The sequence below is a fragment of the Kineothrix sp. MB12-C1 genome (genome assembly GCF_030863805.1).
GTDB lineage: Bacteria > Bacillota > Clostridia > Lachnospirales > Lachnospiraceae > Kineothrix.
The window spans coordinates 980,415-1,038,085 of sequence record NZ_CP132957.1; the positions used below are offsets into that span (position 1 = coordinate 980,415).

Below are 57,671 nucleotides of genomic sequence, written 5' to 3' on the forward strand. Positions count from 1 at the left end.
GAGTGCTTTTGATATTTTGCAGCAAGTAAAATGTTGCCAGAGGAGTAAGCAAGTGTTTATGTACACCGACGAATGCAACTGCGCACGTTTTCAAACAGCTCCAGCCCTATCTCTACGCTGGGGGCAAGCCAGTGCGCGGCATGATCGGCAAAACTGCCAACCCAGCTAAGATGCTGTGGCGGCTGAAAGTAAAAGCCGGGGGTAAGGGTCATCTCAAAGGCATAGGGGCCATCCAGAGCGATCAACTGCTTTTGATCCGCCTGTGTAATGGCCTGAATTACACCCTCTTTTATCAGCGGGAAGGTTTCCTGCGGGCTGGGCTGCCAGCCTGTACGCTTATCCTTCACTGGGATGCAGTGTACGGTGGGGCATATTTCCGTTGCCTCTTTCATGGATGCTTGGCAGCCGATGTTGGCTAAATACGGGGTGCCGCAAAACTGGTAGGCGGCACTGCCGATTTCCGCAATGGAGCGGCCGTTGACCAGCAGCGATGCCATCGGCGGGGACTGGATGGTGTGGGGAAAGTAGGCATCCGGCTCGCCGTTGCGCGCGTGCTGGCCTACGGTAATCAGCCCGAAGGGATGCTGCTGCGCCTGGCCGCGAATCCTGCGCCAAAAGGTGCAGCGATCCAGCACATCAAAAACGCGCACGGTTTTGGGCAGCTGGGCCAAAATAACATTGTATTCGGCATTGCCTGCGTAATGGGCATCATACAGCAGAATATCGTCTATTCCACAGGCCTGCGCCGCCTCGGAAACGGCCAGTATATCGCTTGTCAGGCAGTGGCGGCCGTAATCCCTCCACTGCTCGCCGCCGTTATACAGTGCGGCCTTGTTATGCTCGAAAATACCGCTGGCGCCTTCCATATCGCTTATGATGATCAACTGTTTTGCGGATGGATACATAAATATTCCTCCTGTGAATAAAGCCGCCTTGGAGGCGGCACAGCGTGTTGACAAAGTGGGACGCATGGAGGCTCTGCCTCCAAACCGTAGGCTTTGGGCAACTTCCTCCGTCACGGCTAACGCCGTGCCACCTCCCTCAGGAGGGAGGCAATGCCCTTAACAATCCCAAACTCTTCAAACGCCTGCTTTGCAGGTGTTTGAAGCAATAAAGTCTTTTGCCCTCTTTTCTGAAGAAAAGAGGTGGGTGCTCGAGGGCAAAGCCCTCGAAAGGTTTGTCTTCAGTCTCACATTGAAAAACAACGGTAGGTTTTCAAACTCTTTGTCGTTGACAGTGCATGAAGCTTGCCTAGTATTTTGCCGCAGTTGTAGAAATACTCGGTCAATGGAGCTCCCTTCCGATACCGATATCCGTGATCTGCAAGCTGCTCTCCCTTGGCTTTTTCAAATACACTTACAAAAAAACGATCACCCTTATATGTAATTTCTCTTTCAATAATGGACTAATGTCCCTATATATCTCCTTGATACAATCAATGATTTTATCATTCCATATATTTATTGTTGCTTCGCCAAGAATTTCTCATCAGCATAAACTAAAACTTAGATTTTTCATAATTATATGGAATACTTGTCCCAACGACAACATCATCAATCTTTTCAATCATTAACCAATCATCCATGTTTCCCTGATGGTCAAAGTCAAGCGCAGGAGTAATTGCTGTAACATTTTGAAACTCTATCAGACATAAACATTTCTTGTGCCAACGTATTTTTTGTTTTTCTGTTAAATTGAGTTTATCCTGATTATCTGCAAGTACTTTTACAATCTCATCATCGGTTAGCTTTACGTAATTTTGGACAGATTTCACGATAGCTTTAGTGGATATCTTTGCTGTTCCTTTTTCCATAAAATATAACATTTCACCTTCAAAAACTCTACTATGTGGTATCTTGCGTCCAGCCGCCCCCCTTACAACCATAGTTTTTATTCCACTATTAATCTTATCTAATACTCTCTTACCTGCCACACCAATATTTTCACAATATACTAAATGTACCATTGTAAGCTCCTCAATTCTTTTTAACTACAGGAATCCAAACTTCATATATTGCATTTTCCGGGTTTGGATTAATATAAACCTCAATATCCGGTGCATTCCCATATTCATATCCTGACGTTGGAAGCCAATCCGTTACAATTTGTCTCTCTAGTTCCTGAATGGATATATTTGTCCCGTTCCCTCTAAAAATTGCCCAAGTCGCTTCCGGCACCATGGATTCTTCTAAGTCTGTTTCTGCTGCCTGATTACTTGCCACTGCTATATAATATTTCCAGTCGGATTCCTCATTACATGAGCTGACACCTAATAGTCCCTTTACCTCTCCGTCCATCATGTTCGCCAACTTTTCTATCATACCATTTTGGGCAGCCTGTCCCCACATGGCCGGAACCACTTCAAAGTTTTTCTCAATTTCTTTTTCTAATGGAATTGAGAATCCAACAATTCTAAATGCCTCTTTCTTCTCAATGCGATAATCCATCACACAATCTCCTTTTATTGATATTTTGAAGCTAATGGGAGGATATGCTTTCAAACTATGCAGACCTCCTCTCGCTTCTGAAGGGGCGATACCATGTATTCGCTGAAAAGCTCTGTTAAAGGCCGTAGGAGAATCATAGCCATATTTTAAAGAAACATCTATCACTTTATTACTAGCATCTTGTAGGTCTGCCGCAGCTCTTGACATTTTTCTTCGCCTGATATATTCCGATAACGGGACATCTGCCATATATGCAAACATTCTTTGAAAGTGATAGGATGAACAAAGCGTGATCTTGGATATTTCATCAAAATCAATTTCATCCGTAAGATGTTCCTCTATATGGTTAATTGCACTGTTTAATCTCTCTATCCATTCCATATCTTAACTCCTTATGTCATTATATTTGTTATAAAGCTGAATATCCTCTCTTTATCATATCGGAATAAGAGAGGTACAGATTGTTCATTTTCAAGTGTTTCTTTTTAAAAGGCATTCCATAAAAAAACAAAGATAAATACACAGCCCCACGCATTTCCAGTGTATTCCTTTGCCATCAGCATACCATACACGATGATAAATATGGTCAGCATTTCAATAACACCTTCGGCAGTCACGCCAATTGCACCATGAATAAGGATACACAGCACAGCGCAGGAAATAGCTCCCCAATTGAGCCATTTATTCTTACTTGGATATCGCCCGTTAATTTTATCACTGATTACCACATAATTGAAGCCCTCAAAGAAGCCCCAAACAAGAGCGGTTACCAGCATTCCAACGACATTTACTGGGAACCCGCTTGATAGTACATCCTGTGTTGTCCAAACAGATTGAAAGGGCAAATAGCTCATGATTTGATTGGTGAACAGCATGAAAGCAATGTAGGGAATAAAACACAGGGAACATAGAAGAATGGATAAAACAGCTCTTTTTTTGTTTAGACCATAAGCAAATAGATTTTCCTTTCTAAAAATCGATACAGCAACAATTCCTAATCCCGCCACACCAAATTGAAATGCTGCTCCTAAAAATACGCGCAGAAGGAGATTGATATCGCTATCCTTTATAAACGCAGCAAATTGACTTTGAAAGGTCATGTAAATTCCAAGTACTGCAAAAGAAATAAGAGCAATAGCCCATAGATCCACGTCTAGCTTCCGTTGTTCCATTGTCAATTCTTTTTTGCCATATTATCCTCCCAGTTTCTTGCATGTTGACGTATCGTGATGCGGATATTTCGTCATAGTTAGTATCAGTTTTATAATTGAAAGCTTTCTGTTTTCAAATCACAATAATGCCGTCCTTTTGTTGCTGCAAATTTTAATACGCAGTAATCTGGATCAGTTACACCCTTTTTATAAAGCATTGTGTCTCCGGTTCGCCAAATATCTTGTTTTATCTTGGCATCTTCCAATACCTCCATTGTTCCAATGAGCATAACGCCTTCATAACAAAAACGCCCTCTGTTAAAAATATATGCTTGCTTTCTCATTTCTTCTATACTGGCTTACACGCAGAGATGATGTATTGGTCGTGAAATAAAAACAATTGCATTCAATTTTTCGGGCTGTCAGCATTGCTTTCATGTTTGGAAAGCCTTCACTGTCAATAGAAGCAATAAATGCTACTTTCTGCTTTTGTATAAACTCAAGTACCTGCTCTTTCATTTTCAAATTTGATTCCTCCTGCTAATTTCCTACCACGATAGGACATTGATTTCAATTACTAATATGCACTTTATAAAAATTTGAATTAAACACGGTCTATAATTGGTATGTGTGGACCTTTTGATAATCCTTAGAAAAGGTTATTCTTACGCGCCTTTTTGTCAAGTTATATACTGCCGACCATTGTTCATCACCCTGTATCACATTTTGTTTTAGCAATTTTAATGCATTGCTTTGCTCTGAACTATTTGAATGGCTTTTAGCAAGGGGAGGAGGAGAATACCGCAACCATCACCGAGCCGGTAAATGCCCGTAAGCTGCCACCGCTATTGGCACTATTCTACTATATTAAATGTATAAGAGCAGGGACTTTCTTTGCTTACTCCAAGCTGGGGTATGTCTATTGAATGAATTTTTAGTTTTATTCCCAACGCTTTCTCTAAAGCATACATGCGCCCTCCCGCACATCTTTCATTATATAACATAAACGGTGCTGTAAGTTTTCCTTTCAGTGTATGTCTATAACACTCATCACAAGCAAATATTACCGTTATGGTATTCTTTTCTTCGTTTAAAGTGATGCTTTGTGTCTTTCCGGTATAATCCTTTATGAAAGTGTTTACGTAGAGTTCCAATCTTACGGAAAGAGGTTTATCAGCGTGTTCCAGGGCAAACGCTTTGCGTACTTTATTCTGTCCGGTACCCTGGCAACCCCCGTGTTTTTCCCAGAGCGTAAAGCGCTGCTTCTCGGCGAGATGTTCCCCCATTGCTTCCATAAACCTGTTATCGCACTCGTTTTCGCTGTATGTTTGCACAATGCTTTCAAATACAGCCAATACATCCTTGGGAATACCATTTTTTTGATTTTTCATAGTTCTTAACATCGTTTTCAATTGATTAAGCCTCCAAACCTATCTCTTCTTCCTTTAGCTTTATAGGTACATATCTTTGTAGCTGTTCATAGCCGAGACCTTTTTTTATTTCATCGTCATTATAGGTCATGTTCCCCATGATGTCCCGTTCTTCATCCAGCACAAAATTCGTTTTTTTCAACCATTGTAAGATTTTACTTTCAACTTTCATAATGCTGTCATCATCGCCGTCAATGCATACGGCGGAAGCATACAAGCCGCCTTTAAACACAGTGACTTCATACGGAGCAGTATCAAGTTCGTTGACACACTCATGCACACTATATATCCATCTGAATTTTCCGTCGTTTCTTCTGCACAAAAAATCAGCGCAATCAAGAACAGCATTTTTTTTCAAATAATTATACTTATTCATCCAAAACATTAGACAGTTTTCATTGAACAATTCACCAAAGTCTTGATACTGTGATGTCAGTGACAAAAATTCCGGGATCCTCACAATCATTACATCCGGGATCTTCTTATCAAGCTTTTCGGTTATCTCCAGCAGACGATTCACATCTGCCGGCTTGCCGTTATAATCAACATTTACAAGATGCCCCTCAATCTCTTGCGCCTTTTCGTAAAGCAGCTTGACATCTGTATCTTTTGCGAAATCAGCATTATTGATTTGCTTGATAAATTCCAACACAATCGACTTTAACTCGTGTAGAAGAGCTACCTCTTCGTCAATGACGTCGACTTTGTTTCCTAATACCTCCAGTACTACATCTGAATCAGGTGCGTCAAATATACGCTGTATATCTTTTATGCTTATATTCAGCTTACGCAAAATCAATATCTGCTCCAACCGTTTTACGGCAGCCTCGTCATACATCCTGTAGGCATAATCTTCACTTCGGGTGCTGGATATCAGCCCCATATCTTCGTAATACTTCAATGCACGCGCAGAAATATCATATTTTATTGACATTTCACGTATTTTAATAAGTTCGCTCATATGTTTTACCTCCGTAATCATTTTCTACAACCATTATAAAGTACGACGCAACGATCGAGTCAATAGAAAAATGCAAGCTATATAACTCTTTTTGCTGATAGGTATTTTCACCAGCTTTTTAAATCCGTCTTTTGGCCGCACTTATGGCTGGTGGAATCTGATAATGATTTTACGTGATACAGCTGGCGCAAAAAACGAATGAAGCACGGTCTATAATTGGTATGTGTGACCCTTTTGATAATCCTTAGAAAACGGCTTCTATAAAGATTTGATACCTTCTGTAACATGACGCTAACATCTAGCAAGAAGACGCTTCTTGCAGCTCCGCATATTTCTCGCGCAATAGCGCCGTTGCCCAGTGATAGGAATCCGCAGTCTCATACCCTCGATAAACCGGTTCCTGTGCAACAATCATAAGCAAATAGAGATCGTACCAAAGAATTCTTCGTTTTTCTTCTTCCGTAAATTCTTCAATTCCGTACCCTCTCAAAAAGTCAGCCGATTGGGCGTAGGACCGGAATCCCACTTCCATGAGCGGATCACCCCACAGGCAGCGCTCCCAATCGATTATACCCGTAAGTTTTTCGTCCTCAACGAAGATATTGCCGTCCCATATGTCCCAGTGAACCAGACAGGGCGTTACGATGCTTTGGAATATCCCCTTATCTTGATCCAGTAATTCGAACAGCTCACTGGAGGAGATAGCTAGGTCAATGCTTTCTTTCCCGGCATCCAGTATGACGGCTCTCAGCATTTCAGCAAAAACATCAAACCAGATTTTCCCTTGAAGAGCCGTTTGCCCGGGATACCCAAAGCTGCCGTTTGTTATCCGGTTAATCTCTTTATTCAGGGAACCTACCAGAAAATGAATATGGCTTACTTGCTCGTAAGTCAACAACGGCTTCTGAGAGGACAGGCTTTTCCCATTCAATTTCTGCATAAAAAAATAGGGGAAACTGCAAAGCGTGCAGGATGGATCGTAAAACTCGACTTCCGGCAATGGGATATTGGTTTTTTTAGCTGCCAACCGCATCGAGCATACTTCCGCTTCCATGATATTTTGTTCATAGGTCATGACCGTTACCTTGGGGTCAGGTGCTATCTTCAGGACGCTTTTCGTCCCATCTTCAAAAGAAACTTCATAAGCGATATTAAAATAACCTTCTGTCAGCTCATGCAGATCTTTAAGAATTCTTTCAGGAAATGCGTGCCCAATCAGCATCATGAGTGTGGATTCGCTTTGGATATTTTTTGTTAAGTATGCCATTTTATCTCCCTTAGTCGTTCGTCATTACATTTTTATAGCGGTTATTTGAATGCTTGTAAAACTTGTCCATAAATCCCAGCATTTCTATCAACTGTTCAGCCAGTTCGTTGTTGATACTGTGCCAACGATAACCATACCCCGGAAAATAAGGGCATAAGTCATACTCTTCGCCTTCATGAACAACCTTGATTACGGCAAGTGAGCGTGTGCCTGTTTGATCGGTCTGCACACAATATCTACATCCGTCACATTTTTTCGTGTGCTTTATGATAAAGTTTTTTATATTGGTATTTGCTGAATCAAAAGCCTTCAAGTATGTTTTCAAGCCATTTGGAATGCACAAACCAAAAACAACAGGATTTTCAAAACAGGAGTCATATCGTGCCGATATGCCTGATTTTATATTCAAATCCGCCAGTTGGACGATTTTTGCTCCACATAGGGTTTGCGTAAGTCAACCCATTCTCCGTTGAAGGGAAGAGAATATTCAACGGATCCGATATAAGTGTCTTTGTTCGTGAACTTGTCACTATATCGGACTGCCGCATAGATAAGGCCTGCAATCTGCTGGGTTTGCTGCCACAAAAAACGCAGTTTCATTTAATACCCCCTTTTTATGTGGACGGGCATATAATCTTGGCTTCAAACAAGGCTTCAAACGTATTTGCTGCGCCGCCATGCTCCACAATCTTTCCATCTATGACCTTATCAATATCCACGCCGGTAATTCTTAACTTCTTACCGGATGGCTTCATACCTAGCCATTCACCTTTATGGGTTCCCTCCATAATAAATTCAGAAATAACATAGTCGCCATCGCAGTATTGGTGTGTGATTATCATTTTTAAATCAGGGTAGGTTTTTCTTACATCAATCATGTGCTGCTGCATCCCCGCTATCCCAACGGGGATGGTTTTGTCACCTAATCGAATGGAACAATCATCGGATATATAGTCAGGGACTTCATTAATCAAATGATTGGAAGTGACGTATTCATAGAAGTGTTTTACTGTTTCTAAGTTACCCATAGTGTATCTCCTTTCATTTCCCGAATAATCTGCATAGCAATTTTATAAAGATAAATCCCTTTGATTGTCGCTCAAAGACATTAGATATTTCTTGACCCCCAGCCAGAAGAACCCTACCTTTAAATCTTTCACAGGCACTTGCGGATTCTGCGGAGGTTGTTGTGCGATGTCTTGTAAACAATACCCCTCTGGAATGACAACAAATTTACAGGTTCCCGGCTGCAAAGCCTTGCTTGGGCAGCCATAAATGCATTTTAGGCAGAAATGACACCCATCCCCAAAGGTTGGCTTTACGTTTGCCATTGTGATATTACCAGCAGGGCAGTGATTTGCACACCAACCGCACCCGGTGCAATGCTCCATCACCTGAATTCGCTTACCCCAATAATGACCGCCTGCTGTTTCCAGCTTTCCGATTGCAGAGAAAATTCTGTCAATCCATAAGGGCTTTGCTTTCCTACAGACCCCGGACAGCAGATCACTTGTGATTTGATCAATTACGATAGGCAATGCTTGCATTAAAAGATAGGGTAACGGACTTGGGGCAGGGGCTACCCAATTAGAAGGCATAACAATCATTCTTTCATATAGAACATGGTAGCCTTTCTTAGTTAAACGCTTGATACTTCCGACCCGGCAGGCTGTGTTGGGGCAAACATCTCCGGCTCCTGAAACAGAGATGACCGCTGCGGAGGTTTGGTTTACCATATCCAAAGCATCAATCCACTTGTAAACTGCATCCGGTGCGTTAAAAGCATGTACCGGGAACAGCAAGATAAGCGGGTCGCAGTTACTTTGGTTTTTGCTTATTCCGTCAGTAATTGTTTCAATCGTGCAGGTACAGCCTGCCGTTTCCAGATGCCTTTGAAAGCTCTTTGCCGCTAATTCTGTACCGCCGGTGCCAGAATAATAGGCGATTTTTATGTTGGAATATGTATTCATCATACTATGTACCTCGCTACTCTGAAGCGACTGCCTGAATTAGTCGGTTTACATGCTCAAACAACAGCCAATCTTGGTTTTTGGGCGATGTAAAAGGCGGAATACCTCCAAAAGATTCTATGCATACAGCGCTATCAATCAGTTCTTGAGGTATATTTTTTTCAATTACTTTTTTAAATGTATCGGGATAAGAATTGCATAAGAAAACTGCGGTTTTCTTAGAGGGGAGTACTTCTATGTTTTTTTTAATAAAATCTTTCATCGGCTTATAAATCTTCCCCATTCTCACACCCGAACCTAAAATCACCAGATCAAATCGTTCTATTCCCGGCACTTGCTTGGTCAAATCACAAAGAGAACAATCTTTTATGCTAGAAGCCAACAATTCTGCACAATCCCGGCTTGCGCCGGATTTTGTGGAATATACAATCAATGTTTTCATCGCACTATCCCTTCTTCATTCGGGAGAAGGTGGCTATCGCCAAGCACAACGTCATGACAGAAAATACGACAGCGGCTATCCCGCAGTTTACATGAAAATCAAAGGAACCGGGATCACTGATATTATTTGCTCTTAACCATAGCCCGCATATCATGGTTGACAGTAAGAGTACCACAGTGAAAATGGCGCAGATAATCGTTGCTTTTTTCATAATTCAAACCTCCTATCATAATGTTTTCGTAGTATGCTATACATATAAATCCAATCTCTTAAGCCTTTAAAATAAAAAACAGATACAGATAATACGGTTGCACCGATGGAAGATATAAGAGTTGCTGCCAAAGTATCCGCTACCGGCCAATACATTGACAATGTATTTATAAATGCGTGGTACATTATACAGAACCACACATTTTTACTTGCCTGATAGATAGAAGCCAGTGAAAAAGACTGACCAAGTACGAACAGCGCAAATATCAAGAAGGACATCTCACTTTATCCGGATCCTGGGATGAAAAACATTGGTAGATGCCATGCCCACCATATGAACGCAGTAATAACTGTTGCAATAAAATACGAAAATTGTTTTTCCAGAGTCGGCTGCAACAAATACCTCCACCCAATTTCCTCCATTCCACCATCCATAATCATTAGAGGAAAGACCGGAATCCAGAGATACCATACTATGCCTAAATTTGTCTTACATAAGAGAATTGATGGAATAAATAGTACGGCTAAAAACACAAAAGCTAACAGATATTGCTTCCATTTTGCTTTTACAGAAAATGCAATTTTTAAAAAGTCCTTTATTGTATTAATTGCTATATTTTTCTTTTAAAAAATATAGGAAAAAATGGTAGGAGCCCATGTGCCCCCAATATACAGAATTGTACCAGGTAGCGAGTCAACTCCAAATAACCCGACTCTGCCTGCTGCTATTATTATGCCCCATGATAAATAAGTAAGAAAAAAGGTATACACTAAAAACTTAATTATCGTTCGGTTATCCAATATCATTCTCATCTTCTCCCAGTCTTCTTTATTACTATCTAATGCTTTCGCTTATTTTTGCAAATTAATTTTCCGATTGTTTATCGGGCTTAGCTACGGTCACTTTCGCTGCCTTTCATTAATTCGCTACTCTGTCTCCTGAACATATCCGCAATCCACTCACCTTTAGGGCATGGTGCGTCCGGCAACACTGCCATTTGCTCACAGATACCTTGAATAGCACTCCAATAGGCAATACTTAATGCGTAAGGATCACCATCACGAATCACACCTTGCCGCTGACCGCGACTCATTAAATCTATAGTGGAAGTGTAAATATCCAGTGCCATAACATCGTCTTTAAGCGATTGAGGCGCAGATCCGGTGTAATATACCTGACCCATCAAAACAAACATTTTGGCCGCAAAAGGGTGTTCTTTCAAACCACTAAATATGGATTCTGCGGTGTTTCGCAAATAGGATAACGGCTCGTCATCTTCTGTCGGCAGAGCATTAGTCGGGCCAGAAATTCCGATTTTAATCAGTTCCTCATAAAGTGCTTCCTTAGACCTAAAATAATGAAACAAAAGCCCCGTACTCATGCCAACCGACTTGGCAATGTCCGTGACTTTTGTTGCCGCATAGCCTTTTTTTATGAACAAATCAAGCGCTACTGAAAGAATCTCCCAATACCTTTTTTCTCTTTGATCATCTCGAATGCCCATATACTGAACCTCTTTTCACTGAATATATATTCAGTATAGTAAGTATGGTATATGTTGTCAAGAGAAACATAGCGTACAATTAAAATCGATGAGGGCAAATACTTTACGAAGTTTAGTCCGTAGCTCAGCGTTTTTCGGGTCTAAAACCCATCCCAATTTTCGCCAATTCCATTTCCAGCCCCCTTGAAATGAATCGAACATGCTACCTCTTTATTTTGCGCTATCTGCTGCATTTTAGTTGAATTTGCCGTAGTTGTGACTAAAAAACACCATACTCATTTTAATGGCTATCTTTGTTTAAAGAATGAACCGCCATAATAAAGCTGATTGCACCTAAGACAAGGAGAAGTCCTCCTGTAGAAAGTAACTGATACCAATCAATTGTTGTGCTTTGTGATAACATTCTAAGGCTATTGATAACATGGGTAAATGGATTAATCATTGCTGCAATTTGGAATCCGCCCTGAAGTTGTTCAAAAGGTATTAACGCTGAACTGACAAAGAACAATGGTAAAGTAAAAGTGTTTATAAGGGCTATAAAGGAATTTTCATCTGGCAGTGTAAGACTGATGCTATAAGACATTGCTGCCACAAATGCTACCGTCAGGAACAATAATATAGCCATAATCAGCACCCCGCTTATCCCCGATGCAATTCGCACAGACATAAGAAAAGCGATACCCATCAAAATTGTAATCTGGATAAATGACAGGACAGCAGCATCTAATATATGAGCCAGTATAATTGAGCTTCTTTTCACCGGTGAAATCATAATTCGGTAAAAGCTTCCCTCTGTTTTTAATGAATAGTTGGCAATTCCACTTACACCGGAGCTAGACAGGACTCCCATAACTAAGATGCCGGGCAAGATAAATGCTGTGTAATTTTCTTCGGACTTACTGCCACTAAATATGGTGCTGAATAGCAGAAGCCATATAAGCGGCTGCACTAATGTCATAATAATTGTTACCGGATTTTGAAAGCGCCACTTCACACTTCTCCAAAAAAGGTTATAAGTTTGCATTGCGAACGCCCTCCTCATTTCGTTGTGTAAGAGACAGGAAAATGTCATCAAGACTGGGCGTTACAACTCCAATTGATGAGTAAGGGATTTGTTTGTCTGATAAGAATTGATATTGTCAATATTGGTTTACACTTTTTTCTCAAGAATGTTCGACCTTATGCTGCCTCCTGCAATGAATCATAGTACTGCTGTCGCTTAACCATCGGAGGTAAGCCACCGTTAGCTGAACAGATTCGCCGGTTATTCCAATAGCCGATGAAGTATCTCCAAATAAGAGTTTTTAACTGTTCTACTGTCATTGAGCTGGTATCGTAACGTCCATAAAGTAATTCCTCTTTGAATCTTGCCCACATACTTTCACATCTGGCATTGTCATGGCATCTGCCACCGGCACTGTTCATGCTTTGAAGAATGCCATATTTGTTGATTGCCTTACGATATAACCCGCTGGTATACTGCGTACCTCTGTCACTGTGAAGAATAGCTCCCCTAAGCATAGGATAGGCTCTATAAGCGTTATCTAAGGTTTGTTCACAAAGGGGAGCTTTCATATTTGTATCCATGGCAAGACCCAATACCGCTAAATCGTAGCAGTCAAAGATGGCTGAAACATACAGTTTTCCATCAGAAGCTTTTATTTCAGTCATATCAGTAATACATTTTTTTAGAGGTTTTTCAGCAGTGAAGTCACGTTTTATTAAATCATCTGATTTCCGGGCTTCTTTGTCAGCTTTAGTAATACCATTAGGCTTGCGTTTTGGTTTGTGATTAAGACCAATTTCGTCCATGACACGATAAACAGTTCTCTCGCCGGGAATGTGTATACCCTCCGGCTGTTTGAGTTGTAATGCCTGATACATACGGATTCTTCCATAAGTGTCATTACATTCATCCTCACTACAAATATCAAGCATTGCATCTGCCAATTCCTGATATTTCCATGGAGCATCCTTTGCTTTTAGGTATTTATTGAATGCTTGTCTGGAAACATGAAGCACTCTGCAATAAAAAGAAATTTTGCCCTTAATCTCGCCGTCATCAGTTTTGGTTGCAATAAACATCAGTCTCTGTTTTTTGCTGACTTCCGACGGCTGGCTGCGAAAAAGCACTGGCTTCTTCGAGAAATTCATTTTCTTCTTTTAAACGACGGATTTCCTTATCCTGCTCTTTAATGCGCTTTTTGAGTTCGATAAGCTCATCGTTAAGAGATAAGGCATTCTTAGGCGTATGAACCGCGTCATTTGCGCTGAGACGACCTTCTTTGAAGGCTTTTATCCAGGTGTACATAGTACCCTTGGGAATCCCTAATTCGTTAGCTGCTTTATGCCCACCAATTTCCTGAGCAAGTTTTACAGCTTGTGCTTTAAATTCATTGTCATAAGATTTTTGATTTTGTGCCATAGGTTGTTTCTCCTGTTCTCGTATTGATTATGATTATATATCAAAGTCCTTGAGAATAGGGTGTCAACTTTTATGATACAACATCACGCTTTCCTGCGGTGCGGTAAAGGCAAGCGTACAGTATGGTGAAACCGCTTCACCGGAAAGTGAATCCTTATGGACAACGATGCTTGACCCGGCAGGGCATCCCTTTTGCTTTGTTATTTGGCCTTGAGATTTGAACCTCACTTCATGGTGATTGATTTATCTGTCAAATTCGTTTTCCTCCTCATCTTCCGATGCGTATACCGAAACCTTTTCCGGCTCAAAGCCCTGACCCGCAATGTTGGTGAACCACTGCGACATAAACTCCTTTAAGTCCTGTACCATAGACGGCTTTGCCTGTGCCGTTTCATAAAAAAGCCCTACATTGTCCTGTAAGAACGATGTAGGGTGAATGGACATATTCCGTTTGTCAATGGTAAAGGTGATTTCCGGGTCGCGCATGGCGTCACCGTTTTGCGTGTAATAATGTGCAATGCTGTACTCACCGTTACCGATGGCCTCCAGCACCAAATCCTCAAAACCGTCGCTTTTCAGCTTCATATAGTAAGCGTCCCCGTCAAGGATAGGGCCTGCGAATACCGCCAGCTTCTGATACAGCTTTTGCTCTAAGGTGAGCCGTGCGGATGGTGGCTGCGTCCTGACGGCCGTGCTTTCCTCGCCGTTTGGTTCCTCCTCCGGCGCCTCCGTACTATCCTCATCCGGCTCTAAAATCTCGTCGGCACTGTCCTTAAACTCCAAGGCAAGGTCAAGCTCCACCTTTTTCCTCTGGAGCTGCGCCAGCTTTTCCTCGTTAGGGAACAACTTCTGGCTTTCCAGCTTCGCCGCCTCAAGCTGCCGGTGCAAATCCGCAAGCTCACCGTGGGAAACCTCCAAATCTCCGGCAATATGCTCCGCCAGATTTTCAATACGGGTGATGTTGCCAAGGGCGGATTCACCCATATCGGTGGCATAGCCGCGCTGTCCGTCCAGGACAATCCGCACACTGCTCATCATGCCGCGCTGCAGGGAAACTGAAAAGCCCGCATAGCTGCCCATATCCAGTGTATCGCCCACTTCACGCCCCAGCTTGCGGGAGCGCACCATAAAATGCTCGGCAGCTTTGGTTCGCTCCTCATGGGTTCTTCCGTCAATTACCATCTGAAACTCAGCCGGTTTATTCTGCCGGTAGGCTTCAAGGTCGGCGGTCATTTTTACAATCTTCTTTTCCGTACTTGTGATTTCATGGGGATAACGCTTGGAAATATCGTATTGCAGGCTGTTACGCTGGCTCTGCCATGAGGATTTCAACACCGTCAGACGGCTGATTTCGTTGTCCGTTTCCATCTTTTCCTTAATCCTTGGATCAGAAACGGCAAGGGCCTTAAACTCGGCGTATTGGAGCATGGTGCTGTCCACATCCTCACAGCTTCGGAGGGTGGAACGGCCGGTCATAATCTGGCTGATATACCGCTGTTTCTGTTCTAAAATCTGCCATAGGTACGCATCAAAGGTCTGTTCCGTGATGTAATTAAAAATAGAGATTTCCGGGTTATCGTTGCCCTGACGGAGAATGCGCCCGTTGCGCTGGATCAGGTCGGAGGGACGCCACGGCACATCTAAATGATGGAGTGCGATTAACTTGTTTTGGACGTTCATGCCTGTTCCCATTTTGCCGGTGCTGCCCATGAGGATGCGTATTTCGCCGGTGCGGACCTTTTCAAATAGCTGTTCCCGCTGTACATCTGTCCGGGCGTCATGGATAAAGGTGATTTCCTCCGGCTTCACGCCCTGCGCGACCAGAACATCCTTGGTGGCTTCATAGAAATTAAAGCTGCCATCGCCCTTTGGCGTACTCATATCACAGAAGATAAGCTGGGTCAGCCGGTTTTCAGCGGTTTCATGGTAAATCTCCGCCGCTTTCCGGGCGCAGACATTGAGCTTGGTATTGGGATCGTCCGGCAATTCCGGGTCAATGGCTCTTGGGTCGGTAGACAGCAGGCGGGCTTCTAATGTGAGCTTTAGGAAATTGTCTTCAGAGCTGTCCACCTCACCGTTTCGGATTTTCTCCGCCCGTTCCGCAAGCTCCATCACGATACGCTTTTGCTCCGGTGTGATTTCCGCCTTGATGACCTGCACCGCACCGGTTTCCAGCTTCGGAGTAGGCAAATCCAGCATATCGGCGGTTTTGATGTCGGCAATCATCAGGAACATATTCATTAACTCAGGCAAATTGTGGAACTTTGCAAACCGGTTTTTCATCTGATAGCCGCTGCCCTCCGGCTTGATTTCCAGAGAGGATTCAATCACGCCGTAGGTGCTTGCCCAGCTATCAAACATCAGCAGTCCGCGTTCCTCCAGCGCTTTCGGCTGCAAGGTTTTTTGCAGAACATACAGCTCCGCCATGGTGTTGGAGATGGGCGTACCGGTAAGATACACCACACCCCGGCCGTCATTCAGCTCATTGATGTACTGGCATTTCTGGTGCATATCCATGGCGCGCTGGCTGCTGACCCCGGTGATCCCCGCCACGTTTCGCATTTTAGTGTAAGAAAAGTTGTTTTTGTAGGCATGAGCTTCATCCACAAACAGAGCATCTACGCCCAATTCCTCAAAACTGACAACATCATCTTTCTTCTCCGCCTTAAATAACCGGTCGTAGCGGAACTGGAGATTGGATTTGAAAATCTCCATCTGCTTGAGCGTCCAGTCCTTGCCTGCACGGAATTTCTGTTCTGCGATAGCATCGGTAATGGCCTCAATCTCCGCTTCCATAGCGGCAAGCTGCCGTTCTCTGGATAAACCGATCAGTTCAAAGCTGCTATGCCCCATAATAACGGCATCGTATTCCCCGGTGGCAATCCGGCTGACAAAACGGCGGCGGTTCTTTTTCTCGAAATCCTTTTTCTCCGCCACCAGAATATTGGCGTTGGGGTACATCTTCATGTAATGGGTCGCCCATTCGCCAACGAGATGATTCGGCACTGCATACAGGGGCTTATGAATCGCCCCCAGCCGTTTCATTTCATAACCCAACCCGATGGCGGCATAGGTTTTCCCGGCTCCTACCTCGTGCGCCATCAGCAGATTGCCGTCCCCGTAAAGGCCGTGGGCAATGACATCCCGCTGGTGCTTGCGCAGGGTAATCCCCTCGGCCATATCCGGCAGAAGCAAATCATCGCCATTGTATTCACGGGGCCTGATGTTATTAAAACGGTCATTATAGAGCTTGGTCAGACTTGCGCCGCGCTCCGGGTCGGCAAACAGCCAGCTTTCAAAGGCCATTTTGATTTCGGCCTGTTTTTCACGGGCCAGTATGGTTTCCTTTTTATTGAGAACATATTTGGTCTTTTCCTCGCCAGTATCCGGGTCAATGTAGTCTACCGGGTCTTTGACCTCCACCGGGCGCAGATTCAGGGTGGTTTCCAGTATGTCATAGGCGTTCATGCGGTCTGTTCCGTAGGACTGGTTGACCGTGACAGAGGTGCGTTCTGCACTTTTATTGTTGATATGATAAGCGCCGCTGTAACGGGAAAATTCAAGAAAAATACCAAACCGCCCCGCTTGATTGCCCGGTGCGGTCTGGAAGGTATCGTACATAAACTGCTGATAAATCTCCGGGGGAATCCATGTAGAACCCAGCGTGAAGCTGATGTCCTGCGGGGTCAGGGGTACGGGCTGTACCAGCTTGAGGGCTTCCACGTTGCGCCTGAACCGTTCCGGTTTTTCCTCCGCCTTTAAGATGGCAGATGTCAGCTTATCTCTTACATAACCGCTTAAATACTCATCAGCGGTTTTCCAGCCGGTATGCGGATTGTCGGTGTAATCCTCCGGGTCTTGGTAAATCCTATCGCCCAGCTCCTCTATGATTTCGTCTGGAGTCGCTTTGCGGTGATCGGGACGCTGATAGAGCCAGGACATATAGGCAAGGTCTAATTTGCCTTTGACATTAAGGGAAACCATCAGGGCTTCTTCTGCGGAATGCACCGTTTTCGGCATAACCTTGGGCTTGATGGTGGCTTTATAAAAGATAGCCGTCTTTTCCCATACGTCCTTTTGGTCTTTCTGCTCCGCTTCAATGGATCGGAGCAGCGGCGCATTGGAATCCCTCGAAAACGCCATGACGTTGGCGTAGGAATTGAGATACCCCTGCTTTTTTACAAAGGCATCATAAACATGGTTTAGATGGGCGATATGCTCCTGAAGCTGCTTTTCGTATTCCATAGTGGGCAGCTCATGGAGATCGGCATATTCGCTGTTCTGAAAATCAATCAGACTGCGGATGGCTGCCGTAACCTCCAGCATACCCCGGATACGCTCGGCTTTCCGTCCGGTGATATTCTGTTTGTACATTCTGGAATTTTCCCGGTAATACAGTTCACTATCCACCAGCCCATAGCTGAAATTGCGCACGTTAGGGTCGGCAGGGATAGACTCCGGCAGCATTTCTTTTTCGTCCTCGTATTCCGAGGTGGCTTCGATGTACTCGCCGTCCAGATAGGAAATGGCGCGTTCCAGCCGTTCGTTCAAGTCCTCTCCGGGGATAGGGTGGCAGGCGGTGGTCTTTTCGTTGCCGAACATGGACTCGTCAAATACCATTTCACCCAGCACCATTTCCGGGTGGTCAATAAAATAGCTGTTCATAGGGATGCCGTCTGCATTTTGCTCCACAGAAAGCCACGGGCTGTTTTCTTCGTCCGGCACAATTTCTCGTTCCCGCTTTTTGAGGAACAAAATATCCGTGGTGGCTTCCGTTCCGGCGACCTGCTTAAAAGCGTTATTCGGCAGGCGGATTGCGCCAAGCAGCTCTGCTTTTCCTCCGATGTATTTGCGCATCTTTGAGTTGGCTTTATCCATGGTGAATTTGGAGGTAATCAGCGCCAGCATACCGCCCGGACGAACCTTATCCAGCGACTTGGCAATAAAATAATCATGGATGGGGAGGTTATATTTGTTGTAGCGCGGATCATCCACCTTAATGGAGTTGAACGGCACGTTGCCCACCATGACATCAAAGAAATGGTCGGAAAAAGCCGTCTGTTCAAAGCCTGTCACCTGAATATCCGCGTCGGGGTAAAGGTGCTTGGCGATATGGCCGGGGACGGGGTCGATTTCACAGCCGTAGAGCTTAGAACCGCCCATACTGTCCGGCAGCACGGAGAAAAAGTTTCCTGTACCAAGGGCGGGGTCTAAGATGTTCCCACCCCGAAAGCCCATGTTCTCCAAACCCTTATAAATGTGGCTGATAACGCCCTGCTCTGTGTAATAGGAGGTCAGGGTGCTTTTCTGCGCCGCCTGAAATTCCTCATCGGTCAACAGCCCTTTGATTTCCGCGTATTCCTTTTCCCAACCGCTTTTATCCGGTGTCAGGGCATTGGCAAGACCGCCCCAGCCTACAAACCGAGCAAGGGTAATCCGTTCCTCGGCGGTAGCCAGGCGCCCCTGCGCCTGCAATTCTTTCAGCAGACGGATGGCCTCAATATTGTTTCTGCACTTAGTTTTCGGGCCGCCGTCATACAGGTGGTGGTCAGGGGAATAGCGGTAATTGAAGCCCTCGCCCCATGCACGGGCATGGAAATCATCCTTAACAGCGTGGTTGTATTCCTCATTGGACTGATTGACAAGGGCTACGCCTTGGATTGCCGCCTTGATTTCTTCACTGTCATTGCCGCTTTGTACCGCCTCCACCACCATAGAAGCAAGCTCACCTTGGGTATAATGGTCTTTCAGGGGCTTACAGTCCGCAAGCTCGGAGAGCGGCACACGCTCCGTAATTTTCAGGCTGTTCAGGTTTTTAAGCTGAGAAATATCACCGATTTCAACCGTGCGGCCGTCATGCAGGAATTTGACAATCTCAACTACCCGGTCATGGTAGTAAATACGGTCGCCCTCCGCAAACGGCAGGGACTGCGGCTCGTCGGAATTTCCGTCAATTACACTATCATTGTTATCGTCCGTGCTATCTTCGTAGCTGTCCTGTGCAACGGGAGTCATATCGAATAATGTAAGCTGCCGGTCAGGAGCCTCCTGCGCCGATTCAGGGGCAGGAATATAGAGGGGTTTACCCTGTGCCTCCAGTTCCGCCTTATCTTCCTCGGTCAAATACTGATCCTGCCGAACCAGCTCCATAATTCGAGTTTCTGCTCTGTCCCAAGTCCAATTCTCGTTAATTTCCACTCCGTCATGCTGATAGTCAATGGAAATCACTTTTCCATCATAATTGAGCCGCTTATGGCCGCCATTTTCCAGACCGCCGGAGTAGCCGCCGGTGCCATGCTCTTTTTTCAATACAGCAACACGGTCTTTCTTGCCCGGAAAAGATACCATTGCCTGATAAATCCGCTGCTTGCCACCTACAAAACCGGCACTGCTTCTCAGGATGTCATCAATGATTTCCTGTTTGGAGGGAGGTGCAGGCGTATTGGGATTTACATAGAGGTTGTCTGCTATGAGCAGTGCAATATTGGCGGCAACCTGTTCCCATGTCAGGTGAATTTTAACGCTTTCCTCCGATTCAAGGATATGAAGATGCAGACCGTCATCATAAGTCCTCGCTTTTATCAGAATCCCATCCAGTTCAATTTCCCGTCTGCCACCACCGTAAGTTCTACGAACAAAATCAGCTCTCAGGTCAGTATCCTGCTCCCCCTCAAAGTAATGCTGAATGGTTTGTTGGAGATACAGTGACTTGGACTGATCCCGCAAGAAGGAATGGATATACCGGCTGTCGGCAGTTTCCGAGGATTCAAACTCCATTTCCGGCTCATCTTCATCCGCCGCGCCCTGCATCTCGCCCATTTCATCCGGTATGGAGAAATCGTCAAGCATGCTGTCGGCGGAGCTGTACGGGTAAGCACCCATCAAAATGAGTTGATCAATGCGGTTTGTAAGCTCTGCATAGCTGGCAGCAAACTGCTGTCCCTCTGTTTCAAAGATCAGACCTTCGCTGTCGGCACGGATATTCAGGATGTAGTCGCCGGTTTTGGTCATGTACTCCGTATCCAGCTTGCCGTAAAAGGCTTTCAGAATTTTTGCCTTGGTGGTCTGCTTATGACCGCCCTCAAAGAATTTGTAAATCTCCGATACCCATTCCCGCGTATCAGGTGTCAGGTCATCGGCGCAAAGCACCACATCAATGAGGTCGGAGATTTCTTCCTCATCCAACGGCTGGACCGTTTCGGATGGTATCGAAGCCGAAGCCTCCGGCTCTGATTTCGGCGGGACAGCAAAAAAGCCGCCCACAGACGGCTGTTTACCATCTGTGGGCGGCTCTGCGGTTTGTGTTATCGGGGTTGCAGTACCAATTCGCTGATTACGATTTCCTCCGCTGTGGAGGTTATCATGCTCATGTGACCGGCTCTCTCCAGCGTATCCTCGGTGTCCGGCATCGGCTGGACCGTGAGAAGCTCCTGTATCAGACGCTCTTTGCGGTTCTCGGCTTCCTCGTCCACTTTCAGAATCATTTCGTTGATTTTGCCCTGTGCCACCAGCTCCGACAGGCGGTGCGGGTGATTCTCCAGCATGAAGTTCTTCCACAGGCTCCCGAATCTGCCTACCGGCGTCCGGTCGGTTTCCGCGTTCTTCGAGATTTGCAGTTCGGGGTACATCAGGCCGTCCTCGCCCTGCCGGTAACTGAGGTTCATTAACGGTTCGGTTCTCATAAATTTGGCTCCTTTCGCTTTTGATCTGCTGAATTTCCTGATAAACTTCTTTCAGGATGGGTCTGGCAAGGGAAACCGTACAGCTTCCCATTGCCATAAATAGCTCCAAGCTGTTAAAGTGACTGATATTCTCAAAGGCATTCCGCTCAAACAGCTCTGCGGAAAGCCCGCATTTTTGAAACACGGTGTAGGCGACGCTGTCGGTGACAAGCTCAGTAAATTCCACTTTCACCGCTTCGATGGGCGCATCGTAAAGCACACTGCTTTCGTCGCATACCTTGAAGTTTTCCATGTACTTCGGTAAAAACTGCCGCGCTCTCTGCTGTACCAGTTTATACAGGCACAGCTCTATGCCGGAGGTAGGGGTATGGTACTTTTCATGGAATTTAACCAGCAGGCTGGGCTTGTACTGATCCTCCAGCTCCCACAGATAGCTTAAAACCCGTTTGAAGCTCTGTTCGTCACCATTGGTATCCATAATATCAAACAAATGCTTTAAGCTGGCGGTGGGGTTTGCCATGTCAATGACCGCAATACCCTTTGCCCCTCTGTTAATGCTGCGGTTAATCCGCCTGTCATGCCACTCGTCAAAGGTGGCAAGCTGAGTGGCGTCGGGGCGCTGGGCGTAAATCAGAACGGCGTTGTCAAAAGATCGCTTATAGTACCTTGCCGCACAGGACAGCAGACCTTTCCACTCCGCAGGGCTTTTCGTATATTCCTGTACCGACTTTTTATATAGGTCGGCCAGAATGGTTACCTTGCTCAAGTCATTACCACCTCCTGATTCTGTTGTTCAAAGTATAAAGCCAGTGCCTTATCAATGGTTTCCTCAATTTCCTTTTGGGTCTGCTGTGGAGTAAAATACTTGGAAATCACGGCAGGCTTGATTTTAACGGGCTGCGGCTTACTGCTTTTGGGTTTGCGGGTTTTCTCGCCGGAGAGGATTTGCAAAATAGCGGTATCGCTCAGTTTTCCGGTTTCGTAGTAGCTATGGAACAGCTCCGCTTTTTTCATGTCCACCTTATAGCTGTCGGACTCCATGAGGTCGGCAATCTGCTGTTGCTTTTCCGTATCCTCTACAAAGGAGAGATCATAGGCGGCAAGGAAAGCAATTTCTTCGGTATCAACCCGTGAAATCAGAGGGTCAATTAAGTTTGAAATACGGATGTATTTTGCTACCTTATCCCGTGAAAGGCCATAATCCTGACCAAGTTTTTCTCTGCTTTTCAACTTGTGCTGAGGTTCAGCCAAAGTTTCATTTTCGCTGGTATCATGCGGGTTTAAGAGCATTTCAATCTCTGCTAAAAGGTCATTTCGCTTACCCTGACACTTCATAGCTTCATAATGCTGGGCAAGGCAGTAGGCACGTTCCGAATGGCTCATGTCAGAGAAAGAGCGCTGGCGAAGATTGGTTTCCGTAACGATTAAAACGGCGTCCTCATGGGTGAGGTTTTCACGGATGATAACGGGGCCATGGGTCAGTCCCGCAAGCTGGGCGGCATTTTTACGGTTGTGTCCGCTGAGAATGATATACCGCCCGTCCTCGGTATGCCAAAGGATTATCGGGAGCAGGATGCCAAATTGCCGGATGCTTTCCACCATATCATCAAGCTGCTGACCCTCATAGAGCTTGAACCTGTGATTTGGAAAGGACTCCATAATACTGAAATCCATTTCCGTGATACCGCCCTGCACAGGAGCAGGGGCGGTATCACTTTCACTGGTAATTCCTTGCTGCGGTTCAATGCTCAACATTTCTTGAAAATCCACAAAACGGGCTTTCGGTTTTGGTGTAGCCATGATTATACGCTCCTTTCCGCAGTTTTGCCCTGCTCCTTGGACAGAAGTTCGTCCACGAATTGCTCATAGGCGATTGCAGCAGGATTTTCCGGCACAAATTCACAGATGGTCTGATGGTACAGCACGGCTTCCGCCACCTTAATGGAACGGGGAATGCGGGTTTTGAAAATAGGAACCTTATCAGCGAAGCCCTGCTGAATCATATCGTTTACCTGTGCGGAAAGAATGGTATTAGCGGAATCCATGGTAATCAGGATACCCTCAATACGCAGGCGGTGATTGCTGTTTTTCTGAATGAGCTGATAATGTTTCAGCAATTCCGCAAGCCCCTGCGCAGACAAAAGTTCCGCCTGCGTCGGGATGATAAGGCTGTCGGCACACATCATCACGTTAATCATTGGCGTACCCATTTGGGGCATACAGTCGATGATGATGTAGTCATAGTCATCCTTGATGGTATCAACATATCGTGTCAGGATATGTTCACGGAAATCCACATTGCAGAGATTTCGCTCAAGGGTAAAAAGCTGCGTGTTGGAGGGAATCAAGTCAACCCCGCACTTAGTTTTGAATATGTAGCTGTCAGGCGCGGGCAATGGCTCGTCCTCAACCAGCCTGCGTATCAGGGTGTTAATTGTCACCTCCAGCTTATTGGTGTTCTTCACACCGGAAATAATGCTTGAGTGTCCCTGACCGTCAAAGTCAATCAGGGCGGTACGGTGTCCTCTCTTGGACAGGAGATAGGCAAGCGTGGTTGCCGTGGCTGTTTTTCCCACGCCACCCTTTTCATTGATAATCGCAATAATTTTTGCCATCGGCGCACTCCTTTCTTGGGTAAATGATTTGGGTAAGGGGTAAATAGGGTAAAAAAATTGGACTAAGATTAGCGAAAAACCCTTTGATATAGCGGTTTTCACTTACTTAGTCCAATTATAACAGAGTCACCTGTTGCTCCTGTTGCTCCCGCTGGACCTTCCGGGCCTGCTGGACCTATCGGACCCTGAGGGCCTTCCGGACCTATCGGACCTTGAGGACCGGTTGCTCCCGTTGCTCCCGCCGGACCCTGAGGACCTTCCGGACCTATCGGACCTTGAGGACCGGTTGCTCCTGTAGGACCCTGAGGACCTTCTGGACCTATCGGACCTTGAGGACCGGTTGCTCCCGTTGCTCCCGCCGGACCCTGGGGGCCTTCCGGACCTTCCGGGCCTGCTGGACCGGTTGCTCCTGTTGCTCCCGCCGGACCCTGGGGACCTTCCGGACCTATCGGACCTTGAGGACCGGTTGCTCCTGTTGCTCCCGCCGGACCCTGAGGACCTTCTGGACCTATCGGACCTTGAGGGCCGGTCGCTCCTGTAGGACCCTGAGGACCTTCTGGACCTATCGGACCTTGAGGGCCGGTCGCTCCTGTAGGACCCTGAGGACCTTCTGGACCGGGAGGACCTTCCGGACCGGGAGGGCCAGGAGGGCCTTCCATAGTAGACGCGGCAAGGGCACTTTCCATCTTTGCTTTCAAAAGAAGCTGGTTTTGCATGGTTCCATCCAAAATATCACGTACATTCCTATTTACCTCAAGAATTTCTTCAATGGTAGCATCGGAACCGGTCATTCCTGGAAGTGTTCCAAGTGCATATTGAATTTTCTCTCCTTCAGCATTTATGATATGACTCAGTCCCAACTCTTCCATGGCAATGGAAGTCAAGATATAATTTACCGCTTCATCGCGGCTGATGGGAGTTGTTAACTCCGGAAATCTTGGTAATGACATGTTTTTTCTCCTTATTGTACTGTTGTTATTTTATCTTCAATAATATTCTATGTACGACAAAGAGATCGGTTCCCTATTTATGACATATCTTGTCGTATTTTGTCATAAGTTTAAATGACACGCTATTTGGTATTTCTTCACCTGATTATGTGAAATATAATAAACTATAGCGGAAAAGGAAAGGGATGCCTCCTCCTATGAGTCTAGAAAACATAGTTTAGGAAAAGATAGGCAGAAGATATCCTCCGCCTATCTTTTCTTTAAAACTGATTGATTATAACAGTTCAGTCCCCTCACTGTTACAAAAGCAAAGATTGCTTTGTGAAAATTCATCAAAATCACCTTCAGTGATGGGATTTTCACTCGCGCTTCTACGCCTTCTTACGGTCAGCGCAGTAAATGCGCAGACCTGCTGAATAGTTGCGTTTGATTATCTATTTGTTTAATTCAGCTTTATAATCGTAAGCGAAGCGCCTTGCCCGAGAGTTGCAATATCCCCTGATCCACCAAATAATATAAGCGAAATGACGGCATTGGCCAGCAATTGTATAAGGCAAGTCAAAGAGGCAGAAAGAAGATTCTCGCCTGTCACAGAATCTGTAATAGATGGTAGATAAACTGTGGGCGTGGGCAGCGCTCCGGCAGATATAGCAACGCCAATCGGCGGGTTATCAACCGTTACATCAACCGTGTAAGCAACTAGATAGGTTCCAGCGTCAGTTACCTGGAATTGCGTGTTTCCTGCAATCGGGGTAATACCAAGAGAACTGACCTCGGTATCGAGGTCTATAGGTGTTCCCCCATTAATCAATAGATCTAGTGTATAGGTTCCCGCATCTTGAAAGGCAAAAAAAGCGGTTTGCGTTGGAGTGGGGCCTTCTGGGCCTTGAGGGCCTTCTGGACCTTCCGGACCTGTTGCTCCTATCGGGCCCTGAGGACCTTCCGGACCTTCCGGACCTGTTGCTCCTATCGGACCCTGGGGACCTTCCGGGCCTTCCGGACCTGTTGCTCCTATCGGACCCTGAGGACCTTCTGGACCTTCCGGACCTGTTGCTCCTATCGGACCCTGGGGACCTTCCGGACCTGTTGCTCCTATCGGGCCCTGAGGACCTTCTGGACCCTGAGGGCCTGTTGATCCTTCCGGACCCTGAGGACCTTCTGGACCCTGAGGGCCTTCCGGACCGGGAGGACCAGGAGGGCCTTCCATAGTGGATGCGGAAAGGGCACGTTCCATCTTTGCCTTCAAAAGAAGCTGGTTCTGCATGGTTCCATCCAAAATATCACGTACATTCCTGTTTACCTCTAGAATTTCTTCAATGGTTGCATCGGAACCGTCCATACCTGGAAGTGTTCCAAGTGCATACTGAATTTTTTCTCCTTCGGTATTTATAATATGGCTCAGTCCCAATTCCTCCATGGCAATGGAGGTCAAGATAAGATTTACTGCTTCATCGCGGCTGATGGAAGTTGTTAACTCCGGAAATCTTGGTAATGACATGTTTTTTCTCCTTATCGTACTGTTATTATTTTATCTTCAATAGTATTCTATGTATAATAAAGAGGTTTGTTCCCTGTTTATGGCATATCTTGTCATAATCTGTCATATCTTTTAAATGGGCAACCACATAATAAAGTACTTCCTACCGAAAGGATAAAAGATTAAATTATCAACTTTTTCACACCTTGCTCACAGTGCTCAGGAAGATATTTCGACCTTATTGATTCTTACAATATTCTGTCTTCCCTGTGCAGAAGTAATTTCACAAAAATGCCAGGGCAGTTTTACTACCCTGGCACAGAAAACTCAATGAATATTCTGATGCAAGTATTTCGGACAGAACCTGAATAATCTTATAAGATATTACCGTTGGTCGCTAATCGATGCACCGCTGTTATTTTCACTGAGAACCACAAGCGGATCATAGGGGGCACCGGATATCGTTCCTAAAAGCAACGCGATATCAACAGCGTTTTCAGGGATGCCCCATGAGTTTCCTGAGAAGACGAAAATTGCTCGGTCAACAACAAATCCTCGGGTGTCATATACGATGTTACCTGTAATGAATCCAGTGGAATTAGGATTCAAATAAGCTGGTTGACGCATGGAATAGAAAATGTTGTTCTGCACCAGAAGGTTTGTTACATTTCCCTGCGTAACAAAACCGCGGTTAGTAACCCAATCTATAGAAGGACCACCCTGCGCAGGCCCATAAATTACAGAATTAATGATCTTATTATTAGCGCCCGCAAACTGAATAAATTCCACCGCATACGGATTATCACTCGTTATAGTAAAACCGTCAAGGGTGTTACCACCGCCTGTAACCAAAAAGGCTATTACAGCGTTTTGTAGCTCGATAATAGCAGCGGGAGAAGCCTTGAGCATAACGTTGGCTTTGTTAAGGTTAATTGTGGTTGTTACCGGATACGTCCCCGCAAGGATATTAACCGTTCCTCCCGGAGACACAGCTGCAATCCCTTCCTCTATCGTCCCGAAGGGATTGACTTGTGTTCCATCTCCGCCCACGCCCCCCGCCTGAACATAAACATCGAACGGGTTAAATCCCGCGGGCCCCGGAGGACCTTGAGGACCTTCTGGACCCTGGGGGCCTTCTGGGCCTTGGGGACCTTCTGGGCCTGTCGGACCCTGGGGACCTTCCGGGCCTTCCGGGCCTTCCGGACCCTGGGGACCTTCCGGACCGGGAGGGCCAGGAGGACCTTCCATAGTGGATGCAGAAAGGGCACTTTCCATCTTCGCTTTCAAAAGAAGCTGATTCTGCATGATCCCATCCAAAATATCACGGACATTACTGTTCACCTCGAGAATTTCTTCAATGGTAGCATCGGAACCGGTCATACCAGGCAATGTTCCAATCGCATACTGAATCTTCTCTCCTTCGGCATTTATAATATGGCTTAGTCCCAGCTCCTCCATAGCAATGGAGGTCAAGATAAGATTTACCGCTTCATCGCGGCTGATAGGAGTTGTTAACTCCGGAAATCTTGGCAATGACATATTTTTTCTCCTTATCGTACTTTTGTTATTTTATCTTCAATAGTATTCTATGTACAATAAAAAGTTTTGTTCCTTTTTATGACATATTTCGTCATAAACTGCCATATCCTTTAATGGGTAACCATACAATAAAGTACTTCCTATCAGAAAGATAAGCGACTAAATTACTGGCTTTTCACGCTCTTGTTCACTGAACTTCAGGAGATATCCCAGTCTTATTGTTTCTTGTACAAAAGAAAGTTTACCAAAACGCCAGGGCAGTTTTACTACCCTGGCACAGGAAATTCAATGAATATTCTGATGCAAGCGTTTCAGACAGAACCTGAATAATCCTTATAAAATATTAAAATTCTTGCAGCAGCTGGGACAAAAGTATGTTATACTAATAAAATAAGCATGGTAATGGTTCGGCTACCCCGTCTACTCCAGAATCCCGGCTCAAGGTGTTTCATTGATTAGGTTGGAATATATACTTTAAATTTAGAGGCTGAACACGATAATATACTGATAATGAAAGAAGGGGATGCTTGTTGTCGAAAGAATATAGGATATTAATTATCGAAGATGGCAAACTGCACCAGAAGGTTCTATGGAAGGCTCTCTGGGAAGATTATACTCTTGAAATAATGGAAACAGGGGAACATGCCTTGGAAACTGTAATAAGGTTTAACCCTCACCTCATCCTGTTGGATCTCGTTTTACCTGATATTAGTGGATTCGACATATTAAAAAAACTGAAGCAATCCGGTAAAACTCGGGCAATTCCTGTACTCATTATTACCGGCCTGGATAGTGAAGAAGATGAAGAAAAGGGACTGCTGATGGGCGCAGTAGATTATATTCGGAAGCCCTTCAGTACTACTATTTTGAAGGCTAGAGTGAAAAATCACATTCAAATTGTCAGACAAATCCAGACCATTGAACAATTGGGTTATATTGATGCATTAACCGAACTCCCTAACCGACGTAAATTTGATTACCTTTTGGAATATGAGTGGGGCCGCTCTCTGAGGAAACAGAACCGTCTTGGTATTCTTTTGCTAGATTTGGATTCCTTTAAGACTTATAATGATCTTTATGGTCATGCTCAGGGAGATGTATTACTGCAAGAACTAGGCAAGGTTTTAAAAAGCACATTGCAACGTTCCACAGACGTTGCCTGCCGTTGGGGTGGTGAGGAATTTGTAGTCCTGCTTCCCGAAACAGACGAACAGAACGTCTTGGTTATGGCTGAAAAAATCCGCAATAATATTGAAGACATGCAAGTGCAGACCTTGAAAGACAAGACCCCCACCCGAATTACCGCTAGTATTGGTGCCATATTAGTGACACCTCAACAAACAGATACCGTAGCTGATTTTATGAATAAAGTAGACCAATTGCTTTATAAAGCGAAAAGGCAGGGCAAAAATCAGGTTCGGTACGAGCAATATCCACAATAAAAGCTCCTAGCGGCATCATCTGCTCCCAATCTTGGGGGTAGTTTTTTTGTTATAATTACAGGATGAATATTTTACAGCAGGTTTTTCTTGACTGCTCTTTTTAATCGCCTTGTATTTTGGCATCTCAGGCATCTTTAATTCTATTCAGGATACTGTTGTTTCTTGCTATTTCGTAACTGTTCAGTACCTGCCCAGTTACAAAAGCAATCTTTGCAAAGATTGCTTTGCAAAAATCCATTTCAAATCACCTTCGGTGATGGGATTTTTACTTGCTATTCCACGTTTTCTTACGGTCCGCGCAGTAAATGCGCAGACCTACTGAATAGTTATGCTATTTCTTCATATCCTTAGGACAATCCGAGCAAATCATATACATGGAAAAGAAAGCTGCCTCTTCACAATTCTTCAATCGTTAAAGCGGCAGCCTCATTCCAAATAATCAAATTATTACCTATTGTAGAGCATAATAGTGGGTATCATAGCGTAGTTTACTTCTCTTTCGCATTAGAAAGAACATGCTATTGCTCCCACACTTAATCACTTAATTGGATAATAGTTAAAGAGCGATTCATATAACCAAAAGCAGGAAAATCTGAAATAGCGCTTACGCCTACTTCATCTCCTGCTGTTAAGGAGGCTTGAGCGATAAACGATGCACTGCTTCTGTTCGCTATCTTAAAAAACGTAGTAGTATCGCCAAAAATAGGGGAACCATTGACCGTAATAATAGCAGTTCCATACATTTGGTCCGGGTCCGGATCAATCGTGGCTTCCGCATTAATTGATATCGTTATTTGATAAACTCCGCTTTCTCCTACCACCAACTCATTGCCCGACAGACTAACTGTGACAGTAGCTGATAACGGTCCAGCCACACTAAATGGTACGGGTGTGAATACTGCTCCGGGTGTCTCTGAACTACCTCCTCTTAAAGATCCAAAAGCCAACACAACTTCTCCTTCCGGACCCTGAGGGCCTTCCGGACCTTGAGGACCTGTTGCTCCTGTCGGACCCTGGGGACCTTCCGGACCTTCTGGACCTTGAGGACCTGTCGGGCCTGTTGCTCCTGTCGGACCCTGGGGACCTTCCGGACCTTCCGGACCTTGAGGACCTGTCGGGCCTGTTGCTCCTGTCGGACCCTGAGGACCTTCTGGACCTTGAGGGCCTGTCGGGCCTGTTGCTCCTGTCGGACCCTGAGGACCTTCCGGACCTTCTGGACCTTGAGGGCCTGCCGGGCCTGTTGCTCCTGTCGGACCCTGGGGACCCTCCGGACCTTCTGGACCTTGAGGGCCTGCCGGGCCTGTTGCTCCTGTCGGACCCTGAGGACCTTCTGGACCTTCTGGACCTGCCGGGCCTGTTGCTCCTGTCGGACCCTGGGGACCCTCCGGACCTTCTGGACCTTGAGGGCCTGTCGCTCCTTCCGGACCTTGAGGGCCTTCCGGGCCGGGAGGGCCAGGGGGGCCTTCCATAGTAGACGCGGAAAGGGCACTTTCCATCTTTGCTTTCAAAAGAAGCTGATTCTGCATGGTTCCATCCAAAATATCACGAACATTCCTGTTCACCTCGAGAATTTCTTCAATGGTGGCATCAGAACCAGTCATGCCCGGTAACGTCCAAGTGCATATTGAATTTTTTCTCCTTCGGCATTTATAATATGACTTAGTCCCAGCTCTTCCATAGCAATGGAGGTTAAGATAAGATTTACTGCTTCATCGCGGCTGATGGGAGTTGTTAACTCCGGAAATCTCGGTAATGACATATTTTTTCTCCTTATCGTACTGATGTTATTGTATCTTCAATAGCATTTTATGTATGATATGAGAATTGTTTCTCCTTTTATGCCATATTTTGTCGTTACTATTCAGCCATATTTTCTAAATAGTAAACCATGCGCTTAGAAGTTCAGCTTCCCCTCCGTCCTTCGGGACACGATAAAAATAGTCATTATATTGGGTATCTTCATCAGTTTCAGCAATCGCTTCATAATAAAGATATCCATCTCCGGGAAGAAAATGAAGGATTCCCCAATATTCCCCTTCTTTCATAACAGCAATTACTTCTTTTCCCATACTTCCATTTGTAGATATCCTGATAATCTCACCATTAACCGATGCAACAATTGCCCCTCCTTCTATCAGCAAGGAATAGTTGGCCGATCCGGTAAAAGGCAAACTTATTTCCCTCTCCACTTCCCCATTTATTCCATTTCTGATTTGTATACGGTAGACATACGTGCGATAATCATAGCCTTCTGGCTTTTCCACAAGAGTAAGGCAGTAGAATTCACCTTCATAATAATATACACTTTCGATATATCCTTCTTCATCTATTGGTGCATAGACGGCCAGTGTCTTATCTCTCCCACTTTTTAAGTCGATACAGCCAAGTATATTTTGCTCCATCTCTTTATCGTATCCGGAATAATATAGGCTGTCCCCATCATATCCAAGAATATGATCGATGCGCCCGGACTTAAGTCTTCCCTTTGCTCCCGTATAGATATCCACATAGGCATAGCTCATTCGATAATCATCATCATATTCGCAGCCATAGAATAATTTATCCCCTATAAGCTTCTCATAGCCCATTCCCGCAAGGAATACATCATCCACAATCACTTCCTCATTACTTCCATCTCTATTGGCACGTAGAATGGATTGCCGTTCATCCGTTATACTTTCATACGCTTCCTGAACCTTATCCACATAATAGACTTTATCTTCCCATATTGTAAAAATACTGCTTTCTTGTACAATGGGATTCCCATATGCGCCATTCACCCCACGATACACGGTTCCTTCATAAGCACACATATTTGAAAATGTCCTCATCGGATAAAATACGGGTTCTTTTTTCTCTGATGTTCCAGCAAACCACTGGCCAAATGCGACAAATACCGCCGCCGCCAAAAGCGCCGCCGGTATTCCAATCTTTTTTCCTATTTTTTTCATCCTTATTCCCCACGCCTGCCTTAATAGACTCAAAAATAAAAGCTGAAAATGTTTTTGCAGCTTTTAAAAATGCTTTTCTTCATCCTCATTCTTCCACAATTATATCAAATCCTGAATGAAAGCATTTCCCCGGCTCTACTTGGTTGCCCCATTTTCTTTCCTGAAGGCTTCCGTTAAAATCCTCATGATCACAGATTCCAAGCCATGGTTCGATACAGATAAATGGAGCATTCTTCCCAGCCGGTGCCCATACAGCTACTACAGGCATATCGAATCTTGTTGTAAGATAAGGCTTTTTATCCGGCGTCAGTAAAGCGATACTACGGACCTGATAATCCTCCATAATAAGAGCATCCTTTTCAAACAGCTCCTCCGCAATGGGCAATAAGCCATCCTGTAATTCATAAAGTATCTTCTCGTCGCTGGCAAGACCGCCATCCCCTATTACCGTACAGTTTATAGATTCTTTCTGATCAAAGGCTAAGAAATATTCTTCTCGCCTCTCTCCTTGACGTATCGGACAATTGAAAGCCGGATGTCCGCCAATAGAAAAGTAAACCATTTCTTTGGATGGATTTTCTACCCTAAATAATACCTTTAATGTCATATCTTCCAGGCGATAACCGATCTTAAGCCGAAACCGAAAAGGGAAGATTTCTCTTGTTTCTTCATTATCCTCCAGAAGAAACCACACTTCCTGTGCCTCCTGTGATACCAGCTTGAATTCAGCATCCCGTGAAAATCCATGTTTGGGTATCGCATAACTCTTTCCTTCAAAACGGTACTCGCCATTTTTCAGTCCGCCGACTAAAGGAAAGAGAATGGGGGATGTTCTTCCCCAATACTTCTCATCCGCGCACCACATATATTCTTTTCCACTTTCCGCTTTCCGTAAAGATTTTAATTCCGCCCCTTTGGAATCTATCGAAGCGGTCAGCCTTCCGTTGCTGATTTCAAAAATAGCCATAATTTTTCTCCTTTAACAAGTATCGTGAATAATAAGTTGGTAGTTATTTTATATTCACGGTACTAATATTTGTATAAATTATAGTCTAAATTTTTGACCTTTACAATCCCACGTTTATCCGTTACTGTTCACACCTATGGTGCTCACAGTAACAATATCACACAAATTGCATTAAGAACATGCAATTTGACATCTGCTGAACTCGGGATTCCCGGCACATCGTGCCGGGAACACCTCGCGGAATAGTACCTGTGAAAAGTAACGTTTATCCTACTTTATATCCTGTCCCCCATACGACCTTTAAATAATGCGGTTCTTTGGGGTTACTTTCTATTTTCTCTCTGATATGCCTGATATGTACCGCAATCGTATTATCTGCGCCAATCGCCTGCATATGCCAAATCGATTCATAGATTTGATCGATGGAAAGCACTTTACCTCTCTCTTTTACCAGAAGCCTCAGTATCTTATATTCGATGGGTGTTAGCTTCACCTCCCGACCGGACACTGTCACTTTTCTTATCACATCATCGATAATAAGTTCATCCACACGATAAATTCTATCGATATTCTCACACATATTGGAAAGTTGTGTATAACGCCTGAACTGAGAATTCACCCGTGCCATGAATTCCATGGGATGATATGGATTCAGCACATAATCATCTGCACCTGCATTCAAGGCTGCGATCTTCATCTGCTCGGTATCATTTGCCGACAGAACGATGATCGGCATACGCTCTGCATTTCTAACAGCTTTCAACCTTTCTATTCCATCATTTTTCGGAAAATCGATATCCATAATTACCAAATGGATATCCTTACTCCTCAAGCGTTGAACCACATCCGGCAGCTGACTCATCACATATACCTGATACCCCTCCTGCACAAGAAATATCTTGAGCACTTCCATATTGGTCGTTGTCTGGTTATAAATCAATACATTCTTCATTTTGGCTTCCTCCTCTCATGTGGCCTACTATTCATATAGACTTACATCGATGCTATCTATCACCCTTTTCGCATCTGTTTCCTCAAACCCTAAAAAGTCAATAAACATTTCATAACTACCCACTGTAATGGCTGCGTGGATTTGCGATTTCTTATCCGAACTTTCCTTTCCTGAATTCACAAGAAGATAAGTATAATTATCCGGTGTCGTATACGTTCTTTCATTAGCCGCACCTCCCGGAAATACCTTAGAGGATGTATGGCCCTCAGTCCCCGCATAATCGGTTCGCTCTATCCATAACACTTTATTATCCGCTTCATAACGGACCATCGCCCAACCTCCACTCACTGTCACTTCTGTGGAAATCAGTTTCTTCCCTATACTTATAGACGGCTGAGGGAAGATAATATCTTCATTTTCCTCAAATTCTTCTAATGAAGTATAATAAACTATGGGAAGTTCCTGCTCTTTATTTTCTAACTTCTGCTCTGTAGAAGTCACTAATATGTCTGATTTCTGCTTTGCCAACATATTCCCGCTTACCGAATTGCCCGGCACCGAATTATCCGTAACTGAATTACCTGAAACATCGGTAAACGCCCCTTCCATGACCTTTTGTTCTTCCAGATTCTGAATGCTCTCGTCTATATTGGCCTGAGAGTCCTCTTTCTGTCCGCCTTCTTCTATTGCCATGAGCATAGGAGATTCCTCCTCTGCAATCTTAATATCCGCCTGTTCTTCTATAATATAACTTCTGCCATAACCCGCTTCTTTCTGTGCCATAGTGATGGTATCCGCAGACTCGAAGCCCCATTTGCTGACCTTCACTACATTTTGAATATAATCGCTGGCCTTAACAGAACCAAATCCACATACAAAGAGAACACACATAGCGGAAAATGCTGTTGTCGTTGCCCGTCTGGCATGCTTTATCACACGCTGCCTATGCTTGTTTTCATCCATACAGCTCGAAACATCAATATGAAATTCTTCGGTATCCTGTATGGCAGATCGATATGCATCTTTAAAATCATTCATACTGATATTCCTCCTTTAGATTTTTTCTAAGAATCTCTCTTCCCCTGGTAAGCTGGGAGGTTACGGTGGATTCTTTTCGCTCCGTAACAAGGCAGATTTCTTTAATACTCATCTGCTGAAAATAAAATAAATGTATCACTTCCCGATACTTCCGGGGAAGCTTCATAACTGCACCCATAATTTCACGGTTCTGCTCTTTTTGCAATGCTTCTTTTTCCATCATGCTTTCCGATAACTCCGATCGGTCTAATGGGATTTCTTTTTCTGGCATAGCATCTGTACGACGATACCATGCAGAACGCCATATCTTTCGGCAGCCATTTAGTGTTACTTTAATGAGCCAAGCCTTTTCATGCTCTGATGATTCGAATTCCTTATTTGTCTTAATATATTGATAAAATGTCTCCTGTACGACATCCTCGGCGTCCTGATTGTTTCTAAGCTGCATGAATGCTATCTTATACAACATGTCGCTGTATAAATTTATTCTTTCCTGTAACGCATCCTTATCCAGTTGCTTCGAAACAGACACCTTATCCCCTCTTTTTCTATCCATATGTACTGTCTCTCATTTACATTTTTTATATTCTTATCTTCTTTATCTTTACTTCTTTTTTATCTTTCTATTAATAATATCCCCTACAAAACTAAAATACTGCAAAAAATATAATTATTTTTCTCTTAATTTTTTGAATATATTATTTTTTAGTATGATAAGGCGGTCTTTATGAAACAAAGGTGCGCTTCACATCCTGCACGTAGTGCTTTTATTCTATAGGATTGATGTTTTCATACTATAATGTAGCGAGGTCTTTCCTATAAACAAACAAAAATGCTGCAGGAGCTTTACAAATACTTTCCCGCAGCATTCTGTCTATTTAATATCGTAACCGTTCAGTACCTTCACAGTTACTTAATATCTTCATTATTATCCGATAGATTCTTTTTCCTATAATTTTGTGAAAATGCCTCCCATTTTATATAAGCAATCCATCCCAATATCCCTCCGAAGCAATTGAGCAATATATCATCCACATCAAAAGCGCCAAAAGCGCTGAATAGCTGAAATACCTCTATGCCAAGAACGAATATGAAGATATGGAACAAAAGAATCAAAAAATTTCTACAGCTTTCTTTAATATATGGAAGAAGAAAGCCAAAGGGGATAAAAACTACTACATTTCCTACCAAATTCTCGAAGCTGTTCAACATATAAGAATAATTAATATACATTCGTATCGTCTTAAACAACGTAAAATTGGCAGTATCGAATCCTTCCCATATAACATTCTTTTCCCACGTGCCTGCAATTGCCATCAAATCTTCCCATGGATATTTGAAAATAATCACCTTTATGACAATGGCTATATAAACGAAAAACAAGATTTTAATATATCCGATATTTTTTGCATCCGTCTCCCGAACGTTGGATTTAATCACGAATAATGAACCTCCACCAATGTAAGTCCCTTGGCAGGCACTAACATACCGGCCTCTTTGCGATCTTTCGATGCAATAAGCGCCGTCGTTTGTGCCGCTTCTCTTTTGTGCATCCCTACTTCCAGTAGAGTTCCCATCATGATTCGTACCATATGGTATAGAAATCCATTTCCTTTAAAAGTGAAACGTATTTCATCATTCACCTTTTCTATATCGATAGATTCTACCGTGCGTACCGCCTGCTTCTTCCCTTTTTTATTAGAGGTAAACGCTTTATAATCGTGGGTTCCGCATAGGAGCTTCGCGGCTTCCTCCATGGCTGCCACATCCAGCACCTCTCGCACTTCGTGTACATACCTTCTATCAAATATATGTGGAATCTTGCTGTTTAACACCCGATAGCAGTATGTTTTCCCTTTTGCATTCAACCTGCTATGAAACCTCGGTGCCGCCTCCTGTATATGAATGACTGCGATGTCCTCCGGAAGATAGTTATTCATATACTCCATGATTTCTTCTACCGTCTTATCCGTATCGATATGGAAGTTAGCAACCTGGCAAAGAGCATGTACTCCGGCATCCGTTCTTCCTGAACCATGTACCTCCACCTTATCTCCACACATCTTAGTAAGCAAAGCTTCCAATTTGCCCTGAATCGTATGTTCAGTGCCTTCCTGCTTCTGCCAGCCCTGATATTTCGTGCCCTCATATTGCAGTATTACTTTTATATTGCGCAATTATGCGACCTCCTATGAGTTACTTCCTCTTTTATTTTTTGCTCCGCTTTTTCACTATCCTTTTCGTAACAGGTCAGTATCCTGTTACTCCTTTTCTTTCTGTTTCTTCCTGTACTCTTTCTGAGCTTCTTCATAGCGTCTTACGCCTTCTAAGTCTTTTTCTTCCAACCTTCGGAAATTATTAATACCTGCCATCAATATTTTAAAGCTATTAAGAGTCGTATCGAATACGCCCTCTTCATACATATTAACGATAATAATACCGATAGGTACCGCAATGATCATTCCGAGCACACCGCCCGCCTTATATCCGATAAAAAGTAAAAACAACGTAGGAATCGGAGCAACTCCCATGGAATCTCCTACAATCTTCGGCTGAATAATCTGTCTGGCCAACTGCCCTACACACCAGATAATCAACAATCCTACTGCCATCTGATAATCTCCGCCGAGTGCCTTAATAACGGCCCATGGCATAAGTACAGTTCCTGTTCCGAAAATAGGCAAAAAATCCAGTAGTGCGATTCCCAGCGCAATCAGCAGGACGTAATCCACCTTCAAGATGCCTAATCCAATAACGAGCAGAATATACATCCAGATCTCAATTTTAAACTGCGCTTTAAAATAGCCGCCCACCGCTCTTTTGAAGCTGCGTGTCATCATATAATAGCGGTACCTCACAGCCTCCGGCATATGTTTCTTCATTCCTGTGGAGAGATATTCCCTTTCCGCTACGAAAAAATAAGCGGAAAGCAGACACATCACAATGCCTACAATCGCAGTCGGAAGATGTCTTGCGAAATTACCGAGAGCCTCTATGGTCGGTGTACTCGCTCTGCTCACCAATTCTCCCACATAGCCGTCCATCTCTTCGCCGATGCTTTCTATCGTTGTGCGCGCTTCCATCGGCAATCTATCATAAAAAATACTCAGATTATCGCTATTTCTCTTAAAATCATTCTCCACATCATCCCAAATCTCCGGTAAATCGTTAATTAAATTGATGCTTTCTTCCGCAATCTTAGCACCTATTACATATCCGGCTAAGATTACAAGAGCAATAACTGAAATAATAACAAAGGCAGTTCCTGCTTTTCGTTTAATTTTCAATTTCTCTTCAAAAAAGCGTACAATAGGATTTGCTATCAGAGCAATGACCCACGCCACCACAAAGGGCATAAAGAACAGAATTACTTTCGGCAAAAAAACCAAGAGCAAAATTATACTCACTACTGCAATTCCCAGATTCATAACTACCTTTAAATATGTTCTGACCGATGGTTTCATACTGGCACCTCTGCCTCCAGATAGCTGTCAAGCAGCTCGTATATTTCTTCTCTTCCCTGCTTCGTCAGCGCAGAATAAGGAAGAACAACAGTCTCTTTATCTGTCTTAAGTTCTGTCCTTATTAATTTTATCTGCTTTTGTATCTGGCTCCTGTTGATCTTATCCAGCTTCGTAGCAATAATAATAGGATGGTATCCTTGATTTACGATCCATTCATACATCAGTTTGTCGTTTTCTGACGGTTTATGGCGAATGTCAATCAACAGAAACACTGCCCGCAGTTTCTTACTCTTTTTCAAGTAATTCTCTATCATCTTCCCCCACTGTGCCTTCACTTCTTCATTGGCCTTAGCATAGCCATACCCCGGCAAATCTACAAAATACAGCTCATTGTTAATATTATAGAAGTTGATCGTCTGTGTCTTACCAGGCTGTGCACTCGTTCTCGCAAGAGATTTCCGGTTCATCAGGCCGTTGATTAAGGAAGATTTACCTACATTACTCTTGCCGGCAAATGCAACCTCTATCAAAAGATTATCCGGCAGCGTACTGGTGATACCGCAGACTGTTTCCAAACTGACATTTTTAATTACCATTTTTCCTGTCCTTTCTCTTACTTAGCCGCTTCCTTCTTACCTACGGCTGAATCTACAAGGGCATATGAGAGTACTTCTTCCATATGTTCTACAAAATGTATGGAAAGTCCCGACTTGATTTCCGCACTGATCACTTCCACATCTCTTTCGTTCTTCTTCGGCACGATAACAGTCTTTATTCCTGCCGTTTTAGCTGCAAGCAGCTTCTCCTTCAAGCCACCGATAGGAAGCACCCGTCCTCTTAATGTGATCTCTCCGGTCATAGCCACATCCGCCCTTACAGGAATATTAGTAATCGCCGACAGAAGTGCCGTAGCCATTGTAATACCTGCGCTGGGACCATCCTTAGGAACTGCTCCCTCCGGAATATGGATATGGAAATCATTCTTCTTAAATATTTCCTGAGGAATATGATATACACCGCTAATGGAGCGCACATAACTGGCCCCTGTAATGGCGGATTCTTTCATTACATTTCCCATTTGACCAGTCAAGTCAATCTTTCCTTTTCCCGGCATCATGTTAACTTCTATCTGCAAAGTATCTCCACCTACGCTCGTCCATGCCAGTCCTCTTACAATTCCAACCTCATCTTTGTCGTTAATCTTATTGGTCGTGTATTTCTCTTTTCCCAAGTACTTCTCCAGATTGGAAACGGTCACTTTAATTTGTGTCCGATTCTTCTGCAATATTTCTCTTGCAGCCTTTCGGCAGATACTTCCCAGCTTACGCTCTAAGTCACGGACTCCTGCCTCTCTCGTATAGCCTTCAATCATACGCTTTAAAGCACTGTCGCTGATAACGAGTTGTCCCTTCGTCAAGCCGTTTCGTTCTAACTGCTTCGCCACCAAATGTTCTTTGGCAATGTGGAACTTCTCATTTGCCGTATAGCTGGTTACCTCAATCACCTCCATACGGTCTAAAAGCGGTCTTGGAATCTGTGCGGCTGAATTGGCAGTAGCGATAAACAATACCTCGGATAAATCCACTGGTAACTCTACATAATGATCGCGAAACTTGCTGTTTTGCTCCGAATCCAGCACCTCTAAAAGAGCAGATGACGTATCTCCCTTGTAATCGCTGCTCACCTTATCGATTTCATCCAAAAGCATAAGCGGATTCTTCACACCAGCTTGCTTAAGCCCTACAATAATACGTCCCGGCATAGCTCCTACATATGTCTTTCTATGTCCTCGAATCTCCGCTTCGTCTCTGACACCGCCCAGGGAAATACGCACGTATTTCTTATTCATCGCTTCTGCCACGCTTCTGGCGATGGAAGTCTTACCGGTTCCCGGAGGACCTACCAGGCAAAGAATAGGAGCCTGCCCTTTTTTCGTCAGACAGCGCACTGCAAGGGATTCCAGAATTCTTTCTTTCACCTGTTTCAAACCATAGTGATCTCTGTCTAAAATCTCTTCTGCCCGCGTAATATCCGTGTTGTCTTTTGATTTTTTCTCCCATGGAAGCTCCAGCAGCGTCTCAATATAGCCACGCTCTACCGCGCTTTCTGAACTATTTTGAGACAGACTCTTAAATCGGACAATTTCCTTCCTGATCTTATCCTTTACTTCTTTATCCGCTTTAAGCTTCTCCACCTCTGCCTCGAACTGCCCGGCATCGGAAAAGGTATTATTCTCTCCAAGCTCTTCCCTAATAAACTGCATCTGTTCCCTGAGAAGATATTCCTTCTGATTCTTCTCCACACGTCCTTTGATCTGGGCGGTCAATTCTGTCTTAACCTTGGCTATTTCTGTCTCGTTGGCAAGAATACCCGAAAGCACATCGAAGCGCTCCTCCAACTCCACCGCCGAAAGAACCTTCTGCTTGTTCTCGAAACTTAATGGCATATTAATGGCTAACTGATCCAGCAATTCACCCAATTCACTCGTATCTTGAATATGCCTCTCAAAAGCCATACCCGTCTTCGGATAAAAGAGTGCATAAGCTGTAAATAATTCTTTTATCTGGCGCACCATAGCCTCTTCTAATAAACTACCTTTAAGCTCCTGCGGTTCTTCTACTTCTTCCACAATCGCTTCCAGATACTCTTCCCTATCCATAAAAGCAAGAAGGCTTCCTCTTGCGATTCCTTCCACCATAACTCTTACAATATTGCTTGGCATCTTTGTAATCTGCTTCACCAAAGCAACTGTACCCATCTCATATACATGCTCATAGCCTGGTTCTTCTACCTGCAAATCTCTTTGTGTCACAAGAAAGATTCGCTGATCCGTTGCCATCGCATTCTCTACCGCCTGCATTGATTTCTTGCGGCTCAAGTCAAAATGTATCACCGCACGAGGCAGAATCGTCATTCCCCGAAGTGCCACCGCGGGCATCTTTTCATTGGTATTTCCTATTTCTATCTCTTCTATTCTCATATTGCTTATCCAATCATCTAAACAAAATGCCGCCTAAAAAGGCGGCATCTTCATCATTCATCGTAAAGATATTATTATTTGGCCGGACGCATCGCTTCCCTATGAATCACTAAAGGTTCGCTCGTTCCTTCCACGGCACCTTTTGTTATGACACATTCAACAATTGTGTCATCGGAAGGTATCCGATACATAACATCCATCATAACGTTCTCCATAATGGAACGTAAGCCTCTCGCCCCGGTCTTGCGTTCAAATGCCTTTTCTGCAATCGATGCAATTGCATCCGGTTCGAAGGTAAGCTTTACGCTGTCGAAGCCAAATAGCTTCTGATACTGTTTGATAAGAGCGCTTTTCGGCTCCTTTAAAATACGAACAAGAGCATCTTTGTCCAATCCCTTCAAGGATACATTGATCGGAACACGCCCTACGAATTCAGGGATTAATCCAAACTTTACCAAATCCTGAGGAGTCACCTCTTTTAAAAGGTCCCCTATCTCTTTCTTGCTCTTGGCAGCGATATCTGCATTGAAGCCTATCGCACTGTGGTCGAGACGTGCCTCTACAATCTTCTCGAGTCCGTCAAAAGCACCACCGCAAATAAACAAAATATTCGTCGTATCGACTTGAATTAATTCCTGGTGAGGATGCTTCCTTCCTCCCTGAGGAGGTACATTGGCAACGGTCCCCTCTATGATCTTAAGAAGGGCCTGCTGCACACCTTCACCTGATACATCCCTGGTTATGGATACATTTTCGCTCTTTTTCGTTATCTTATCAATTTCATCAATATATACAATACCATACTGCGCGCGTTCCACATCATAGTCTGCCGCCTGTATTAACTTCAAGAGAATGTTCTCAACGTCTTCTCCTACATAGCCCGCCTCGGTCAATGTAGTGGCATCTGCAATAGCAAACGGTACGTTGATAATCTTAGCCAGAGTCTGTGCCAGAAAAGTCTTCCCCGATCCCGTAGGACCCAACATAATAATATTACTCTTCTGGAGTTCCACTTCATCGTTATCTCTGGGAGCCATTACTCTTTTATAATGATTGTATACAGAAACGGCAAGAACTTTCTTCGCTTCTTCCTGTCCGATTACATAATCGTCCAGGAACTCTTTGATTTCTACCGGTTTCAGCAAATTAATATCTAATTCCTCATCCACCGAGTCTTCTTCATATTCTTCTTCTATAATATCCGCACAAATCTCCACACATTCATCACAAATATAAACACCTGCGGGGCCTGCTATCAGCTTCTTCACCTGATCCTGCGATTTATTACAGAAGGAGCATTTGATATCGTCAGAATTCTTTCCTGCCATGGTTAACTCCCTGCTGTAACAGCTTACTATTTATTGTCTATGCTGGCATGGTTGACAATAATCTTATCGATTAAGCCATATGCCTTCGCTTCCTCTGCGGTTTTCCAATTATCTCTTTCGGTATCCGCCATAATTACTTCGAAATCCTGACCCGTATTCTGAGCCATAATTCTCGCCATCTTTTCCTTAGTCGCAAGAATATGTCTTGCCGTAATCTCAATTTCCGTCGCCTGACCCTGCGCGCCGCCTAACGGCTGATGAATCATAACTTCCGCATTGGGAAGGGCCATTCTCTTGCCCTTAGCGCCGCCTGCCAGGAGAAATGCTCCCATACTCGCCGCCATACCGATGCAAACGGTAGACACATCACACTTAATGTAGTTCATCGTATCATAGATTGCCATTCCTGCACTGATAGAACCGCCGGGGCTATTAATGTACAAATGAATATCCTTTTCAGGATCTTCCGACTCAAGGAACAACAACTGTGCTACAATTATGCTGGCGGAAACATCATTTACTTCCTCGCCTAAAAAAATGATTCTGTCTTTTAAAAGTCTTGAATAAATATCGTAAGACCGCTCGCCTCTGCTCGTTTGTTCTATGACATAAGGCACTAAACTCATTGTAATTCCTCCTAGCCTGACCTATTATTTCTCTATTAGAGATGTTTTTATCATATCATAGTTCACATCTTTTGATTTTGCAATAAAACAGGCTCTGAATTAAGAGAATTTTAATTGTTTTATAAATATTTCATTTCTCAATTCCGAATGCATCATCCTGCTTATTTCTCTTTCGCATTCTCCACAACGAATTCAACAGCTTTCTGAATTGCCAAGTCTTTCATTACCTGCTCTTTTTCTTTTTCCCCGAGCATTTCTCTTACTTTCTCAGCTTCCATCTGATACATTTCAGCCATTCTGTCAGTTTCTTTTGCATATTCTTCTTCTGAAACTTCAATCTTCTCTTTCGCAACGATAGCCTCTAATACGAGTCTTGATTTGATCCGCTTCTCGGTCTGAGGTTTTACCTGCTCTAAGAGCATTTCATAGTTACTTCCTGTGAACTGGAAGTATTGATCCATGGACAGACCCTGCATCTGCATTCTCTGTGCGAAATCATCCACTGACTGTCTTTGCTGTGTCAGAAGCATTGCCTCAGGAATCTCCATATCAGAATCGTTGATAATCGCTTCGATTACTGCATCTTCCTTTGCTGCCTTCGCTTCATTTTCTTTCTTCTGAGCGAGATTCTTCTTCACATCTTCTTTATATTCTGCTAAAGTCTCAAACTCAGATACTTCACTGGCAAATTCATCATCCACTTCAGGAAGTTCTTTTTCTTTAATTTCTTTAACAGTACATTTGAATACCGCTGCTTTTCCTTTTAATTCTTCTGCCTGATACTCTTCGGGGAAAGTAACGTTGACTTCCACTTCCTTGTCGAGTTCTACACCAACAAGCTGCTCTTCGAATCCAGGAATAAATGCGCCGGAGCCGATGGTAAGAGGATAGCTTTCTCCCTTGCCGCCTTCAAAAGCCACTCCATCTACGAAGCCTTCGAAATCGATAATTGTCATATCGCCATCTTTTACCGCTCTATCTGTTACATTGATATTTCTTGCGCTTTTTTCTCTTTCATTCTCGATTTCCGCATTTACTTCTTCGTCCGTAACTTCCACTTCTACTTTATCAATTTTCACGCCCTTGTATTTGCCAAGTTTCACTTCCGGCTTAAGAGCAACTTCTGCTGTAAAAATAAAAGGCTTACCGGATTCAATCTGTGTCACTTCGATCTTAGGAGAAGATACTATTTCTTCTTCACATTCATCGAAAGCTTTCTCATATGCAGTAGGAATCAGTTCGTTGGCAGCATCTTCATAAAAGATTTCCTTGCCATACATCTTCTCTATCATCTGGCGGGGCACTTTACCCTTACGGAATCCGGGAACATTAATGCCTTTCTTATTCTTCTGATAAGCGACCTCTATTGCCTTTTCCAATTCTTCAGCAGAAACTTCTATCGTAAGTTTTGCCGTGTTCTTTTCTAATTTTTCTACCTGTAAGCTCATTTTATTCATTTCCTCCTATTTATAAATGGCTCGTAGCTGTTCAGTACCCTCACAGTTACAATGACTTAACCATCATTTTCCTGACTTTTGCAACATTGTAAATTTGTAAAAAAATACATAATCACAGTCATTTTACGATTATAGCACATCGATAATAAAAATACCAGTATTTCTTCATGAAACAGCGTAAAAACGACCCGTCTGATCTCAGACGGGCCATCTTTACTTCTTACTGCTATTTTGTTGCTATTTTAGTTGCTGCTCATTGTTTGTTATTTCATCTGCTCTTCCTGTTTCTTAATCATTCTGCGAACCATCTCGCCGCCGATAGAACCAGCTTCCTTAGAAGTCAAGTCACCATTGTAACCTTCCTTTAAGTTAACACCGAGTTCAGAAGCAACCTCTGTTTTGAAACGATCCATTGCTGCCTTAGCTTCCGGAACCTCTACTCTATTAGATCTGCTACTTGCCATTTCAATTCACCTCCAATTTACTTTCCAGCTTTATGCTATCTATATTTGAGATAAGCAATTTCCATTCACCGCTTATCTCAAACACATTATCGTATTCGAAGAAAGCTCGAACTTCATTACTTATCTTGATGTTAGTATTTACGAAGATGATTTTATTATGACGGTAAGTTTTGGTAAATTTAACTGTTCAGAGCCAAGCACATTTGATGAAGCATGTAGTTGAATGCTTGCATTCATAAGCGTGCTTTATCAAATGTATTCGGCGGATACGCCAAAGCGAGAAAACACGAAGTGTTTGCGAGCTTGCTCTGCACAGTTACATAGCTAAAGTAATTGCAGCAAAGCTTCTATATCCTCTTTTCTCGTTGCCCATCCGGTCGCAATCCGCACTACCGTATGTGTATTGTCAAACACTTCCCAAAAACCGAAGGATACTTGTTCTTTTAATTTTTCTATTTTTTCATTTTCCATAATAATGAACTGTTGGTTCGTAGGTGATTCCCATAAGAACCGGTATCCCTTTTCCTTCAATCCCCTTTTTAATTCTTGCGCACATTCTATCGCATTCTTTGCAATTCTTACATATAAGTCATCTGTAAAAAGAGTATCGAACTGTAATCCAAGCAGCCGTCCCTTAGCTAATAGACCTCCATGCTGTTTAATTGTGGTCAAAAAGTGGTAAACCAGTCCCGGTTTCGTTATTACAAGGGCTTCTCCGAAAAGAGCGCCTACTTTAGTCCCTCCAATATAGAAGGCTTCACAGCATTCGCCAATATTTTCCAGTGTAACATCCGTCTGCTCCGCTGCCAGGGCATATCCCAATCTGGCTCCATCTATATACATAGGGATGTTGTATTTTTTACAAACTGCATGAAGTGCTGCAAGCTCTGCCTTCGTATAAAGCGCTCCGTACTCCGTAGGATGTGTCACATACAACATTCCGGGAATTACCATATGAGGCCAGGTTTCATCCTTATAGAAATCTTCTAAATATTCTTCCACCGTCTCCGCTTGAAGCTTTCCTCTTTCATGAGGCAAGGTCAATACCTTATGGCCGCCCGCTTCGATAGCTCCGGACTCATGAACACTAATATGACCGCACTGCGCCGACATAACTCCCTCATAGCCGCGAAGGAGCGCATCGATAACCGTGGCGTTCGTCTGCGTTCCTCCCATAAGAAAGAAGATCTCCGCATCCGGCAAATTACAAGCCTTTCTTATTTTCTCCTTCGCACTTTCACAATATACGTCGCTTCCATATCCCGGAGTCTGTTCCATATTCGTTTTCGCAAGCCTTTCCATAATCTCCGGGTGCGCACCTTCCATATAATCACTATCAAAATGAAGCATATAATTCCTTCCTTCTAAAATATATCCTTTGTTTTATTTATATTTTACTATTTATTCAATCCGCATTTTTCACACAAATGTTGTATCACATCTTTTCTCGTGACAATACCGATAAAGCGATTTCTTCCATCGATAACAGGTACAAAGTTCTGATTCATTACCTTATGGAGCAAATCTTCCATGTTAGCATCTATATCCACAGGCTCGTTGTCCTTTTTTCTATTAATAGAAAGAATAGGGATATTCTCAGCATCCTTTATTGTTAAGCCATGCCTATCCTTCACATACCAAAGCAGATCGCCTTCCGTAATCGTTCCTATGTAAACCCCGCTTTTATGATCGATGACAGGTATGGCAGAATATCCGTGATGTTCCATTTTTTCTAAAGTCTGCCGAAGGGTATCATCATTATAAATGTAAGCAACTTCTTCCTTCGGCCTTATAAAAAACAATATATTCATAAGCTTTTCTCCCGATGGTGTAAATTAGTCACAACTATAAACGATTGCTTGCGCAAGCTCTTTTGCCGCTTCCTCTCCCTGCACCTTCTCTATGATCGCAAGGCCAAAGTCTATGGCACATCCCATTCCCCTGGCTGTTATAATATTCCCGTCAGTTTCCGTCTTATGGTAGGATACATAAGCTCCTTCCAACTGGCTTTCATAGCCCGGATATGCACACGCTCTTCTGCCCTTTAGCATCCCTTTATGCCCTAGAATACTGGGGGCCGCACAGATTGCCCCAATCGTCTTGCCCGCCTTGTAAAAGGCATCCAGCTTCTCCATCAATCCCTCATGAGCTTCCAGGTCCTTCGTACCCGGACCTCCCGGCAAAAGAAACAGTGTAACGGAATCAAAATCTACATTCTCGAATAGCTGATCCATATGTACGCTAATACCGTGTGAACCTGTCACATCTAGCCTTCCGGTTATCGACACCATATCCGTATCGATATTCGCCCTTCTTAATAAATCCACCACGGCAAGAGCTTCTATTTCCTCAAATCCATCTGTAAAAAAGATACATGCTTTTTCCATTTTTATGCTTATTCTCCTTTCAAAATCCGGAGCATTTATGCCGATATGCCTACACACCTTGTCCGCAAGCGGCCATGGTATGTTTTTTGCACACTCGCTTTGCTCGGCGCAGTATAATATTGCTAAAATATTATACCTTGAGTACAAATCCTCGCTCCATATTGCTTATTCTACCACTCTCTTTTATTTTTTTAAAGCTTCAATTTCCCCTTCTTATGTAGTATAATTCATAATATCATTTACAATACACGATATACCAAAGAGGAGAAGCATTTATGAAGAATTCCATCGTTAAATTAATTGCTGCGGCAATAGGAATCATGCTATCTCTCACCGCATGTACAGGTACTGAGAATCCGTCCGAGGCATATACGCCGGTTTCCATTGAAATCTGGCACTATTATAACGGACCGCAGAAGCTGGCATTCGATGAGCTGGTAACAGAGTTTAATGAAACAGCAGGCCAGGAACAAGGCATCATTGTGGAAGCCTTCGGACAAGGTAATATCTACGATCTTTTTCAAAAAGTTCATGATTCAGTGAATAAGAAAGTAGGGGCCGGCGAGCTGCCAACCATCTTTTCCGCTTATACCGATACCGTGTATGACTTAAATCAAAAAGAGATGATAAGCGCTTTGGATAATTATTTTACGGAAGAAGAATTATCTGAATATGTGGATGCCTATATTAACGAAGGACGTTTCGATGAGAATGCCCACTTAAAAATCATGCCAATTGCCAAGTCCACAGAAGTTCTTATGCTCAACCGAACCGATTGGAGACGATTCGTTGCCGATACCGGAACTTCCATAGATAAGCTACATACGTTGGAAGGTTTGGTGGAAGCATCTCAAGCCTATTACCAATGGACCGATGATCAGACACCTGACATTCCAAACGACGGCAAAGCAATGTTCGGTCGTGATGCCATGGCTAATTATATGATTCTGGGTTATTACCAACTCACAGGGGAAACCCTTTTCTCCCATCAAGATGACAAAATAACCTTTGATCCTGACATTGCAGCACTGCGTAAGCTTTGGGACAACTACTACCTCCCTTACATTAACGGATGGTTCGGCTCCTATGGTAAATTTCGTTCAGACGATGCCAAGACAGGGGATATTATCGCTTTCGTAGGTTCTTCCTCGGGGGCGTATTATTTCCCGGAAGAGGTTACTTTACAGGATGATTCCAGCTATCCGATAGAAGCAGTAGTATTTCCCGCTCCCGGCTTTCAGGGAACATCTCCTATCGCCATTCAGCAAGGGGCCGGTATGGCCGTTATTTCTTCTGACCCTGAGATTGAACAGGCTGCCGTAACTTTCCTTAGGTGGTTTACAGAAGCAGAGCGCAATATTGATTTCTCCATTTCCTCCGCTTATCTCCCTGTCAGAAAAGAAGCAAATGATATAAGCCTTATTCAAAAATCCGAAGGCTTTCAGGCTCTTCCCTCTGCCGTACAGGATACACTTGCCGTTTCAGTCGATATGGTAAATGAATATGAATTGTATTTCGAAAAGCCTTTCCAATATTCTTCTGACGCCAGAAAAGTCATAGAGTATTCACTTTCAGACCATGCCAAGGCAGACCGGGCGCAGATACTTTTGCTGGCAGAGGCTGGGATGAGCATGCAGGATGCCGTGGCACTGTATACAACAGAGCAGAACTTCCAAGATTGGTATCAGGAATTTGTCAATGCGGTTCGTACGGCAATCGGGGAGAATTAATAGGAAGAGGATTTCAATGAAACTGAAAAAAACAAAAGAGAAAACAAGAAAAGCTTTTCATTCGATTATGTCCCGGATTTTGCTCCCTGTAGTCGTCGCTATCCTTGTGCAGGCCGGCCTTTTTGCTGTCAATATTATATGGGGCGGTACTATTTCCAAACTCAACCAAAACGCATTCGGAATTCTCGATATGCAGGTAGCTAACCGTCGCAATTACCTTCAAAATGAAATGTTAGAACGTTGGTCTAACTTAAATCCCGTTGCTGAAGATATTCGAAATCTAATCAATAGCGCACCGAGTGCCTCATCTAACGATGAACTTTTGACTCATAGCGCTCCTAAGCTGATCAGCTTGCTTCGCCGTAACTTGGTAACCGGTGTTTTCCTCATTTTGACAGACGGTGAGATATATACCGAAGATGGCGACTTTGAAAAACACGCTCTCTATATTCGGGATATGGACCCTATTACGAATTCAGTGAATAATTCCGGCCTGTTGCTTTTACACGCGCCGGCCCGCCTTTCCAAACAATTGGCAATTCCGCTGGACTCCCGTTGGCAGCCACGTATTCACTTTTCCTCCGACACTCCCCAGAACTGGGAATATTACCGGAAGCCCTTACTGGCAGCCAAGGCTTATCCCGATGTTCAAGAAGTGGACTTGGGTTATTGGAGTCCTGTTTTTCGTGCGGAAGGAGACAGCATAGATACCATCACTTACTCCATGCCCCTTCGCGACCAATATGGCATTGTACAGGCAATTATCGGTGTGGAGATTTCCATCGATTATTTGAGCAAACAAATACCCTATCAGGAATTGAATGCGGACAAACAAGGGATGTATCTTGTCGGTATCGCAAACGATTCTTCGTTGACCTTTACCCCGCAGCTTTCTACCGGTCCCGTTTATAAGCATGTTTTCGGGCAAGCGAAGCAAATTCCCTTTGCTTCACAGGAAGACTACTCCAATGTCTTCCAAGTCGTCGATAATGCTTCACTTCCCGGCGAAAAAATATATGGATGTATACAGTACTTCACTCTTTATAACTCGAATACCCCTTTTGAAAACGAGAGATGGGCGCTGATTGGGATGCTGGACGATTATCAGCTTCTTGGATTCTCTCAAGGAATTATATGGGCAATTGCAGCTACTCTCGTTATCTCACTTATTATTGCCTTTATGGCCGCATGGGTGGCTAATGCCCTGCTCTCACGCCCTATTACCAAATTATTGGCGCAGCTTCAGGACAGTGAACTGAGCCATCCTTTGAAATTACAGAAACTGCAGATTTTTGAAATTGATGAGTTATCGAACGCCATTGAATCTCTTAGCGTGCGCGTTGCAAGAGAAGCAAGCCGCCTTTCTCAAATTATCGATATGGCCGGGGTAGAAATTGCTGCTTTTGAAGCCAAATTCGATTCCGATCAAGTATTTTATACCAGTCATTTCTTTAAGATGCTCGGGCTATCTAAGGAATCGGAACAAGATGGGACTGTTAATCGCGAAGAGTTCGATGCATTGATGGAAACGCTTAATGATAAGGTCGAAGATAGGTCTGAAGACAATAGTGTAAGAATCTTACGTATCGCGCGATCTTCCGATACACATACACATCGTTGGGTACGTCTTAAAATAGTATCCACTGATGAGTATATTACCGGCGTAGTGACCGATATCACTCACGAAGTCCTAAAGAGACAGAAAGTAGAAAAAGAAAGAGATTATGATCTCTTGACCAATCTCTTCAACCGCCGTGCCTTCGGTGTAGAACTTGCGAAACGTTTCCAGAATCCGGAGCAGCTCGGTATCGGAGCTATGGTCATGCTGGATCTGGATAATCTGAAATTTATTAACGACACTTACGGTCACGATTGCGGCGATGCCTATATCCGTAGTATGGCGGAAGCACTTCAATGTCATACCCCGAAGGATACCTTAATCGCCCGTATGTCCGGAGATGAGTTCTATGTTCTCTTTTCCGGCTATTCATCGAAAGAAGAATTGGAAGAAGTTATCCTCATATTAGAAAACGGAATCAGAAGATCTATGTTCATGCTGCCTGACCATTCCAGCATCAATATTCGTGCTTCTGCCGGCGTGGCATGGTATCCGGAACATGCGACTTCTTATGAACTGCTCATTAAATATGCTGATTTCGCCATGTATCAGGTAAAGAACACGACCAAAGGAAGCTTCGGCGAATTCAATATCGAACACTATCACAGAGATGCTTACCTATTACAAAATCAGGAGGCCATTAATCGCCTTATTGACGAAGAGCTGATAACTTTCCACTTTCAGCCTATTGTGGATGCGAAAAATGGCAGCGTATTCGGCTATGAAGCCTTAATGCGTCCGCTTTTGCAAACACTCAAATCACCGAAAGAAGTATTAACACTGGCGAAGTCACAATCCAAACTCTATGGCATTGAACGATTGACATGGCGAAAGAGCCTGGAACAATTCGAACAACTGCCCAATATACCATCACAGCTTCGCCTGTTCGTTAACTCTATCGCGAATCAGCTCCTGAATGAGAAGGATTCCGAACAGATTCAGGAACAGTTCTCTCATTTGTTCTCGCGCGTTATCGTAGAGATTACCGAAGAAGAACGCTCCACAGAGGACTTAACCCTTAGCAAACTGAAATGGGCTTCCGATTGGGGCTGTCAGGTTGCACTCGATGATTTTGGTACAGGATATAATTCCGATTCTGCATTATTGGCTATCGATCCGAACTTCGTCAAGCTTGATATTTCCATCGTACGTAACGTAGATACCGACTTAAACCGTCGTAAAATCCTGGAAAACCTGCTCTCCTATGCCGATAGCAGGGGAATCGCGGTAATTGCAGAAGGAGTGGAAACATCAGCCGAGCTGCATACCCTTATTGGACTTGGCGTAGACTATGTTCAGGGATATTATATTGCAAGACCCCAACTCCAGCCAGCCCCCCTTCCTGAGCATATCGTGGAAGAAATTAAAGAAACCTACGCGAAAACGAAGTAATACAATCATGTCCATATGAATTACACTTTTTTCATTAGGTTTGTTGAGGGATTTCGCCCGGCGGTTTCATTTTTCTTCCGATGTGCGCGATTGTATTTTCTAAATGAAACGTAATACATTTGGACTGCTCCCGGGTCGGAAGCAAGGTACTTCCATGTACCGTGCTTCCTAAACACCGCTTCCATGCGGTGTTTGCCCTGATTCTCTAAGCGTTTCATTAAGAAAATAGAAATCGCTTGCTGACGGAAGTAAAACGAAACCGCCGGGCGAAATCCTATTAAGACTTCTGAAACAATGTGGAATTCATACGTTTATTATTATTTCAAAGTCTCCATATCCCTTCCACAGCCTACCCGATTTCAGATATAATTATATGTATGTAAAAAGGATCTGGATTCGTTCGTATTGGTTTAGATTCCGTTAAACAAACTGCTTGAATTTTCTTAATGGAATCCGGAAAACCCAGGGGAAATACCACAAGGATGTGTCCGGGTCCCTATATAACCTACAAATTATACTTAGAATTCTCACTACTCTTCATTACAGAAAGGACATCCTATGGAAATCGAACGCAAATTTACCATAAAGTCTCTCCCGGAAGACCTCTCCACTTACCCTTATCATCATATCGAGCAGTTCTATCTGAATGTGAATCCCGTCATCCGTGCAAGAAAACAGGATGATGACTATTATTTGACTTATAAAGGAAAAGGACTCCTTGCAAGGGAGGAATATAATCTTCCCCTAAACAAAGAATCCTATTATCATCTCCGTGAAAAAGCCGACGGTAACTTTATTTCTAAAAGAAGATATCTCATCCCCATTCCGGACGCTTCTTTAACAATCGAGTTGGATATCTTCGATGAGCCTTTTACCCCCCTCATCATTGCGGAGGTGGAATTCTCCAGCGAAGAAGAAGCTGCTGCCTTCATTCCGCCCGTATGGTTCGATGAAGATGTTACCTTCGACCCTGCTTATCATAATTCCAATTTAAGCCGTAGAATTTTTCCTGACTCGACGATTATATTAGAAAGGACGTGATCTGCATAAAAATCTTCAAAATAGCATTGGGCGGTGCATTGGCAATTATAATAGCAACCTTGTTAAAACTGGAATACGGCACTGCTGCGGGCATTATTACACTCCTTACCATTCAAGATACCACCAAAGAGACCATACAAATTTCTTTAAAGCGAGTTGTGGCCTTTTGCATTGCAACTTTACTTTCCTTTGTTCTTTTTAACTTAATCGGGTATCATGCGATTTCCTTTGGTCTTTTTCTTCTTGTATTCGTATGGATTTGCTATACGTTTCAATTACAAGATGCTATCTCAATGAATGCCGTTTTGGCTACTCATTATTTAGTTTCTTACCAAATGCCGCTTTCTCTTATTCAAAACGAATTTCTTTTATTATTCATCGGAGCCGGTATTGGAACTCTTCTTAATCTTTTTATGCCGGATAAAGTAAAACATATAAGAAACACACAGGCTGTACTGGAGTCAGATTTAAGAACGCTTTTATCCAAAATGTCTGAGAACCTTTTAGAAGAATCAAAGGAAATTTATACAGATGAATGCTTTTACACCCTCGAATCTCATATTGAAAAAGGCCTGAAGGATGCCTATGACAATATGAATAATACCCTTACGAAGAATACAAAGTATTTCATTGACTACATGCAGATGAGAAAGCAACAATGTCAAGTGCTACGAAATATTTATCAGAAAATTAAGACACTGGATCATGTACCGGAGCAAGCAAAAGATATTGCAAATTTTATTGACCATATTGGAATAAGTCTAAAAGAAACCAATAATGCTGCCGGTTTGCTTTTGGAATGCGAAACCTTGTTCCAAAAATTTCAAGCGAGCGATTTGCCTTCCACAAGGCAAGAATTTGAATCCAGAGCCATACTCTATATGCTCTTAAAAGATTTTGAATACTTTCTGCAAATTAAGCAAGATTTCGCTGCTTCCCTCTCCGCTGAGCAAAAGGAAAAATATTGGGAAACTGATTGATCAAGTCATATTGACAGAACATTCCACCACATCCATATTTCACTCAGCCGGTCCGGTCGATTCCCTCACAACCAGTTTCGCCGGGAATACGATGTGCTCATAAGACTTACGCCCTGCAATAATATCGAACAACAGCTTAATGGTCGTCTCTGCCATTTCCCGTACCGGCTGTTTGATCGTTGTAATCGCCGGATTGTAATATTTTCCTACATCGATACCATCATATCCTGCTACTGAAACATCCTGAGGAATGCGCATTCCGGCCTCCAGCAGCGCGCGGCACGCTCCTACCGCCAACATATCTGCGGTAGCATATACGGCGGTAAATTTCTCTCCTGATTCAATCAGTTTCTTCATCGTACGATAGCCATTTTCCATGGAATAATGTTCAATATCATCTTCTACCTGACGAACGAGTTTCTCGTCGAAAGGAATTCCTGCCTCTAAAAGAGCATCTTTATATCCTTCTAAACGAAGCTGGCCAATACTATTGCTTTCCGATTCTGCCGAAAGAATTGCTATCGCCTTATGGCCAAGTCCCATAAGATAAGAGGTCATTCCATGACTTTCCTTTCTGTCATCCACAGCCACACTCGAATAAAGCGCCCGGTTAATATTCTCCGACATCGCCATTCCTATCGTACTGAAAATATAAGGTACCGTCAGATTAGCAATCTTCTCCTCCGAATGAAAGAAGTATCCTCCGAGGAAAATAATTCCCCTCAGTCGTTTCTCCTTCACCAGTTCGAGAGCCACATCCACTTCATCTTCATAATATTCCACATGCTTAAGCACGAGGGAATACTTTTTTTTCTGTGTCTCCTCTTCAATCACTTTAATCATATCTGAAAAAAGCGGATTCGTAATACCTTTTACGAGTACCGCAATACTTTTTGCATCGATTCTTTTAAGATTTCTCGCACTGTTATTCGGAACAAAGCCCGTAGATTTGATTACTTCCATAATCATATTCTTCGTCTCTTGATTAATGTCAGGATGGTTGTTGATGGCACGAGACACCGTACTGACTCCTACTCCACACTGCTTTGCAATATCCTTGATTGTAATCTCAGGCATAATGATAGCCATACCTTTCCCATAACCTGCAAACTTTGAACCGCAGGTACAATATTTGCAAGCATAATAAATTATGCTGTGAAAATTTATTTTTCACATTTTCCTATGCCATTATATCACACAGGATGTAAATAGCCAGGAATATTTTGTCGTATTCCTGACTATTTTATCATGTAATGGGAAAACGCTCCTATTATATGATAATGGATGCGCAGCTACGCGCGCGGAACTGCTCTTTTTTAAATTCTTCCATATAACTTTGTGAATCTGCGTATTTCTTCCGCCAGTTCATCATCCAATTGCCCCGGCAAAAGCCTCCATTTCCAATTATCCCCTAACGTGGAAGGTGTATTGATTCTCGCCTCAGATCCAAGTCCCAGATAATCTTGTATTGGAATAATTGCCGTATCCGCCACGCTCGCCAGCGCAGCGCGGATAAATTCCCAATGTACATCCCTTTTCTTACGAATATTTAAGTATCTTTTAGCAAAATCCTTATCCTTTTTATTGAAACTCGCATACCATCCGACTGTCGTATCATTGTCGTGCGTTCCTGTATAAACTACAGAATTCTTCGTATAATTGTGAGGAAGATAATCGCTCTCTTCTCTGGAGTCGAAAGCGAACTGCAATATTTTCATTCCAGGATATCCCGTCTTTTTCACCAGCTCGATTACGCTCGGTGTGAGGAATCCCAAATCTTCTGCAATCACAGCTTTATTTCCCAACTTCTCCTTCATCACCTTGAAAACATCATATCCGGGCCCTTTTCTCCACTCTCCGAATTCCGCGGTAGGATCTCCATATGGAATGGAATAATATTCATCGAAACCTCTGAAATGGTCGATTCGCACTACGTCATATAATTCATAGCAATAGCCGATGCGGCGCATCCACCATTCATACTCCGTCTTCTGATGGTATTCCCATCGATAAAGAGGATTCCCCCATAACTGACCGGTTGCAGAAAATGCATCCGGCGGACAGCCTGCCACACCAATCGGTGTACAGCTATCATCTAATTGGAACAATTCCGGATTCGCCCATGTATCGGCACTATCAAATGCTACATAAATGGGAATATCACCAATAATACGAATCCCCTTCCCATTGGCATATTCTTTCAATGCAAACCACTGCTTCGCAAATAGGAATTGTTGGAACTCGTAAAATTCCACTTCTTTTTCATAAGTTTCCTTATAGAACTTCATGGCTGAAGGCTTGCGAAGTTTAATGTCCTCATCCCATTCAATCCAACTGATTCCCTGAAAGGAATTCTTAATCGTCATATAAAGCGCGTAATCAGGAAGCCAATGCCTACTTTCTTTCTTGAATTCCTGAAATTCTTTCCGCTGCGCTATCTCACTCTTTTCATATGCCTTTTTCAAGATTACAAAGCGTGACTGATAGATTTTCTCATAATCTACATACATTTCGTCTGTTACAAAGTCACATGTTTCACAATCTTTTGTTGTAATCCATCCTTCTTCTACCAATGCTTCCAAATCGATGTAATAGGGATTGCCCGCAAAGGTGGAAAATGACTGATAGGGAGAATCCCCATATCCCGTCGGGCCCAAAGGGAGTATCTGCCAATAAGCTTGCCCTGCCTTTTCTAAGAAATCTACAAATTCATACGCATGCTTTGAAAAAGTGCCGATTCCGTACTTGGACGGAATACTTGACACAGGTAATAAAATGCCGCT

50 protein-coding genes and 1 pseudogene (1 of these 51 only partly in view) are annotated in these 57,671 nt (G+C 43.7%); 5 read left to right on the forward strand and 46 right to left on the reverse strand.

Annotation, left to right across the window (positions count from 1 at the left end):
• Positions 1-56: 56 nt before the first annotated feature.
• The 25 genes and pseudogenes from RBB56_RS04595 to RBB56_RS04715 form a co-directional block, all read right to left on the reverse strand.
• Entirely contained in the window at positions 57-905 is an 849-nt protein-coding gene (locus RBB56_RS04595) for a M55 family metallopeptidase (protein WP_306721221.1), read from the reverse strand.
• A gap of 593 nt (positions 906-1,498) precedes the next feature.
• On the reverse strand, positions 1,499-1,966 hold the full coding sequence (locus RBB56_RS04600; RefSeq protein WP_306721222.1) for a hypothetical protein: 468 nt from the start codon (positions 1,964-1,966) through the stop codon (positions 1,499-1,501).
• 10 nt (positions 1,967-1,976) lie between these two features.
• The gene (locus RBB56_RS04605) at positions 1,977-2,828 is read right to left on the reverse strand and encodes an AraC family transcriptional regulator (RefSeq protein ID WP_306721223.1); all 852 of its coding nucleotides are present in this window, start codon (positions 2,826-2,828) and stop codon (positions 1,977-1,979) included.
• Positions 2,829-2,932: 104 nt separating this feature from the next.
• Positions 2,933-3,619 (reverse strand): hypothetical protein, encoded by a 687-nt coding sequence (locus RBB56_RS04610; protein WP_306721224.1) that lies wholly within the window; start codon positions 3,617-3,619, stop codon positions 2,933-2,935.
• Between the two features lie 89 nt (positions 3,620-3,708).
• Positions 3,709-4,117 (reverse strand): annotated as a pseudogene (locus RBB56_RS18485) (pyridoxamine 5'-phosphate oxidase family protein).
• A 335-nt stretch (positions 4,118-4,452) separates the two neighbouring features.
• Positions 4,453-5,010, reverse strand: coding sequence for a hypothetical protein (locus RBB56_RS04620; protein WP_306721225.1), 558 nt, complete (start codon positions 5,008-5,010; stop codon positions 4,453-4,455).
• A gap of 4 nt (positions 5,011-5,014) precedes the next feature.
• Positions 5,015-5,989 (reverse strand): MerR family transcriptional regulator, encoded by a 975-nt coding sequence (locus RBB56_RS04625; protein ID WP_306721226.1) that lies wholly within the window; start codon positions 5,987-5,989, stop codon positions 5,015-5,017.
• A gap of 298 nt (positions 5,990-6,287) precedes the next feature.
• Positions 6,288-7,256: a phosphotransferase family protein gene (locus RBB56_RS04630; protein WP_306721227.1), complete on the reverse strand. Its 969-nt coding sequence runs from the start codon at positions 7,254-7,256 to the stop codon at positions 6,288-6,290.
• Between the two features lie 10 nt (positions 7,257-7,266).
• Entirely contained in the window at positions 7,267-7,665 is a 399-nt protein-coding gene (locus tag RBB56_RS04635) for a hypothetical protein (protein ID WP_306721228.1), read from the reverse strand.
• Positions 7,662-7,856, reverse strand: a complete 195-nt coding sequence (locus RBB56_RS04640) for a hypothetical protein (protein WP_306721229.1) — start codon at positions 7,854-7,856, stop codon at positions 7,662-7,664. The genes RBB56_RS04635 and RBB56_RS04640 overlap by 4 nt, the downstream gene beginning before the upstream one ends.
• A 14-nt stretch (positions 7,857-7,870) precedes the next feature.
• The gene (locus RBB56_RS04645; RefSeq protein ID WP_306721230.1) at positions 7,871-8,284 is read right to left on the reverse strand and encodes an ester cyclase; all 414 of its coding nucleotides are present in this window, start codon (positions 8,282-8,284) and stop codon (positions 7,871-7,873) included.
• A gap of 42 nt (positions 8,285-8,326) precedes the next feature.
• Positions 8,327-9,229: an EFR1 family ferrodoxin gene (locus RBB56_RS04650; RefSeq protein ID WP_306721231.1), complete on the reverse strand. Its 903-nt coding sequence runs from the start codon at positions 9,227-9,229 to the stop codon at positions 8,327-8,329.
• A 13-nt stretch (positions 9,230-9,242) separates the two neighbouring features.
• Positions 9,243-9,668 (reverse strand): flavodoxin domain-containing protein, encoded by a 426-nt coding sequence (locus RBB56_RS04655; RefSeq protein ID WP_306721232.1) that lies wholly within the window; start codon positions 9,666-9,668, stop codon positions 9,243-9,245.
• Positions 9,669-9,672: 4 nt separating this feature from the next.
• Positions 9,673-9,879, reverse strand: a complete 207-nt coding sequence (locus RBB56_RS04660; RefSeq protein ID WP_306721233.1) for a hypothetical protein — start codon at positions 9,877-9,879, stop codon at positions 9,673-9,675.
• A 284-nt stretch (positions 9,880-10,163) separates the two neighbouring features.
• Positions 10,164-10,319, reverse strand: coding sequence for a CPBP family intramembrane glutamic endopeptidase (locus RBB56_RS18605; RefSeq protein ID WP_442905418.1), 156 nt, complete (start codon positions 10,317-10,319; stop codon positions 10,164-10,166).
• Between the two features lie 449 nt (positions 10,320-10,768).
• Positions 10,769-11,383: a TetR/AcrR family transcriptional regulator gene (locus tag RBB56_RS04670; RefSeq protein WP_306721235.1), complete on the reverse strand. Its 615-nt coding sequence runs from the start codon at positions 11,381-11,383 to the stop codon at positions 10,769-10,771.
• Positions 11,384-11,663: 280 nt separating this feature from the next.
• Positions 11,664-12,407: an ABC transporter permease gene (locus RBB56_RS04675; RefSeq protein ID WP_306721236.1), complete on the reverse strand. Its 744-nt coding sequence runs from the start codon at positions 12,405-12,407 to the stop codon at positions 11,664-11,666.
• Positions 12,408-12,562: 155 nt separating this feature from the next.
• Entirely contained in the window at positions 12,563-13,471 is a 909-nt protein-coding gene (locus RBB56_RS04680) for an IS3 family transposase (RefSeq protein WP_194150597.1), read from the reverse strand.
• Positions 13,446-13,808 (reverse strand): transposase, encoded by a 363-nt coding sequence (locus tag RBB56_RS04685; RefSeq protein ID WP_306721237.1) that lies wholly within the window; start codon positions 13,806-13,808, stop codon positions 13,446-13,448. Before RBB56_RS04685 ends, RBB56_RS04680 begins: the two co-directional genes overlap by 26 nt.
• A gap of 243 nt (positions 13,809-14,051) precedes the next feature.
• Positions 14,052-22,256 (reverse strand): DUF6908 domain-containing protein, encoded by an 8,205-nt coding sequence (locus tag RBB56_RS04690; protein ID WP_306721238.1) that lies wholly within the window; start codon positions 22,254-22,256, stop codon positions 14,052-14,054.
• Complete coding sequence (locus RBB56_RS04695) at positions 22,253-23,290, reverse strand: ParB N-terminal domain-containing protein (RefSeq protein ID WP_306721239.1); 1,038 nt, start codon at positions 23,288-23,290, stop codon at positions 22,253-22,255. Before RBB56_RS04695 ends, RBB56_RS04690 begins: the two co-directional genes overlap by 4 nt.
• 2 nt (positions 23,291-23,292) lie before the next feature.
• Complete coding sequence (locus RBB56_RS04700) at positions 23,293-24,105, reverse strand: ParA family protein (RefSeq protein WP_306721240.1); 813 nt, start codon at positions 24,103-24,105, stop codon at positions 23,293-23,295.
• Between the two features lie 98 nt (positions 24,106-24,203).
• On the reverse strand, positions 24,204-25,055 hold the full coding sequence (locus tag RBB56_RS04705) for a hypothetical protein (protein WP_306721241.1): 852 nt from the start codon (positions 25,053-25,055) through the stop codon (positions 24,204-24,206).
• 442 nt (positions 25,056-25,497) lie between these two features.
• Positions 25,498-26,553 carry a BclA C-terminal domain-containing protein gene (locus RBB56_RS04710; protein WP_331526554.1) on the reverse strand — a complete coding sequence of 352 codons (1,056 nt, stop codon included), beginning with the start codon at positions 26,551-26,553 and terminating at the stop codon, positions 25,498-25,500.
• 363 nt (positions 26,554-26,916) lie between these two features.
• Entirely contained in the window at positions 26,917-28,071 is a 1,155-nt protein-coding gene (locus RBB56_RS04715; RefSeq protein WP_306721242.1) for a hypothetical protein, read from the reverse strand.
• 530 nt (positions 28,072-28,601) lie between these two features.
• Between RBB56_RS04715 and RBB56_RS04720 the strand changes: the two genes are divergently transcribed.
• A complete protein-coding gene (locus RBB56_RS04720; RefSeq protein WP_306721243.1) occupies positions 28,602-29,513 on the forward strand; it encodes a GGDEF domain-containing protein in 912 nt (303 codons plus the stop codon).
• A gap of 533 nt (positions 29,514-30,046) precedes the next feature.
• Here RBB56_RS04720 and RBB56_RS04725 read toward each other — a convergent pair.
• The 19 genes from RBB56_RS04725 to RBB56_RS04815 all read right to left on the reverse strand — a co-directional run bounded on the left by RBB56_RS04725 (position 30,047) and on the right by RBB56_RS04815 (position 48,127).
• A complete protein-coding gene (locus RBB56_RS04725; protein ID WP_306721244.1) occupies positions 30,047-31,114 on the reverse strand; it encodes a collagen-like protein in 1,068 nt (355 codons plus the stop codon).
• Positions 31,111-31,272, reverse strand: a complete 162-nt coding sequence (locus tag RBB56_RS04730) for a hypothetical protein (protein ID WP_306721245.1) — start codon at positions 31,270-31,272, stop codon at positions 31,111-31,113. The genes RBB56_RS04725 and RBB56_RS04730 overlap by 4 nt, the downstream gene beginning before the upstream one ends.
• A 115-nt stretch (positions 31,273-31,387) precedes the next feature.
• Positions 31,388-32,464 (reverse strand): hypothetical protein, encoded by a 1,077-nt coding sequence (locus RBB56_RS04735; protein WP_306721246.1) that lies wholly within the window; start codon positions 32,462-32,464, stop codon positions 31,388-31,390.
• A gap of 85 nt (positions 32,465-32,549) precedes the next feature.
• Positions 32,550-33,431 (reverse strand): aldose 1-epimerase family protein, encoded by an 882-nt coding sequence (locus tag RBB56_RS04740; RefSeq protein ID WP_306721247.1) that lies wholly within the window; start codon positions 33,429-33,431, stop codon positions 32,550-32,552.
• 265 nt (positions 33,432-33,696) lie between these two features.
• A complete protein-coding gene (locus RBB56_RS04745; RefSeq protein WP_306721248.1) occupies positions 33,697-34,383 on the reverse strand; it encodes a response regulator transcription factor in 687 nt (228 codons plus the stop codon).
• Positions 34,384-34,410: 27 nt separating this feature from the next.
• The gene (locus RBB56_RS04750) at positions 34,411-35,421 is read right to left on the reverse strand and encodes a hypothetical protein (protein ID WP_306721249.1); all 1,011 of its coding nucleotides are present in this window, start codon (positions 35,419-35,421) and stop codon (positions 34,411-34,413) included.
• Positions 35,414-35,977 carry an RNA polymerase sigma factor gene (locus tag RBB56_RS04755; RefSeq protein ID WP_306721250.1) on the reverse strand — a complete coding sequence of 188 codons (564 nt, stop codon included), beginning with the start codon at positions 35,975-35,977 and terminating at the stop codon, positions 35,414-35,416. The genes RBB56_RS04750 and RBB56_RS04755 overlap by 8 nt, the downstream gene beginning before the upstream one ends.
• A gap of 353 nt (positions 35,978-36,330) precedes the next feature.
• Complete coding sequence (locus RBB56_RS04760; RefSeq protein WP_306721251.1) at positions 36,331-36,861, reverse strand: VanZ family protein; 531 nt, start codon at positions 36,859-36,861, stop codon at positions 36,331-36,333.
• Positions 36,858-37,598, reverse strand: a complete 741-nt coding sequence (gene truA / locus RBB56_RS04765; RefSeq protein ID WP_306721252.1) for a tRNA pseudouridine(38-40) synthase TruA — start codon at positions 37,596-37,598, stop codon at positions 36,858-36,860. Before truA ends, RBB56_RS04760 begins: the two co-directional genes overlap by 4 nt.
• 84 nt (positions 37,599-37,682) lie before the next feature.
• Entirely contained in the window at positions 37,683-38,885 is a 1,203-nt protein-coding gene (gene ytvI, locus RBB56_RS04770; protein WP_306721253.1) for a sporulation integral membrane protein YtvI, read from the reverse strand.
• Entirely contained in the window at positions 38,882-39,481 is a 600-nt protein-coding gene (gene yihA, locus RBB56_RS04775) for a ribosome biogenesis GTP-binding protein YihA/YsxC (protein ID WP_306721254.1), read from the reverse strand. The genes ytvI and yihA overlap by 4 nt, the downstream gene beginning before the upstream one ends.
• 17 nt (positions 39,482-39,498) lie before the next feature.
• A complete protein-coding gene (lon, locus tag RBB56_RS04780; protein WP_306721255.1) occupies positions 39,499-41,865 on the reverse strand; it encodes an endopeptidase La in 2,367 nt (788 codons plus the stop codon).
• A gap of 74 nt (positions 41,866-41,939) precedes the next feature.
• On the reverse strand, positions 41,940-43,193 hold the full coding sequence (clpX, locus tag RBB56_RS04785; protein ID WP_306721256.1) for an ATP-dependent Clp protease ATP-binding subunit ClpX: 1,254 nt from the start codon (positions 43,191-43,193) through the stop codon (positions 41,940-41,942).
• 26 nt (positions 43,194-43,219) lie between these two features.
• Positions 43,220-43,819: an ATP-dependent Clp endopeptidase proteolytic subunit ClpP gene (gene clpP, locus RBB56_RS04790; protein WP_306721257.1), complete on the reverse strand. Its 600-nt coding sequence runs from the start codon at positions 43,817-43,819 to the stop codon at positions 43,220-43,222.
• A gap of 161 nt (positions 43,820-43,980) precedes the next feature.
• Positions 43,981-45,267 (reverse strand): trigger factor, encoded by a 1,287-nt coding sequence (gene tig, locus RBB56_RS04795; protein ID WP_306721258.1) that lies wholly within the window; start codon positions 45,265-45,267, stop codon positions 43,981-43,983.
• Positions 45,268-45,539: 272 nt separating this feature from the next.
• Positions 45,540-45,740, reverse strand: coding sequence for an alpha/beta-type small acid-soluble spore protein (locus RBB56_RS04800; RefSeq protein WP_306721259.1), 201 nt, complete (start codon positions 45,738-45,740; stop codon positions 45,540-45,542).
• Between the two features lie 324 nt (positions 45,741-46,064).
• On the reverse strand, positions 46,065-47,090 hold the full coding sequence (locus RBB56_RS04805; RefSeq protein WP_306721260.1) for a threonine aldolase family protein: 1,026 nt from the start codon (positions 47,088-47,090) through the stop codon (positions 46,065-46,067).
• Positions 47,091-47,137: 47 nt separating this feature from the next.
• Positions 47,138-47,551 carry a CBS domain-containing protein gene (locus RBB56_RS04810; RefSeq protein ID WP_306721261.1) on the reverse strand — a complete coding sequence of 138 codons (414 nt, stop codon included), beginning with the start codon at positions 47,549-47,551 and terminating at the stop codon, positions 47,138-47,140.
• A 24-nt stretch (positions 47,552-47,575) separates the two neighbouring features.
• Positions 47,576-48,127, reverse strand: a complete 552-nt coding sequence (locus tag RBB56_RS04815) for a DJ-1 family glyoxalase III (protein WP_306721262.1) — start codon at positions 48,125-48,127, stop codon at positions 47,576-47,578.
• Between the two features lie 275 nt (positions 48,128-48,402).
• Here RBB56_RS04815 and RBB56_RS04820 point away from each other — a divergent pair, with 275 nt between their 5' ends.
• The 4 genes from RBB56_RS04820 to RBB56_RS04835 all read left to right on the forward strand — a co-directional run bounded on the left by RBB56_RS04820 (position 48,403) and on the right by RBB56_RS04835 (position 54,888).
• A complete protein-coding gene (locus RBB56_RS04820) occupies positions 48,403-49,857 on the forward strand; it encodes an extracellular solute-binding protein (protein ID WP_306721263.1) in 1,455 nt (484 codons plus the stop codon).
• Positions 49,858-49,873: 16 nt separating this feature from the next.
• Positions 49,874-52,867, forward strand: a complete 2,994-nt coding sequence (locus RBB56_RS04825) for an EAL domain-containing protein (RefSeq protein WP_306721264.1) — start codon at positions 49,874-49,876, stop codon at positions 52,865-52,867.
• Positions 52,868-53,425: 558 nt separating this feature from the next.
• Positions 53,426-53,908 carry a CYTH domain-containing protein gene (locus tag RBB56_RS04830; RefSeq protein ID WP_306721265.1) on the forward strand — a complete coding sequence of 161 codons (483 nt, stop codon included), beginning with the start codon at positions 53,426-53,428 and terminating at the stop codon, positions 53,906-53,908.
• A gap of 38 nt (positions 53,909-53,946) precedes the next feature.
• On the forward strand, positions 53,947-54,888 hold the full coding sequence (locus RBB56_RS04835) for an aromatic acid exporter family protein (RefSeq protein WP_306721266.1): 942 nt from the start codon (positions 53,947-53,949) through the stop codon (positions 54,886-54,888).
• Positions 54,889-54,927: 39 nt separating this feature from the next.
• Here RBB56_RS04835 and RBB56_RS04840 read toward each other — a convergent pair whose 3' ends face one another.
• Positions 54,928-55,965, reverse strand: a complete 1,038-nt coding sequence (locus RBB56_RS04840; protein WP_306722093.1) for a LacI family DNA-binding transcriptional regulator — start codon at positions 55,963-55,965, stop codon at positions 54,928-54,930.
• A 239-nt stretch (positions 55,966-56,204) separates the two neighbouring features.
• A protein-coding gene (gene malQ, locus RBB56_RS04845) for a 4-alpha-glucanotransferase (RefSeq protein ID WP_306721267.1) crosses the window boundary here: on the reverse strand, positions 56,205-57,671 show its 3' portion. Its footprint extends 9 nt past the window's final position; the window shows 1,467 of its 1,476 coding nt (coding positions 10-1,476); its start codon lies off the right edge, out of view; the stop codon is at positions 56,205-56,207.

Bases quoted from the DNA above. Each gene is read 5' to 3' on its own strand.
- RBB56_RS04595 (WP_306721221.1), bottom strand. From the start codon at position 905: ATGTATCCATCCGCAAAACAGTTGATCATCATAAGCGATATGGAAGGC.
- RBB56_RS04600 (WP_306721222.1), bottom strand. From the start codon at position 1,966: ATGGTACATTTAGTATATTGTGAAAATATTGGTGTGGCAGGTAAGAGA.
- RBB56_RS04605 (WP_306721223.1), bottom strand. From the start codon at position 2,828: ATGGAATGGATAGAGAGATTAAACAGTGCAATTAACCATATAGAGGAA.
- RBB56_RS04610 (WP_306721224.1), bottom strand. From the start codon at position 3,619: ATGGAACAACGGAAGCTAGACGTGGATCTATGGGCTATTGCTCTTATT.
- RBB56_RS04625 (WP_306721226.1), bottom strand. From the start codon at position 5,989: ATGAGCGAACTTATTAAAATACGTGAAATGTCAATAAAATATGATATT.
- RBB56_RS04630 (WP_306721227.1), bottom strand. From the start codon at position 7,256: ATGGCATACTTAACAAAAAATATCCAAAGCGAATCCACACTCATGATG.
- RBB56_RS04640 (WP_306721229.1), bottom strand. From the start codon at position 7,856: ATGAAACTGCGTTTTTTGTGGCAGCAAACCCAGCAGATTGCAGGCCTT.
- RBB56_RS04645 (WP_306721230.1), bottom strand. From the start codon at position 8,284: ATGGGTAACTTAGAAACAGTAAAACACTTCTATGAATACGTCACTTCC.
- RBB56_RS04650 (WP_306721231.1), bottom strand. From the start codon at position 9,229: ATGATGAATACATATTCCAACATAAAAATCGCCTATTATTCTGGCACC.
- RBB56_RS04655 (WP_306721232.1), bottom strand. From the start codon at position 9,668: ATGAAAACATTGATTGTATATTCCACAAAATCCGGCGCAAGCCGGGAT.
- RBB56_RS04660 (WP_306721233.1), bottom strand. From the start codon at position 9,879: ATGAAAAAAGCAACGATTATCTGCGCCATTTTCACTGTGGTACTCTTA.
- RBB56_RS18605 (WP_442905418.1), bottom strand. From the start codon at position 10,319: ATGATTATGGATGGTGGAATGGAGGAAATTGGGTGGAGGTATTTGTTG.
- RBB56_RS04670 (WP_306721235.1), bottom strand. From the start codon at position 11,383: ATGGGCATTCGAGATGATCAAAGAGAAAAAAGGTATTGGGAGATTCTT.
- RBB56_RS04675 (WP_306721236.1), bottom strand. From the start codon at position 12,407: ATGCAAACTTATAACCTTTTTTGGAGAAGTGTGAAGTGGCGCTTTCAA.
- RBB56_RS04685 (WP_306721237.1), bottom strand. From the start codon at position 13,808: ATGGCACAAAATCAAAAATCTTATGACAATGAATTTAAAGCACAAGCT.
- RBB56_RS04695 (WP_306721239.1), bottom strand. From the start codon at position 23,290: ATGGCTACACCAAAACCGAAAGCCCGTTTTGTGGATTTTCAAGAAATG.
- RBB56_RS04700 (WP_306721240.1), bottom strand. From the start codon at position 24,105: ATGGCAAAAATTATTGCGATTATCAATGAAAAGGGTGGCGTGGGAAAA.
- RBB56_RS04705 (WP_306721241.1), bottom strand. From the start codon at position 25,055: ATGTCATTACCAAGATTTCCGGAGTTAACAACTCCCATCAGCCGCGAT.
- RBB56_RS04710 (WP_331526554.1), bottom strand. From the start codon at position 26,553: ATGTCATTACCAAGATTTCCGGAGTTAACAACTTCCATCAGCCGCGAT.
- RBB56_RS04715 (WP_306721242.1), bottom strand. From the start codon at position 28,071: ATGTCATTGCCAAGATTTCCGGAGTTAACAACTCCTATCAGCCGCGAT.
- RBB56_RS04725 (WP_306721244.1), bottom strand. From the start codon at position 31,114: ATGACTGGTTCTGATGCCACCATTGAAGAAATTCTCGAGGTGAACAGG.
- RBB56_RS04730 (WP_306721245.1), bottom strand. From the start codon at position 31,272: ATGTCATTACCGAGATTTCCGGAGTTAACAACTCCCATCAGCCGCGAT.
- RBB56_RS04735 (WP_306721246.1), bottom strand. From the start codon at position 32,464: ATGAAAAAAATAGGAAAAAAGATTGGAATACCGGCGGCGCTTTTGGCG.
- RBB56_RS04740 (WP_306721247.1), bottom strand. From the start codon at position 33,431: ATGGCTATTTTTGAAATCAGCAACGGAAGGCTGACCGCTTCGATAGAT.
- RBB56_RS04745 (WP_306721248.1), bottom strand. From the start codon at position 34,383: ATGAAGAATGTATTGATTTATAACCAGACAACGACCAATATGGAAGTG.
- RBB56_RS04750 (WP_306721249.1), bottom strand. From the start codon at position 35,421: ATGAATGATTTTAAAGATGCATATCGATCTGCCATACAGGATACCGAA.
- RBB56_RS04755 (WP_306721250.1), bottom strand. From the start codon at position 35,977: ATGGATAGAAAAAGAGGGGATAAGGTGTCTGTTTCGAAGCAACTGGAT.
- ytvI (WP_306721253.1), bottom strand. From the start codon at position 38,885: ATGAAACCATCGGTCAGAACATATTTAAAGGTAGTTATGAATCTGGGA.
- yihA (WP_306721254.1), bottom strand. From the start codon at position 39,481: ATGGTAATTAAAAATGTCAGTTTGGAAACAGTCTGCGGTATCACCAGT.
- lon (WP_306721255.1), bottom strand. From the start codon at position 41,865: ATGAGAATAGAAGAGATAGAAATAGGAAATACCAATGAAAAGATGCCC.
- clpX (WP_306721256.1), bottom strand. From the start codon at position 43,193: ATGGCAGGAAAGAATTCTGACGATATCAAATGCTCCTTCTGTAATAAA.
- clpP (WP_306721257.1), bottom strand. From the start codon at position 43,819: ATGAGTTTAGTGCCTTATGTCATAGAACAAACGAGCAGAGGCGAGCGG.
- tig (WP_306721258.1), bottom strand. From the start codon at position 45,267: ATGAGCTTACAGGTAGAAAAATTAGAAAAGAACACGGCAAAACTTACG.
- RBB56_RS04800 (WP_306721259.1), bottom strand. From the start codon at position 45,740: ATGGCAAGTAGCAGATCTAATAGAGTAGAGGTTCCGGAAGCTAAGGCA.
- RBB56_RS04805 (WP_306721260.1), bottom strand. From the start codon at position 47,090: ATGCTTCATTTTGATAGTGATTATATGGAAGGTGCGCACCCGGAGATT.
- RBB56_RS04810 (WP_306721261.1), bottom strand. From the start codon at position 47,551: ATGAATATATTGTTTTTTATAAGGCCGAAGGAAGAAGTTGCTTACATT.
- RBB56_RS04815 (WP_306721262.1), bottom strand. From the start codon at position 48,127: ATGGAAAAAGCATGTATCTTTTTTACAGATGGATTTGAGGAAATAGAA.
- RBB56_RS04820 (WP_306721263.1), top strand. From the start codon at position 48,403: ATGAAGAATTCCATCGTTAAATTAATTGCTGCGGCAATAGGAATCATG.
- RBB56_RS04825 (WP_306721264.1), top strand. From the start codon at position 49,874: ATGAAACTGAAAAAAACAAAAGAGAAAACAAGAAAAGCTTTTCATTCG.
- RBB56_RS04830 (WP_306721265.1), top strand. From the start codon at position 53,426: ATGGAAATCGAACGCAAATTTACCATAAAGTCTCTCCCGGAAGACCTC.
- RBB56_RS04840 (WP_306722093.1), bottom strand. From the start codon at position 55,965: ATGCCTGAGATTACAATCAAGGATATTGCAAAGCAGTGTGGAGTAGGA.